General features: G+C 62.0%; 45 protein-coding genes and 2 riboswitches. Of the genes, 23 read left to right on the top strand and 22 right to left on the bottom strand.

Annotated features, from left to right (window positions below; translation table 11 throughout):
• Positions 1 to 46 precede the first annotated feature (46 nt).
• From cobM to fabF, 5 genes are all read right to left on the bottom strand, one after another.
• Positions 47 to 793, bottom strand: a complete 747-nt coding sequence (cobM, locus tag HX818_RS28455) for a precorrin-4 C(11)-methyltransferase (RefSeq protein WP_008431975.1) — start codon at positions 791 to 793, stop codon at positions 47 to 49.
• A gap of 83 nt (positions 794 to 876) precedes the next feature.
• A complete protein-coding gene (locus tag HX818_RS28450; protein ID WP_003217881.1) occupies positions 877 to 1,269 on the bottom strand; it encodes a cobalamin biosynthesis protein in 393 nt (130 codons plus the stop codon).
• Entirely contained in the window at positions 1,266 to 1,964 is a 699-nt protein-coding gene (locus tag HX818_RS28445; protein WP_087694356.1) for a CbtA family protein, read from the bottom strand. The genes HX818_RS28450 and HX818_RS28445 overlap by 4 nt, the downstream gene beginning before the upstream one ends.
• Positions 1,965 to 1,975: 11 nt before the next feature.
• Positions 1,976 to 2,164, bottom strand: coding sequence for a CbtB-domain containing protein (locus tag HX818_RS28440; protein WP_003217883.1), 189 nt, complete (start codon positions 2,162 to 2,164; stop codon positions 1,976 to 1,978).
• 96 nt (positions 2,165 to 2,260) lie between these two features.
• Positions 2,261 to 2,477, bottom strand: a riboswitch (cobalamin riboswitch).
• Between the two features lie 36 nt (positions 2,478 to 2,513).
• Positions 2,514 to 3,782 (bottom strand): beta-ketoacyl-ACP synthase II, encoded by a 1,269-nt coding sequence (gene fabF / locus HX818_RS28435; RefSeq protein WP_177021151.1) that lies wholly within the window; start codon positions 3,780 to 3,782, stop codon positions 2,514 to 2,516.
• Between the two features lie 113 nt (positions 3,783 to 3,895).
• Between fabF and HX818_RS28430 the strand changes: the two genes are divergently transcribed.
• The 5 genes from HX818_RS28430 (at position 3,896) to HX818_RS28410 (ending at position 11,198) form a co-directional block, all read left to right on the top strand.
• The gene (locus HX818_RS28430) at positions 3,896 to 4,414 is read left to right on the top strand and encodes a helix-turn-helix domain-containing protein (protein ID WP_177021150.1); all 519 of its coding nucleotides are present in this window, start codon (positions 3,896 to 3,898) and stop codon (positions 4,412 to 4,414) included.
• Positions 4,411 to 4,613, top strand: a riboswitch (cobalamin riboswitch). Its footprint overlaps the gene before it by 4 nt.
• Positions 4,614 to 4,705: 92 nt before the next feature.
• The gene (cobW, locus tag HX818_RS28425) at positions 4,706 to 5,767 is read left to right on the top strand and encodes a cobalamin biosynthesis protein CobW (protein ID WP_003217887.1); all 1,062 of its coding nucleotides are present in this window, start codon (positions 4,706 to 4,708) and stop codon (positions 5,765 to 5,767) included.
• 3 nt (positions 5,768 to 5,770) lie between these two features.
• Positions 5,771 to 9,544 carry a cobaltochelatase subunit CobN gene (gene cobN / locus HX818_RS28420; RefSeq protein WP_177021149.1) on the top strand — a complete coding sequence of 1,258 codons (3,774 nt, stop codon included), beginning with the start codon at positions 5,771 to 5,773 and terminating at the stop codon, positions 9,542 to 9,544.
• Positions 9,544 to 10,542 (top strand): ATP-binding protein, encoded by a 999-nt coding sequence (locus HX818_RS28415; RefSeq protein ID WP_102605646.1) that lies wholly within the window; start codon positions 9,544 to 9,546, stop codon positions 10,540 to 10,542. Before cobN ends, HX818_RS28415 begins: the two co-directional genes overlap by 1 nt.
• Positions 10,543 to 10,595: 53 nt before the next feature.
• Positions 10,596 to 11,198, top strand: a complete 603-nt coding sequence (locus HX818_RS28410; protein WP_177021153.1) for a VWA domain-containing protein — start codon at positions 10,596 to 10,598, stop codon at positions 11,196 to 11,198.
• Here HX818_RS28410 and HX818_RS28405 read toward each other — a convergent pair.
• Positions 11,155 to 12,141, bottom strand: a complete 987-nt coding sequence (locus HX818_RS28405; protein ID WP_177021148.1) for a DUF1853 family protein — start codon at positions 12,139 to 12,141, stop codon at positions 11,155 to 11,157. The two genes, HX818_RS28410 and HX818_RS28405, sit on opposite strands and share 44 nt — an antisense overlap.
• A 143-nt stretch (positions 12,142 to 12,284) precedes the next feature.
• Between HX818_RS28405 and HX818_RS28400 the strand changes: the two genes are divergently transcribed.
• The 6 genes from HX818_RS28400 to pepN are packed head-to-tail and all read left to right on the top strand — an operon-like array spanning position 12,285 to position 18,792.
• On the top strand, positions 12,285 to 13,175 hold the full coding sequence (locus HX818_RS28400) for an NAD(+) kinase (RefSeq protein ID WP_003217892.1): 891 nt from the start codon (positions 12,285 to 12,287) through the stop codon (positions 13,173 to 13,175).
• On the top strand, positions 13,172 to 14,146 hold the full coding sequence (locus tag HX818_RS28395) for a metallophosphoesterase (protein ID WP_161635726.1): 975 nt from the start codon (positions 13,172 to 13,174) through the stop codon (positions 14,144 to 14,146). The genes HX818_RS28400 and HX818_RS28395 overlap by 4 nt, the downstream gene beginning before the upstream one ends.
• Positions 14,143 to 15,018 (top strand): rhomboid family intramembrane serine protease, encoded by an 876-nt coding sequence (locus HX818_RS28390; protein WP_008431996.1) that lies wholly within the window; start codon positions 14,143 to 14,145, stop codon positions 15,016 to 15,018. The genes HX818_RS28395 and HX818_RS28390 overlap by 4 nt, the downstream gene beginning before the upstream one ends.
• A 15-nt stretch (positions 15,019 to 15,033) precedes the next feature.
• The gene (locus HX818_RS28385; protein WP_003217900.1) at positions 15,034 to 15,294 is read left to right on the top strand and encodes a YeaC family protein; all 261 of its coding nucleotides are present in this window, start codon (positions 15,034 to 15,036) and stop codon (positions 15,292 to 15,294) included.
• Positions 15,291 to 16,121 carry a DUF2797 domain-containing protein gene (locus tag HX818_RS28380; RefSeq protein ID WP_003217902.1) on the top strand — a complete coding sequence of 277 codons (831 nt, stop codon included), beginning with the start codon at positions 15,291 to 15,293 and terminating at the stop codon, positions 16,119 to 16,121. The genes HX818_RS28385 and HX818_RS28380 overlap by 4 nt, the downstream gene beginning before the upstream one ends.
• Positions 16,122 to 16,134: 13 nt before the next feature.
• On the top strand, positions 16,135 to 18,792 hold the full coding sequence (pepN, locus tag HX818_RS28375; protein ID WP_177021147.1) for an aminopeptidase N: 2,658 nt from the start codon (positions 16,135 to 16,137) through the stop codon (positions 18,790 to 18,792).
• Between the two features lie 121 nt (positions 18,793 to 18,913).
• Here the strand turns inward: pepN and HX818_RS28370 are convergent, their stop codons facing one another.
• Positions 18,914 to 19,969 carry an aldo/keto reductase gene (locus HX818_RS28370; RefSeq protein ID WP_008432003.1) on the bottom strand — a complete coding sequence of 352 codons (1,056 nt, stop codon included), beginning with the start codon at positions 19,967 to 19,969 and terminating at the stop codon, positions 18,914 to 18,916.
• Positions 19,970 to 20,151: 182 nt separating this feature from the next.
• Between HX818_RS28370 and HX818_RS28365 the strand changes: the two genes are divergently transcribed.
• The 4 genes from HX818_RS28365 to HX818_RS28350 all read left to right on the top strand — a co-directional run bounded on the left by HX818_RS28365 (position 20,152) and on the right by HX818_RS28350 (position 23,001).
• Positions 20,152 to 20,868 carry a YafY family protein gene (locus tag HX818_RS28365; protein WP_032898885.1) on the top strand — a complete coding sequence of 239 codons (717 nt, stop codon included), beginning with the start codon at positions 20,152 to 20,154 and terminating at the stop codon, positions 20,866 to 20,868.
• Between the two features lie 52 nt (positions 20,869 to 20,920).
• Positions 20,921 to 21,262 (top strand): nuclear transport factor 2 family protein, encoded by a 342-nt coding sequence (locus HX818_RS28360; RefSeq protein ID WP_008432007.1) that lies wholly within the window; start codon positions 20,921 to 20,923, stop codon positions 21,260 to 21,262.
• Positions 21,263 to 21,284: 22 nt separating this feature from the next.
• Positions 21,285 to 22,418 carry a cell division protein ZapE gene (gene zapE, locus HX818_RS28355; protein ID WP_177021146.1) on the top strand — a complete coding sequence of 378 codons (1,134 nt, stop codon included), beginning with the start codon at positions 21,285 to 21,287 and terminating at the stop codon, positions 22,416 to 22,418.
• A 91-nt stretch (positions 22,419 to 22,509) separates the two neighbouring features.
• Complete coding sequence (locus HX818_RS28350) at positions 22,510 to 23,001, top strand: GNAT family N-acetyltransferase (protein ID WP_008432012.1); 492 nt, start codon at positions 22,510 to 22,512, stop codon at positions 22,999 to 23,001.
• Between the two features lie 98 nt (positions 23,002 to 23,099).
• Here the strand turns inward: HX818_RS28350 and HX818_RS28345 are convergent, their stop codons facing one another.
• The 4 genes from HX818_RS28345 to HX818_RS28330 all read right to left on the bottom strand — a co-directional run bounded on the left by HX818_RS28345 (position 23,100) and on the right by HX818_RS28330 (position 27,941).
• Positions 23,100 to 23,315 carry a hypothetical protein gene (locus HX818_RS28345; protein ID WP_087694368.1) on the bottom strand — a complete coding sequence of 72 codons (216 nt, stop codon included), beginning with the start codon at positions 23,313 to 23,315 and terminating at the stop codon, positions 23,100 to 23,102.
• Between the two features lie 150 nt (positions 23,316 to 23,465).
• A complete protein-coding gene (locus HX818_RS28340) occupies positions 23,466 to 25,715 on the bottom strand; it encodes a TonB-dependent siderophore receptor (RefSeq protein ID WP_177021145.1) in 2,250 nt (749 codons plus the stop codon).
• Positions 25,716 to 25,870: 155 nt separating this feature from the next.
• Complete coding sequence (locus HX818_RS28335) at positions 25,871 to 27,610, bottom strand: phosphoethanolamine transferase CptA (protein ID WP_008432015.1); 1,740 nt, start codon at positions 27,608 to 27,610, stop codon at positions 25,871 to 25,873.
• A gap of 154 nt (positions 27,611 to 27,764) precedes the next feature.
• Positions 27,765 to 27,941: a DUF6026 family protein gene (locus tag HX818_RS28330; RefSeq protein WP_158660300.1), complete on the bottom strand. Its 177-nt coding sequence runs from the start codon at positions 27,939 to 27,941 to the stop codon at positions 27,765 to 27,767.
• A 244-nt stretch (positions 27,942 to 28,185) separates the two neighbouring features.
• Here HX818_RS28330 and gnd point away from each other — a divergent pair, with 244 nt between their 5' ends.
• From gnd to HX818_RS28315, 3 genes are read left to right on the top strand one after another with little or no spacing between them, the layout of a single operon-like run.
• Positions 28,186 to 29,193 (top strand): phosphogluconate dehydrogenase (NAD(+)-dependent, decarboxylating), encoded by a 1,008-nt coding sequence (gene gnd, locus HX818_RS28325; RefSeq protein ID WP_256579633.1) that lies wholly within the window; start codon positions 28,186 to 28,188, stop codon positions 29,191 to 29,193.
• A complete protein-coding gene (zwf, locus tag HX818_RS28320; protein ID WP_177021143.1) occupies positions 29,190 to 30,713 on the top strand; it encodes a glucose-6-phosphate dehydrogenase in 1,524 nt (507 codons plus the stop codon). Before gnd ends, zwf begins: the two co-directional genes overlap by 4 nt.
• Positions 30,710 to 31,534 (top strand): HAD family hydrolase, encoded by an 825-nt coding sequence (locus HX818_RS28315; protein ID WP_003217930.1) that lies wholly within the window; start codon positions 30,710 to 30,712, stop codon positions 31,532 to 31,534. The genes zwf and HX818_RS28315 overlap by 4 nt, the downstream gene beginning before the upstream one ends.
• Positions 31,535 to 31,671: 137 nt before the next feature.
• Here the strand turns inward: HX818_RS28315 and HX818_RS28310 are convergent, their stop codons facing one another.
• The gene (locus HX818_RS28310) at positions 31,672 to 31,932 is read right to left on the bottom strand and encodes a hypothetical protein (RefSeq protein WP_003217933.1); all 261 of its coding nucleotides are present in this window, start codon (positions 31,930 to 31,932) and stop codon (positions 31,672 to 31,674) included.
• 343 nt (positions 31,933 to 32,275) lie between these two features.
• Here HX818_RS28310 and HX818_RS28305 point away from each other — a divergent pair, with 343 nt between their 5' ends.
• Positions 32,276 to 33,604: a sigma-54 dependent transcriptional regulator gene (locus HX818_RS28305; RefSeq protein ID WP_177021142.1), complete on the top strand. Its 1,329-nt coding sequence runs from the start codon at positions 32,276 to 32,278 to the stop codon at positions 33,602 to 33,604.
• Between the two features lie 65 nt (positions 33,605 to 33,669).
• On the opposite strand, the gene HX818_RS28300 is transcribed toward HX818_RS28305, so the two are convergent.
• From HX818_RS28300 to HX818_RS28270, 7 genes are all read right to left on the bottom strand, one after another.
• On the bottom strand, positions 33,670 to 34,983 hold the full coding sequence (locus HX818_RS28300; RefSeq protein WP_043224814.1) for an autotransporter domain-containing protein: 1,314 nt from the start codon (positions 34,981 to 34,983) through the stop codon (positions 33,670 to 33,672).
• A 49-nt stretch (positions 34,984 to 35,032) separates the two neighbouring features.
• The gene (locus HX818_RS28295; RefSeq protein ID WP_003217939.1) at positions 35,033 to 35,782 is read right to left on the bottom strand and encodes a hypothetical protein; all 750 of its coding nucleotides are present in this window, start codon (positions 35,780 to 35,782) and stop codon (positions 35,033 to 35,035) included.
• Positions 35,783 to 35,819: 37 nt separating this feature from the next.
• On the bottom strand, positions 35,820 to 36,500 hold the full coding sequence (locus HX818_RS28290; RefSeq protein ID WP_003217941.1) for a C39 family peptidase: 681 nt from the start codon (positions 36,498 to 36,500) through the stop codon (positions 35,820 to 35,822).
• A 61-nt stretch (positions 36,501 to 36,561) separates the two neighbouring features.
• A complete protein-coding gene (locus HX818_RS28285; protein WP_177021152.1) occupies positions 36,562 to 37,245 on the bottom strand; it encodes a hypothetical protein in 684 nt (227 codons plus the stop codon).
• A 79-nt stretch (positions 37,246 to 37,324) separates the two neighbouring features.
• The gene (locus HX818_RS28280) at positions 37,325 to 37,882 is read right to left on the bottom strand and encodes a hypothetical protein (RefSeq protein ID WP_003217945.1); all 558 of its coding nucleotides are present in this window, start codon (positions 37,880 to 37,882) and stop codon (positions 37,325 to 37,327) included.
• Between the two features lies 1 nt (position 37,883).
• Positions 37,884 to 38,330: a hypothetical protein gene (locus tag HX818_RS28275; RefSeq protein WP_003217947.1), complete on the bottom strand. Its 447-nt coding sequence runs from the start codon at positions 38,328 to 38,330 to the stop codon at positions 37,884 to 37,886.
• A gap of 318 nt (positions 38,331 to 38,648) precedes the next feature.
• The gene (locus HX818_RS28270; protein ID WP_177021141.1) at positions 38,649 to 39,644 is read right to left on the bottom strand and encodes a FecR family protein; all 996 of its coding nucleotides are present in this window, start codon (positions 39,642 to 39,644) and stop codon (positions 38,649 to 38,651) included.
• A gap of 152 nt (positions 39,645 to 39,796) precedes the next feature.
• Here HX818_RS28270 and HX818_RS28265 point away from each other — a divergent pair, with 152 nt between their 5' ends.
• A complete protein-coding gene (locus HX818_RS28265; protein WP_003217951.1) occupies positions 39,797 to 40,066 on the top strand; it encodes a PepSY domain-containing protein in 270 nt (89 codons plus the stop codon).
• 41 nt (positions 40,067 to 40,107) lie between these two features.
• Here the strand turns inward: HX818_RS28265 and HX818_RS28260 are convergent, their stop codons facing one another.
• Entirely contained in the window at positions 40,108 to 45,222 is a 5,115-nt protein-coding gene (locus HX818_RS28260) for a dermonecrotic toxin domain-containing protein (protein WP_177021140.1), read from the bottom strand.
• A 170-nt stretch (positions 45,223 to 45,392) separates the two neighbouring features.
• Between HX818_RS28260 and HX818_RS28255 the strand changes: the two genes are divergently transcribed.
• Positions 45,393 to 46,430 (top strand): Ldh family oxidoreductase, encoded by a 1,038-nt coding sequence (locus HX818_RS28255; RefSeq protein ID WP_134326783.1) that lies wholly within the window; start codon positions 45,393 to 45,395, stop codon positions 46,428 to 46,430.
• A 40-nt stretch (positions 46,431 to 46,470) separates the two neighbouring features.
• Here the strand turns inward: HX818_RS28255 and HX818_RS28250 are convergent, their stop codons facing one another.
• Entirely contained in the window at positions 46,471 to 46,791 is a 321-nt protein-coding gene (locus HX818_RS28250; protein ID WP_003217958.1) for a YqjD family protein, read from the bottom strand.
• A gap of 175 nt (positions 46,792 to 46,966) precedes the next feature.
• Here HX818_RS28250 and HX818_RS28245 point away from each other — a divergent pair, with 175 nt between their 5' ends.
• A complete protein-coding gene (locus HX818_RS28245; protein ID WP_003217960.1) occupies positions 46,967 to 47,218 on the top strand; it encodes a hypothetical protein in 252 nt (83 codons plus the stop codon).
• Here the strand turns inward: HX818_RS28245 and HX818_RS28240 are convergent.
• Entirely contained in the window at positions 47,193 to 48,110 is a 918-nt protein-coding gene (locus tag HX818_RS28240; protein ID WP_087694394.1) for a LysR substrate-binding domain-containing protein, read from the bottom strand. The genes HX818_RS28245 and HX818_RS28240 overlap by 26 nt on opposite strands.
• A gap of 92 nt (positions 48,111 to 48,202) precedes the next feature.
• Here HX818_RS28240 and HX818_RS28235 point away from each other — a divergent pair, with 92 nt between their 5' ends.
• Positions 48,203 to 49,126: a carbon-nitrogen hydrolase family protein gene (locus tag HX818_RS28235; protein ID WP_177021139.1), complete on the top strand. Its 924-nt coding sequence runs from the start codon at positions 48,203 to 48,205 to the stop codon at positions 49,124 to 49,126.
• Positions 49,127 to 49,143: the final 17 nt, after the last annotated feature.

The following is a 49,143-nucleotide window of genomic DNA, read 5'->3' as shown; positions in this document are numbered from 1 at the left end:
GTTACCTAAATAACGGATATGTACACCATCACCACCGCCACCACCCTCAGGGCCGATACAAATGCGCATGCCCCGCACGATACAACGACGACTCACCAAAACTGTCACTGGCCAAAACCCGACCCACCAGAATCAACGCCGTACGCCGAAACCCCTTGGCTGCCACCTTCCCGGCAATATCCGCCAGCGTACCAATGGCCCAATCCTGATCCGGCCAGGTCGCCCGATGCACCACCGCAATCGGACAATCCTCCCCATAGTGAGGCACCAACTCAGCCACGATCTTCTCCAGATGATTCACCCCCAGGTGAATCGCCATGGTCGTCCCATGCTGCGCCAGGCTACTGAACACCTCACCCTCAGGCATCGCCGTCTTATCCGCATACCGCGTCAAAATCACACTCTGTGCAATGTCCGGCAATGTCAGCTCAGCCTCCAACAACGCCGCACACGCCGCCACCGCCGTCACCCCGGGAATGATCTGAAACCCAATCCCAAGCTCCCGCAAAAGCCGAATCTGCTCCCCAATCGCCCCGTACAAACTCGGATCCCCGGAATGCACCCGCGCCACATCCTGGCCTTTCTCATGGGCCGTCTTGATCAGCCCAATGATCTGCTCCAGATGCAGCTCCGCACTGTTAACCACCAGCTCCGCCTGATGCCCTTCAAGCACCGCCGCCGGCACCAGCGAACCGGCATAGATAATCACCGGGCAACTGCGAATCAGCCGCTGCCCCTTGACCGTGATCAATTCCGGATCGCCTGGGCCTGCGCCGATGAAAAAGACAGTCATGGATTCATTCCTGTGAAAAAAAGCACGCGAGCAGCCCTCCAGATGAAGATTGCTCATGATCAAAGCTGACGATTATCGGGAATTCAGCCGGCGCAAGCCAATGCAAAGGTGGCCTGGGCGGTTTTTTTGCGGGTGATCAGCAGGGTGGCAGGGCTTTGAGACAGCTGTTCTGCCAGGGCCAGGGCGGCACTTTCAGCAATGCCGTAGCAGCCGGTATGAGCAAAAACCGTCTCGGACTTATGGCTCAGTCGATCTTCATAGGGCGCCAATTGCTCCGCACTGAAAAATACCAACGGCAAATCCAGAACCTGAGCCAGTGCCAGCAACCCCGGCTCATCCCGCTTGCGATCAAGACTGGCCAACGCAGTGATGCGCTGACGCTCAATGCCACCCTCGGCGAGGGCGGCGTTGAACAGTTCACGCAGGATGTCGACAGAACAACCCCGCTGACACCCCAGGCCAACCGCCAGGATCATGCCGAATACTGACCATCACGGTTACGGCGAAACAGCCAGGCACTGATCAAGCCCAGCGCCAGCCAGAAGGCAACGTTGGTCAACTGCGAGGCGATCTTGAATTGAGCTTCCAGAGCCTCCGGCGCCAGCATCGAGTGGACTTCCGGCTGTGGTGCGCCAATCACATGGGGCACCGCCAGGATCGCCACGCCCAGGATTTTCAGCAGCCAGTTACGACCGAACACGATCAGCGCGATACCGGCAGCGGTAGAGGCGGCAGTGCCGATCCACCAGATTTGCCGTTGCGCCAGGTCTGCTGCCGCAGTCCCCGGCAATTCAGGCGGCAAGCCCAGGGTCGGCGCCAACACAAAGGTGGCGTAACCGGCCAGGCCCCATAGCAGGCCTTGGGCCGTACGGGTCGGTGCACGCAGGGTGTACAGGCCGGCAAGCATCAGGGCAAAACCTACGGCGACCACCAGGTTACCGCCCGTAGTCGACAGCACACGCTGCCAGCCATCTTCCGGCTCCCAGGCTTCAGCGTCGTGGGTGTGGGCCGTGGCATCGGCATGTTCATGCACTTCGGTCGCGGCCGGGGCGTTTTCGAAGGTTTCCGCCTGCAGGATCAGCGGGGCAACCCAGAAGCTTTGCAGCAAGGTCAGCAGCAAGGCGGCCAGGAGGCCGGTGAAACCTGCGGTTTGGGCAATACGCTTGATCATGTCGGCAGGTCTCAGTGGCACGGGAACGCAGCGCTGTGGCGGGTATCGTGGGCGGCGTTGTGCACCGCTTCGATGTGCGAGAAACCGGCGAAATACACCAGGCACGCGCCGAGGATCGACGCGCCGATGGCGGCAGTCAGGCGTTGGCTCAGGGTGGCGGTGGTGCTGGCGGTAGAGGCGGTGCTGCTGATGATCGACATGGCGCGTCCCTTCAGGGTTTCAGGGTGACACGAGCGCATGAAAACCCCGCGAGCCAGGCACGCAGGGTTCTGAACAGCGCCCGCCCACCGCGGGTTTGTTATCTGATTTTTTCGGGCCGGTCTCCGGGCTTGCGAGGGGCCTGGGCCTTGAAAGCATCACCTTCCCATGCCCTGGAGGCACAGTGGATTTGACGCTTCACTCGCTTACCGTTGCGGGGGCAGCACCGGACTCGTCACGCCCTTGAGTAAAGGAACATGACTCACCGGTTTCCCGTTTCACCCTGTGAAGGGCACCCGAAACAAGATGTGTAGGAGAGCATGGGCGGGCGATGGGCGTCAAATCGCCGGGTTATTGCCAGCGTTTGAACAGCACGCTGGCATTCACGCCGCCGAATCCAAACCCATTGGAAATCGCGTATTCAATCGGCAACGACCGGGCTTGGCCTCGGACCATATCCAGTCCTTCGGCAGCGGGGTCCGGGTTGTCCAGGTTGAGGGTCGCCGGGGCAATCTGGTCGCGCAGGGCGAGCACGGTGAAGATCGCCTCGATCCCGCCCGCGGCGCCCAACAGATGGCCGGTCGCCGACTTGGTGGCGCTGATCGCGACGCTGGCATTTGCACCGAACAGCGTATTGATCGCTGCCAGTTCGCCGTTGTCGCCTACGGGGGTCGACGTGGCATGGGCGTTCAAATGCTGGATCTGTGCGGCGCTGATCCCTGCCTGCGCGATCGCCAGTTCCATTGCCCTGCGTGCACCCGAGCCATCTTCCGGGCCCGAGGTCATGTGATAGGCGTCGGCGCTGGTGCCGTAGCCCACCAGCTCTGCGATAGGCGTCGCCCCACGAGCCAATGCATGCTCCAGTTCCTCGATCACCAACAGTCCGGCACCTTCGCCCATCACAAACCCGTCGCGGCCTTGATCAAACGGGCGGGAAGCCAATGCCGGCGTGTCGTTGTAATCGCTGGACAGCGCACGCGCCGCAGCAAAACCGCCGAGGCTGACCCGGTGGATGCAGGCTTCGGCGCCGCCACACACGGCGATGTCGATTTCGCCGGCACGGATCATTCGCGCAGCATCACCAATCGCCTGTACGCCGGCGGCGCAAGCAGTGACGGGGGAGCCCAGCGGACCTTTCAGTTGATGCTGGATCGACACGTGCCCGGCCGCCATGTTGCCGAGGAATGACGGGATCGTGAACGGCGACAGGCGGCGAGGCCCTTTGCTGTCAGCCGTACGAACGGCCTCGGCAATCGCGGGAAAACCACCCACGCCGGAGGCGATGATTGTCGCGGTACGTTCCTGCTGTGATGGCGTCTGCGGACTCCAGCCAGCCTGGGCCAGGGCCTCTTGCGCGGCTGCCAGGGCAAACACGATGAACCGGTCCATCTTGCGTTGTTCCTTGGCCGGGATGACAGTGTCCGGGTCAAAGCCGGCTTCAGGGTCCTGGATGCGGTCCAACACTTGGCCGCCGATGCTGATTGCCAGGTCGCCGATCAATGCCTCGGGTAGCCTGCGAATCCCGGATTCACCGGCCAGCAGGCGCTTCCAGGTCTGTTCCACGCCGGTTGCCAGCGGTGTCACTGCACCCATGCCGGTCACAACAATTCGCTTACTCATGATCGCTTAGCTCCGCAAATTTCAGGTTGGTAGCAATGCATGGACGAAACTATCATTATGAAAGTAACATCCGATAGCTGAAATTTCCGTAGCCGCCCCACAGAGGAACTGCAATGCAACGTAAGTCGCTGGTGAATGCCGAATGCCCGGTAGCCCGTGGAGTGGAACGGGTAGGCGAGTGGTGGAGCATCCTGATCATGCGCGACGCGCTGCAAGGTTTGCGGCGTTTTGATGAGTTTTCCCAGAGCCTGGGGATCGCTCCGAATATGCTCACCCGCCGGCTCAACAGCCTGGTCGAGGCGGGGCTGCTGGAGCGCCGGCAATACAGCGAGCGGCCGCCACGCTTCGAGTACGTGCCGACGCCGGTTGGCGAGGATTTCCGGGTGGTGATCATGGCGTTCATCGGCTGGGGCAACCGCCATTTCGCCAACGAAGGTGAAAGCCTGCAATTGGTCGACCGGAAAACCCGGCGCCCGGTGGAAGTGGCGGTGGTGGATGCCGACGGTGCACGCGTGTCCGTCGAGCAATGCAGCGTCCAGGCCGGGCCGGCGGCGAGCGAAGGCATGCTGGAGCGCCTGGCGCTGCTTAGTGCCAAACGCTCGGACATTGACCCGTCCCTGCGCACTGCGTAGCCTTGCACCTTCGAGGTTCTTCGGCCCAGGCCGAAGCTAAGAAGGGAACGCGGTCAATGCCGCGGCTGCCCCCGCAACTGTAAAGGGTTTATCTGACTGCCACGCCACTGCCTGAACAAGGCGGGAAGGCGCAGCCAGCGCCGGCATCACCGCCGGCAAGCCCCAAGCCAGGAGACCTGCCTCGCAACCGATTTTCTACTTCAACCGGGCGGGGTGATCCGGTGGCGAATTCTGCTCCTGCGCACCCGCGCAGGGCCACTCGTCCCGTATGCCCGCCCCAAAGGGCATCCGATGAAAACACTGGCCAAACTCCCCGTCACCATCGTTACCGGCTTCCTCGGCTCGGGCAAGACCACCTTGCTGCGCCACATGCTGGATAACGCCCAGGGGCGCCGCATCGCGGTGATCGTCAACGAGTTCGGCGAGCTGGGCATTGACGGTGAAATCCTCAAGCAATGCTCCATCGGCTGTACCGAAGAAGAGGCGAACGGCCGCGTCTACGAATTGGCCAATGGCTGCCTGTGCTGCACGGTCCAGGAAGAGTTCTTCCCGGTGATGCGCGAACTGGTGGCCCGTCGCGGCGACCTCGACCATATCCTCATCGAAACCTCGGGCCTGGCCCTGCCAAAACCCTTGGTCCAGGCGTTCCAGTGGCCGGAAATCCGCAGCGCCTGCACCGTTGACGCCGTGATCACCGTGGTCGACAGCCCAGCCGTGGCCGCCGGCACGTTCGCCGCCTTCCCGGACCAGGTTGACGCCCAGCGCAAGCTCGACCCGAACCTGGACCACGAATCCCCCCTGCACGAGCTGTTCGCTGACCAACTGGCCAGCGCCGACCTGGTGATCCTCAACAAGTCCGACCTGATCAGCCCTGAAGACCTGGCCCGTGTGCGCCTGGAAGTGGCAGAAGAACTGCCGCCGGCGGTAAAAATCATCGAAGCCAGCAGCGGTCGCCTGCCGCTGGACGTATTGATCGGCCTGGGCGCGGGCTCGGAAGAACACATCGATGGCCGCCACAGCCATCACGATCATCACCACGAAGGTGAAGACGACCACGACCACGATGCCTTCGACTCCATCTCCATCGAACTGCCCCAGGCCGACGAAAGCCTGCTGCTGGACGCCCTGACCCAACTGGTGGTCAAGCACGGCATCCTGCGGGTCAAGGGCTTCGCGGCGATCCCGAACAAACCGATGCGCCTGCTGATCCAGGGCGTGGGCACGCGTTTCGACAAGCACTTCGACCGCGCCTGGCGCGCCGATGAGCCGCGCGCCACGCACCTGGTGCTGATCGGCCAGGAACTCGACGCCGCCTTGCTCGAAGCGCAACTGCGCGCTGCCCTCAGCGTTTAAACCATGCATCTGCTCAGGACCCAGCCCGGCGGTTTCGTTTCGGATGACAACATCGCCGACCTTGGGCAAACCCCCGCCGAGCTGGTGATCCTGTGCAGCGGTGATTCCAGCCTGGCGCTGCTGGCCGAAGCGGCCCAGCAGTTGCCCGAGGATTACCCGAGCCTGCGCCTGGCCAACCCGATGCAGGTGCAGAACCATGCTTCGGTCGACCTGTATGTGGATGAGGTGCTGCGCCACGCCAAGGTCATCCTGATTTCGCTGCACGGCGGCATCGGTTATTGGCGCTACGGTATCGAGCGCCTGGTGGAGTTGGCCGAGCGCGGCGTGCAGCTGATCCTGGTGCCGGGGGATGATCGCCCGGACCCGGAACTCAGTGGCCTCAGCACCGTGGGCGCCGAGGAACGTGACCGGCTCTGGCACTTCCTGCGCCAGGGTGGTTTGGGGAATGCGCTGGATTTCTATCGTTGCCTGGCCGCCAGCTACCTTGGCCGCGATTACGCCTGGAGCGAGCCGCAAACCCTGCCGCGCACGGCGATTTATCATCCGCATAAAGCCAATGCCCGTCTCAACGATTGGCAGGCTGACTGGCAAGCTGATTTTCCCGTGGCGGCGGTGCTGTTCTACCGCTCCCATTTGCAGGCGGCCAACACCGGCTTTATTGATGTTTTTTGCCAGCGCTTGCAGGCCGCGGGTCTCAACCCGCTGCCGATGGCGGTGGCCAGTTTGAAAGAGCCCGGCTGCCTGACCGTGGTCGAGGATTTGCTGGACGAGGTGCACGCATCGGTGATTCTGAACACCACCGGTTTTGCCCAGTCCAGCCCCGAAGCGCCGCACCTGCGGCCGTTTCGCCGCAATATCCCGGTGATCCAGGCGATTTGCGCCCAGGACAACGAGCCCGGCTGGCAGGCCAGCGAACAAGGCCTCGGCCCTCGGGACCTGGCGATGCACATTGCCTTGCCGGAGCTGGACGGGCGCATCATCAGCCGGCCCATCAGCTTCAAGGACCTGGCCTGGCGCAGCGAGCGCAGCCAGTCGGATGTGGTGTGCTATCGCGCACAGCCGGAGCGCATGGACTTTGTCGCCGAACTGGCGCGGCGCTGGGTCGAACTGGCGCGGGTGCCGAATGGCGAAAAGCGTATCGCGCTGATCCTCGCCAACTACCCGACCCGGGACGGACGTATCGGCAACGGCGTGGGTCTCGACACCCCAGCCGCCGCGCTGAATATCCTGCGGGCACTAAAAATCCAAGGTTATCCGCTGCCGGACGAGCTGCCGGAAAGCGGAACGGCACTGATCCAGGCGCTCTTGGGCGGCGTCAGCAACGACCTGGACAGCCTCGACTTGCGTCCGTGTCATCAGAGCCTGGCGCTGGATGACTACGAGGCGATGTTCAACCGCTTGCCCGAGTCCAATCGCCAGGCCGTGTTGGCACGCTGGGGTACGCCTCATAGCGATCCGATGTTCCGCGACGGGCGCATGATGATCGCGGGCCTGCGTTTGGGCCTGACCTTCGTCGGCATCCAGCCGGCCCGGGGTTACCAGGTGGACGCGAGTGCGGTCTATCACGACCCGGACCTGGTGCCGCCCCATGGCTACCTGGCGTTCTACTTCTGGTTGCGCCACACCTACGGCGCCCACGGCGTGATCCACGTTGGCAAGCACGGCAACCTGGAATGGCTGCCGGGCAAGGGCGTCGGGCTTTCCGAGAACTGCTGGCCCGACGCACTACTGGGGCCGCTGCCGAATATCTACCCGTTTATCGTCAATGACCCGGGCGAGGGCGCCCAGGCCAAGCGCCGCACCCAGGCCGTGATCATCGACCACCTGATGCCGCCGCTGACCCGCGCCGAAACCTACGGGCCGCTGCGCGACCTGGAGTTGCTGGCCGACGAGTATTACGAGGCACAACTGCTCGACCCACGGCGTGCCCGCGAGCTGCAAAAGGACATCCTCAAGCTGGTGCGCGAAGCCCGCATCGACCAGGAACTGGCCCTGGACGAAAACCTCGACAGCGACGCCGATGCGGCGATCTGGCTGCCGCGCCTGGACACCTACCTGTGTGACTTGAAGGAGTCGCAGATTCGCGATGGCCTGCACATTTTCGGCGAGTCACCCGAGGGCCGCTTGCGCATCGACACCTTGCTGGCGTTGTTGCGTATTCCGCGTGGCGATGGGCGGGGGCCGCAATCGAGCCTGCTGCGGGTATTGGCCAAGGCCTTCGACCTGGGCTTCGACCCGCTGGACTGCGCCCTGGCCGAGCCGTGGACGGGGCGCCGGCCAGTGGTGTTGCAGAAGATCGACACGCAGTTGTGGCGCACTGCCGGCGACACCCGTGAACGCCTGGAGCTGTATGCCGCTCGCTTGATCGAGCAGGCGCTGGAAGGTGCCGTGGAGCAGCTTGAAGAGCCCGGCTGGGAAGACGTCAAGGCGGTGATCGAGAGCTTGCGCATCGTCGTCGCGCCACGCCTGGATGCCTGCGGCCCGGCGGAAATGCGCGGGTTGCTGGATGCCTTGAACGGGCGCTTCGTCCCGGCCGGGCCCAGCGGCGCGCCGAGCCGGGGCCGTCTGGACGTGTTGCCTACCGGTCGTAACTTTTTCTCGGTGGATGTGCGCAACCTGCCCACCACCACTGCCTGGCGCATCGGCTTCCAGTCGGCGAACCTGATTCTTGAGCGTCACCTGCAGGATCATGGCGACCACTTGCGCCAACTCGGCCTGTCGGTGTGGGGCACTGCCACCATGCGCACCGGCGGCGACGACATTGCCCAGGCCATGGCGCTGATGGGCGTGCGCCCGGTGTGGGCCACGGGCAGCCAGCGGGTGGATGACTTTGAAATCCTGCCCATCAGCCTGCTGGACCGGCCACGGGTGGATGTGACCTTGCGCGTGTCGGGATTCTTCCGCGATGCGTTCGCCAACCTGATCCGCCTGTTCGATGCGGCGGTGCAAGCCGTGGCGGCGCTGGACGAACCCGACGACCTGAACCCTCTGGCGGCCAAGGTGCGCAGTGAGCGCGAGGCTTTGCGCCTGTCGGGCCTGGACGAGGACGCGGCGGCGAAGCAGGCCGGTTGGCGGATCTTCGGCGCCAAGCCCGGTGCCTATGGTGCCGGCGTGCAGGGCGCGATTGATGGGCGCTTGTGGCAGAGCCGCGAAGACCTGGCCGAGGTTTACCTGAACTGGGGCGGCTACGCCTATGGCGGCTCCGACGAAGGCACCGCCGCCCGCGAACAGTTTGCTCAGCGTTTGAGCCAGGTGCAGGCGGTGTTGCAGAACCAGGACAACCGCGAGCATGACCTGCTCGACTCCAATGACTACTACCAATTCCAGGGCGGCATGCTCGCCGCCGTGGAAACCCTGAGCGGCGACAAGGCCGCCAGCTATCATGGTGACCACAGCCAGCCGGACTTGCCGAAAGTCCGCACGTTGAAGGAAGAGTTGAACCGGGTGATTCGTGCCCGTGCGGCCAACCCGAAGTGGATCGAAGGGGTGAAGCGCCACGGCTACAAAGGCGCGTTCGAGATGGCGGCCACCGTGGATAATCTGTTCGCGTTCGACGCTACGACGGCGTTGATCGACGATCATCAATACGCGTTGCTGGCGGATGCCTACTTGCTGGACCCGGACACCCGCGCCTTTGTGCAGCAGCACAACCCGGATGCCCTGCGGGACATGACCGAACGCATGCTCGAAGCCCAGCAACGCGGCATGTGGCAGGAGCCTGGGGCGTACCGCGAGGCGTTGGAAAACCTGTTGTTGGATATAGAAGAAGGCAGTTGATGACCGACATCCCACATTTCCCGCTGTCCGCCGTGGTCGGCGCCGACGACTTGAAACTGGCCCTGTGCCTGACGGCCATCGACCCGAAGATCGGTGGCGTGCTGATTGAAGGCCCGCGGGGCATGGCCAAGTCCACCCTGGCCCGTGGCCTGGCGGACCTGCTCGCCAGCGGCCAGTTCGTCACGCTGCCGTTGGGCGCCACCGAGGAGCGGCTGGTGGGCACACTCGATCTGGACGCGGCACTCAGTGAGGGCCGCGCACAGTTTTCCCCCGGCGTGCTGGCCAAGGCCGACGGCGGCGTGCTCTATGTCGATGAAGTCAACCTGCTGCCCGACCACCTGGTGGACCTGCTGCTGGACGTGGCCGCCAGCGGCACCAACCTGATCGAGCGCGACGGGATTTCCCACCGGCATTCGGCGCGTTTTGTACTGATCGGCACCATGAACCCGGAAGAGGGCGAGCTGCGCCCGCAATTGCTCGACCGGTTTGGTTTCAACGTAGCGCTGAGCGGGCACACCCAGCCGGCCGAACGCGGGCAGATCATCCGTCGCCGCCTGGATTTCGACAGCGACCCTCAGGGTTTCTGCGGGCAATGGGCCGACCGGCAGGCCGCGTTGCGTGAGCGCTGCACCCGGGCCCGCGCATTGCTGGAGAGCATCCCGTTGGATGACCAGGCGCTGGCGCAGATTACCGAGCGCTGCTTTGCCGCCGGCGTCGATGGCTTGCGCGCCGACCTGGTCTGGCTGCGTGGCGCACGTGCCCATGCGGCCTGGCGGGGCGCGACGGCTATCAGCGAAGAAGATATCGAAGCGGTCGCGGAATTTGCCCTGCGCCATCGTCGTCAGGAGCAATCCCCGCCTGCAACGCCGCCCGCTGGCGGTCAATCACCCAAGCCCAATGATGCACCTGAAGGCCAGGGCCAATGGGGCGACATGCCCGCACCCGCCTTGCCGATAGGTGCTCGCCGTGATGTGCCCACCTGGCCAAAAAAGCCCTAGGCATCCGCCCCAAACCTGACGCGGGGGCGGATGCACGGCCCACGGCGGGTCGACTGAACAAGGGCCGGCGCGGCCAGGTGCGCAGCGCGGCCGAAGGTTCGATCAACTGGCCGGGTACCTTGCTCGGCGGGCGGCCGCAACGCCGCGAAGATTTGCTGTATCAACTGCGTAGCCGTACGCCCCATGAGCTGTGGCTGGTGATTGTCGATGCTTCGGCCTCCACCCGGCGGCATCAGGCGCTTAGCGATGCCAAGGGATTACTGGCCCAACTGTTCGACGATGCCTATCGACAGCGGGCGCGCATGGCGTTGCTCACCGCGAGCGGGCAATCGCCAAAGTGGCAGGTGCAGGGATTAAAGGCGGCAAAAGGGCTTGGTCATTGGCTTGATGGCCTCGGTGCAGGCGGTGGCACGCCATTGTTGCCAGCGCTGAACGAAGCGGGGCACTGGTTGGCGGCTCGTCGCAAGCGTTACCCGGTGGAGCAGCAGCGGTTGCTGGTGATCACCGATGGGCGGCTGAAGGATGTGGCGGGTTTGCCGCCGCTGGACTGCCCGGGTTTGCTGGTGGACATCGAGCGCGGCCCGATTCGGTTGGGCCGTTCAAAGCAGCTGGCTATGGGGTTACAGATTGACTATCGGCATATCGATAACCTGTAAGCGCCGGCACGTTCGGCCAAAGATCCGCCACCAGAAACAACCGTTCGGCTTCTTCCCATTCGCCTTCGCTGTTTTCCACCAGGCGCACCAGCAACTGCGCGGGCGCCATGGGGTCCAGTTCGGTTAGCCAGTGCTGCATCCGGGCCGCGTCCCAGGCTTCGTCCGCCGGGTAGTGCGCCGGCGCCAGCCATGCGTGGCGGGGCAGCGGTTGCCAGCGTCCTGCCGGGCTTTGCTCGATAAACCTCGACCAATCGCGCTGATGCAGCCAGCGGCCATTCAGGTGTTGGGGATGCGCGCCCTCCGGCGCCTGCGCCATGCCCGGCCATGGGTAGAGCAGATACCCGCCCAGCCACAGATGGGCATCAAAAGCCTGGATATCCAGCGCGGCCAGGACTTCGCGGCTCTCCGGCCGGGAGGAAATCGGCAGTTGGTGCTGGGCCAGGTGCGCCAGCTTGCGGTCGAGCCGGTCATGACAGCCGGGGCCGAGCCATTGCGCGGTGTCCCGGCCATTACCGTCCTGGGGCCCGAGGTAGAGTTTGATCGCCAGTTCCAGATGATGCACACCGTCACGGTCCCGCAGCAGCATGTCCAGTTCGCCCAGGGTATGCCCGGCCTGGCGGATCGGCAGGTTGGCCGCCAGCAGCTCCACGCCCGGCGCATGCTGCACGGCGAATTGCCACAGCCGTTCGTAATACAACCCCAGCCGGCGGGTGCGTGCCTGGCTCAGCCAATGCAGCAAGGCACTGCTGTCCTGGTCCAGCTGGCGCAGCCACTGCTCCAGCAAATGCGGGGTCTGCACCCAGTCGCTGCCGGTCAGCGGGTGGCGTTGTGGCCACGGCGTTTGCGCGAGCATCGGCGGGGCGAGCATCACCCACGCGAGATCGCGCACCTCGGGGTGACGCAGTTGGCGGGGCAGGTGCTGCAAATCAGGGAACAGAGTCATGGTCCGAGCATAGCCTTTTACAGCCGGGAAGGGGGCTGAGAACCGTTGTCGTCTGGGGTTTGCGGCGACAAAGGATTTTGTGTAACGCCGGCTTTCGCCCATAATCGTTCTTTTTTGCAGAACCCGAACCCCGCAGGAGCCCCATGGAGCAATTTCGCAATATCGGCATTATCGGTCGCCTGGGCAGTACCCAGGTGCTGGACACCGTCCGCCGACTGAAAAAGTTTCTGCTCGAGCGCCACCTGCACGTGATCCTCGAAGACACCATCGCTGAAATCCTCCCGGGCCATGGCCTGCAGACCTCGTCGCGCAAGATGCTCGGTGAAGTCTGCGACATGGTGATCGTGGTGGGCGGCGACGGCAGCCTGCTGGGCGCCGCCCGGGCGCTGGCGCGGCATAACGTGCCGGTGCTGGGGATCAACCGCGGAAGCCTGGGGTTCCTCACCGATATTCGCCCCGACGAGCTGGAAGTCGAAGTGGCCAAGGTGCTGGACGGCCATTACCTGGTGGAAAACCGCTTCCTGCTGCAAGCCGAAGTGCGCCGCCACGGCGAAGCCATCGGCCAGGGCGACGCCCTCAACGATGTGGTGCTGCACCCCGGCAAGTCGACGCGGATGATCGAGTTCGAGTTGTACATCGACGGCCAGTTCGTGTGCAGCCAGAAGGCCGACGGCCTGATCGTCGCCACGCCGACCGGGTCCACGGCCTACGCGCTGTCGGCCGGTGGGCCGATCATGCATCCCAAGCTGGATGCCATTGTGATCGTGCCGATGTATCCCCATATGTTGTCCAGCAGGCCTATCGTGGTCGACGGCAACAGTGAGCTGAAAATCGTGGTGTCAAAAGACATGCAGATCTACCCGCAAGTCTCCTGCGACGGGCAGAACCATTTCACCTGCGCCCCCGGTGACACCATCACCGTGAGCAAAAAGGCACAGAAGTTGCGATTGATCCACCCGCTGGACCACAACTACTACGAAGTGTGCCGGACCAAGCTGGGCTGGGGCAGCCGCTTGGGGGGTGGAGGCGACTGATGCTCGATCCCGCGCGTAGCTACGACCTGATTGGTGACGTGCACGGTTGCGCTCATACCCTTGAGCACTTGCTCGACCGGTTGGGTTACCACAAGCAGGGCGGTACCTGGCGGCATCCGTCGCGAATGGCCGTGTTCCTCGGCGATATCATCGACCGTGGCCCGCGCATTCGCGAGGCGCTGCATATCGTCCACGACATGACCGAGGCCGGCCAGGCGCTGTGCATCATGGGCAACCATGAGTTCAACGCGCTGGGCTGGAGCACGCCCGCCGCCCCAGGCAGCGGCAAGCAGTTTGTGCGCGAGCACACGCCACGCCACGCGCGGTTGATCCACGAGACCCTGACCCAGTTCGAACAGCACCCGGCAGACTGGCACGATTTCCTCGGCTGGTTCTATGACATGCCGCTGTTTGTCGACGCCGGGCGATTCCGCGTAGTGCACGCTTGCTGGGACAACGGCTTTATCGAGCCCCTGCGCGCGCATTTCCCGGATGGCTGCATCGACGAACACTTCCTGCAAGCCGCCGCCGTGCCCGGCAGTTTCGCCAGCAATGCCTTCGACCGCCTGTTGCGCGGTACCGACATGCGCCTGCCGGACGGCTTGACCCTGACCGGCGGCGACGGCCTGACGCGCTCGTTCTTCCGTACCAAGTTCTGGGAAGACGACCCGAAGACCTACGGCGATATCGTGTTCCAGCCCGATGCGCTGCCGGAACCTGTGGCCGCCACGCCGCTGTCGTCCACTGAAAAGAATTCCCTGCTGCGCTACGGCGTCGACGAGCCATTGCTGTTCGTCGGCCACTACTGGCGCAGCGGCAAACCGGCGCCGATCCGCCCGAACCTGGCCTGCCTGGACTACAGCGCGGTGCTGTACGGCAAGCTGGTGGCGTACCGGCTGGATCAGGAAACCCGCCTGGACCCGCGTAAATTTGTTTGGGTCGATGTCGAGCGCCCTGAGGTTATTTCATGAGTACCGTTGCTGTATTACGCCTGCCGCTGGCGGTGGATTTGAGTGGTTTCGTCAAGCTTCTGCAACGCATGCAAGTGCCCCATCGCGTCAGCGAAGAAGCCGGGGAGCAGGTGCTGTGGGTGCCTGACTCCATCAGTGAAGACGTGAAGGTCCTGTACCAGCGCTTTCCGGCCGGTGACCCGGACCAGCAACTGGACATTCCCGAGCAGGCGACGTCGACCAGGCGTCCCGGGTTTGCCCAGCAGCTTCGCCACAGCCCGGTGACCGCGTTGGTGTTGCTGCTGAGCATCATCGTCGGCGCCGTTACGTTGCTGGGGGATAACCTGCAAGCCATGAGCTGGCTGACGTTCCTGCCGTTCAGCGTGGCAGGCGAGTACATCCGTTTCACGCCATTGACCGACAGCCTGGCGTCGGGACAGTGGTGGCGCCTCGTCACGCCGATGTTGATCCACTTCGGCATCCTGCACCTGGCCATGAACGGCATGTGGTACTGGGAGCTGGGGCGGCGCATCGAGTTGCGCCAGGGCAGCATCAACCTGCTGGGCCTGACCCTGCTGTTCAGCCTGGTGTCGAACTACGCTCAATACTATTTTGGTGGTCCCGGCCTGTTTGGCGGGTTGTCCGGCGTGCTGTATGGCTTGCTCGGGCATTGCTGGATCTATCAGTGGGTGTCGCCGAATCCGGTGTATCGCCTGCCTCGCGGGGTGTTGGTGATGATGCTGGTGTGGCTGGTGCTGTGCCTGTCGGGCCTGGTCTCGATGATCGGCTTCGGCGAAATCGCCAACGCGGCCCACGTGGGTGGCCTGGTGATGGGTTGCCTGACCGGTTTGTTGGGTGGCTTGTACAGCCGCCGCAAAATGTCTCCTATTTAGTTAAGGAAGAGTCTTATGTCCTCTTTTGTCGAAATGATCGAAAACATCACCCCGGACATCTACGAGAGCCTCAAGCTCGCCGTGGAAATCGGCAAATGGTCCGATGGCCGCAAGCTCACCGCCGAGCAGCGTGAATTGTCGTTGCAGGCGGTGATCGCCTGGGAACTGCAGAACCTGCCGGAAGACCAGCGCACCGGCTACATGGGCCCGCAGGAATGCGCCTCGAAGTCGGCGCCGGTGCCGAACATCCTGTTCAAGTCGGATGCCATCCATTGATTGAGATTGGCCGTGGTGCAGTCAGCAAGATGTCGGCGCAGTTGGGTGAGCCGACCGTTCAATACGCGTTTCGCCTGGGCGACACCGAGGTGCCGGTCAATCCATTGATCGGCACTACCGTGCGCCTGGAATACCTCGGTGCGATCCATTGCACCCATTGCGGTCGCAAGACCAAGACCAGTTTCAGCCAGGGTTACTGCTACCCGTGCATGACCAAACTGGCCCAGTGCGACCTGTGCATCATGAGCCCCGAGCGCTGCCATTACGACGCCGGCACCTGCCGCGATCCGGCCTGGGGTGAAAAATTCTGCATGACCGACCACGTGGTGTACCTGGCGAACTCGTCGGGGATCAAGGTCGGCATCACCCGCGCCAGCCAGCTGCCGACCCGCTGGCTCGACCAGGGTGCCAGCCAGGCGCTGCCGATCATGCGCGTTGCCACGCGCCAGCAGTCGGGCTTCGTCGAAGACCTGTTCCGCAGCCAGGTGGCCGACAAGACCAACTGGCGCGCGTTGCTCAAGGGCGATGCCCAGGCCGTCGACCTTGCGCAGGTGCGCGACGAACTGTTCGCCAGCTGTGCCGAAGGCATGCTCGGTTTGCAGGAACGCTTTGGCCTGCAGGCCATCCAACCGGTGACCGACATCGAACCGATCGAAATCCGCTACCCGATCGAGCAGTATCCGACCAAGATCGTCAGCTTCAACCTGGACAAGAACCCGATTGCCGAAGGCACGCTGATGGGGATCAAGGGCCAATACCTGATCTTCGATACCGGCGTGATCAATATTCGTAAATACACGGCCTACCAGCTCGCCGTGCATCAGTAGAAGGACGACAGACATGCGCACCGAACAGCCGAAGATGATTTACCTGAAGGACTATCAGGCGCCGGACTACCTGATCGACGAGACGCACCTGACCTTCGAGTTGTTCGAGGATCATAGCCTGGTCCACGCGCAGCTGGTGATGCGCCGCAACCCCGAGCGCGGCGCCGGCTTGCCGCCGCTGGTGCTGGACGGGCAGCAGTTGGAGCTGCTGTCGGTGAACCTGGCCGACCAGGAACTGACCGACGCCGACTACCAGTTGAGCGACAGCCACCTGACCGTGCACCCCACCAGCGCGACCTTCACCCTCGACACCACGGTGAAGATCCACCCGGAAACCAATACCGCCCTGGAAGGCCTGTACAAATCCGGCGGCATGTTCTGCACCCAGTGCGAGGCCGAGGGTTTCCGCAAGATCACCTATTACCTCGACCGTCCGGACGTGATGAGCGTGTTCACCACCACGGTGATCGCCGAGCAACACAGCTACCCGGTGTTGCTGTCCAACGGCAACCCGATTGCTTCCGGCCCTGGCGAAGACGGCCGGCACTGGGCGACCTGGGAAGATCCGTTCAAGAAGCCGGCGTACCTGTTTGCACTGGTGGCCGGTGATTTGTGGTGTGTCGAAGACACCTTCACCACCATGACCGAGCGCACCGTGGCGCTGCGTATCTATGTCGAGCCGGAAAACATCGACAAGTGCCAGCACGCCATGAACAGCCTGAAGAAATCCATGCGCTGGGACGAGGAAGTCTATGGCCGTGAGTACGACCTCGACATTTTCATGATCGTCGCGGTCAACGACTTCAACATGGGCGCCATGGAAAACAAGGGCCTCAACATCTTCAACTCCAGCGCCGTGCTGGCCCGTGCCGAAACCGCCACCGACGCCGCGCACCAGCGAGTCGAGGCGATCGTTGCCCACGAATACTTCCACAACTGGTCGGGCAACCGCGTGACTTGCCGCGACTGGTTCCAGCTGTCGCTGAAGGAAGGCTTCACGGTATTCCGTGATTCGCAGTTCTCTGCCGACATGAACTCGGCCACCGTCAAGCGCATCCAGGACGTGGCTTATCTGCGCACTCACCAGTTCGCCGAAGATGCCGGTCCCATGGCCCACGCGGTACGTCCGGACGGCTTTATCGAGATCTCCAACTTCTACACCCTGACCGTGTACGAAAAGGGCTCGGAAGTCGTCCGTATGATCCAAACCTTGCTTGGCGCCGAAGGGTTCCGCAAAGGCAGCGACCTGTACTTCGAACGCCACGACGGCCAGGCTGTGACCTGCGATGACTTCATCAAGGCCATGGAAGACGCCAACGGCGCTGACCTGACCCAGTTCAAGCGCTGGTACAGCCAGGCCGGTACGCCACGCCTGGCGGTGAGCGAGTCCTACGACGCGGTGGCTAAAACCTACAGCCTGACCTTCCGTCAAAGCTGCCCGGAAACCCCGGACAAGGTGGAAAAACTGCCGTTCGTGATTCCGGTTGAGCTGGGCCTGCTGGACGGGAAAGGCGCGGGCATCGCCTTGCGCCTGGCCGGTGAAACCGCTGCCGGCGCCACGTCCCGCGTGATCTCGGTGACCGAAGCCGAACAGACCTTCACCTTTGTCGACATCGCCGAGCACCCGCTGCCGTCGCTGCTGCGTGGCTTCTCGGCGCCGGTGAAGCTGAGCTTCCCGTATAACCGCGACCAACTGATGTTCCTGATGCAGCACGACAGCGATGGCTTCAATCGCTGGGACGCCGGCCAGCAGCTGTCGGTGCAGGTGTTGCAGGAGCTGATCGCCCAACATCAGCAGGGCAAGGCGCTGGTGCTGGATCAACGCCTGATCACTGCACTGCGCAGCGTATTGAGCGACGAAAGCCTGGACCAGGCGATGGTCGCCGAGATGCTCTCGCTGCCGAGCGAAGCCTACCTGACCGAAATCAGCGACGTGGCGGATGTCGACGCCATCCACGCGGCCCGCGAGTTTGCTCGCAAGCAGTTGGCCGACAACCTGTTCGAAGGCCTGTGGCTGCGTTACCAGGCCAATCGCGACCTGTCGAAGAAAACCCCGTACGTGGCCGAGGCGGAACACTTTGCCCGTCGCGCCTTGCAGAACATTGCGCTGTCGTACCTGATGCTCAGCGGCAAGCCGGAAGTGCTGGCGGCGACCCTTGAACAGTTCGACGCGTGCGACAACATGACCGAGCGCCTGACGGCCCTGGCGGTGCTGGTCAACTCGCCGTTCGAAGAAGAAAAAGCCAAGGCGCTGGCGGTGTTTGCCGAGAACTTCAAGGACAACCCGCTGGTCATGGACCAGTGGTTCAGCGTGCAGGCGGGCAGTGGTTTGCCGGGCGCGCTGGAGCGGGTCAAGACATTGATGCAGCACCCTGCGTTCAACATCAAGAACCCGAACAAGGTGCGGGCACTGGTGGGCGCGTTTGCCGGGCAGAACCTGATCAACTTCCACGCGGCAGATGGTTCGGGTTATCGGTTCCTGGCGGACCTGGTGATCCAGTTGAATGGCTTCAACCCCCAGATTGCTTCGCGGCAATTGGCGCCGTTGACCCGCTGGCGCAAGTACGACAGCGTGCGGCAGGCGCTGATGAAAGGCGAACTGGAGCGGATTCGCGCTTCGGGCGAGCTGTCCAGCGATGTGTTTGAAGTGGTGAGCAAAAGCCTCGCTTAACTGAGGCTGAGTACTGCATCTGTGGCGAGGGAGCTTGCTCCCGCTGGAGTGCGCAGCGCTCCCAAGATTTTGGGGCCGCTACGCAGCCCAGCGGGAGCAAGCTCCCTCGCCACTACGGGTCTTAGATAACCGGCGGCCAGCGCAGGTCTTGGGCATCATCGTCCGTATAACGTGGGAAGCGCTCCGCGATCATCTCGTGGGGCACGCCCAGCGGTATCGCGCTGGCAGCATCCAGGCGGGCCACTTGCTCAGCCGAGAGTTGCACACTCAACGCACCCAGGGTGCCGTCCAGTTGTTCGCGGGTACGCGGCCCCAGGATCGGGATCAGCGCGGTGGTAGAACGACGGGCCTTTTCCCGCAGCCAGGCGATGGCGATGTGAGTTGGCGTGGCGTCCAGTTCACCGGCAACCGCCAGCAGGGTGTCGAGCACTGCCGTTTCCCGTGCGCTTTTTTCAGCGTGGACCAAAATCCCCAGCTTGCTGGCGCGGGTATCGTCCTGGCTGTTGCGGTACTTCCCGGTCAGAAAACCACCCCCCAGCGGTGACCATAAAGTCGCGGCCAGGCCCAGGGCCTCGGCCATGGGCAGCAGCTCGCGGTCAGCGGTGCGTTCGGCCAGGCTGTATTCGGTCTGGATCGCTACCAGGGGTGCAAAGCCGCGCACTTCAGCGAGCAGGTCGGCGCGGGCAATGCGCCAGGCGGGGAAGTTGGACAGCCCGGCGTAGTGGATCTTGCCGGCACGCACCAGGTCATCAAAACCCCGCAGGATCTCTTCCATCGGCGTGACGTTGTCGCTGATATGCGCCCAGAACAGGTCGATGTGGTCGGTGTTCAAGCGTTTCAGGCTTTCTTCGACGGCGCGCACCATGTTCTTGCGGTTGTTGCCAAGCTTGAGGGTGCCTTCGTCTTGAGGCTGGGTGCGCAGGGTGTATTTGCTGGCGATCACCAGGCGGTCGCGTTCCGAGGCAATGAACTCGCCGAGCAGCACTTCCGATTGGCCGAACTGGTAGCCGTTGGCAGTATCGAGGAAGTTTCCGCCGGCCTCCAGATAACCGTCGTAGATTCGCTTGGACTCGTCGCGCTCGGCGCCGTGGCCCCAGCCTGTGCCGAAATTGGCGGTACCCAGGGCCAGCTCTGAAACCCGCAGGCCGCTGCGACGGCCAAAGACTTTATTGCGCATACCGAAACTCCTGACGCTGTGGTTGGTTTAAATGTTTCGCAACATCTATTAAATATGATGCGAGTCATATATTTCGTCAAGGGGCTTTTTTGGCGGCTGAAGGGAAGGGTGCCTGCTCCTGACACTTTCTGACGGAGGCCTCTGCTAAGCTGCGCCACCTTTCTTTTTCGAGCATGATCAACGTGTCGCGTACCAGTCGTCTGTTGACCTTGTTGCAAGTCCTGCGGGGCAAAAAGCGCCCGGTGACGGCCGCCGTGCTGGCGGCAGAACTGGAGATTTCCGAGCGCACGCTGTACCGCGATATCGCCGAACTGACCGCGTTGGGCGCACCGATCTACGGCGAGGCGGGCGTGGGCTATGTGCTGCGTGCGGGCCTGTTCCTGCCGCCGCTGATGCTCAATGCCGACGAGACCGAAGCCATCGTGCTGGGCTTGCGGTATGTCGACCAGCGCGGTGATGACGTACTGAGCCAGGCGGCGGCCAATGCGCTTGCAAAGATCGCCGACGTGCTTGACCCGGCTGCCCAGGAAGCCTTGCGCAATCCGACGGTGCTGCCGGGCCCGCCAGGCTTCGGCTACCCGGAAAACCGCGTGCCGTTGAATGTGTTCCGCGAGGCCATTCGCGGCCAGGCCAAGCTGCACATCGACTACGCCGATGCCAGCCAGACCGCCAGCCAGCGCCTGATCTGGCCCCTGGCCCTGGGCTTTCTCAACGAAGTGCGGGTGATCGTCGCGTGGTGTGAATTGCGTGGGGCCTATCGCACCTTCCGCACCGACCGAGTGGCCGCCGCGCGCCTGCAAGGTGAACGTTATCCTGGCCGCCGCAGCGACTGGTTGCGGGGCTGGCGCAAGCTGATGGAACAGAACGAATCCGGGCCGTTCACTCCTGACAAGAACTGACACAACGCTGCTTTAGGATGGCTCCATAAATCACTAAAAAGGAGCTGTCACCATGTCCCAACCCACCCCTGAACTGGCTCCGGCTATTGCAACCTACATTGCCGCGGCGAATGCCGGCGACACCTCGCTGGTGGCCGACTGTTTCGCCGAAGATGCCAACGTGTTCGACGAAGGCGAGCACCGGGTCGGTACCGCCGCCATCGCCCGCTGGATGGAAGACACCGGGCGTCGTTACCAGCCCAGGGTCCAGGTGCTGAATGTGCAGCACCGCACGGGCAAGGTGCTGGTCAGCAACCTGATCACCGGCAGCTTTCCCGGCAGCCCGCTGGAGCTGCGCTATACCTTCCGCCTCAATGAACACGGCAAGATTGCCCGATTGGATATTTCCCTGTAGCCATCATGGCATACTGACGGGCATGACTTTCGACTCGCCACTTGCCGCCTATCAGCACGCCATCACCGAACAGGGTTTTGTCCCCGACGACGCCCAGCGCGAGGCGGTGCAAGCCCTGCAGGACTGCCATCAGGCCTTGCACCACGGCCCTGGGCCCATCACTGGGGTGTACCTGTGGGGCCCGGTCGGCCGGGGCAAGACCTGGCTGATGGACCAGTTCTACCAAAGCCTGGGAGTGCCAGCGCGGCGCCAGCATTTTCATCACTTCATGGGCTGGGTGCACCAGCGTTCATTCCAGCTCACGGGCACCCACGATCCCTTGCAGGCCCTGGCCCGCGAACTGAGCCGGGAAGTGCGGGTGCTGTGTTTCGATGAGTTGTTTGTCAACGACATTGGTGACGCCATCATCCTCGGCCGGCTGTTCCAGGTGATGTTCGAGGAAGGCGTGGTGATGGTCTGCACGTCCAACCAGCCACCGGACCAGCTGTACGCCGACGGTTTCAACCGGGATCGTTTCCTGCCGGGAATCGAGGCGATCAAACAGCATATGCGGGTGGTGGCAGTCGATGGCGGGGAGGATCATCGGCTGCACCCGGGCACCGCACTGCAGCGTTACTGGGTCGACCAGCCCGACGCGTTGGCCGAGGTGTTTCGCCAGTTGAGCGCCGGGCAGGCATTGAGCAGCGCCCCGGTTGCGGTCGGCTACCGCTCCATCGTGGCAGTGCAGTCCAGTGAAACCGTGCTGTGGTGTTGCTACGCCGACCTGTGTGAGCAGCCGTTGGCGGCGATGGATTTCATGCTGCTGTGTGATCGGTTCAAGGCCATTTTGCTCGGCGAGGTGCCCAACCTCAGCGCGCAAAAGCGCCCGGGACGAATCGCCCGGGGCACCGAAGACGCTGCCGAACGGGTGGACGCCGGGGACCGGGAACTGCCGGAACTGTCGGTGCATGACGACAGCGTCCGGCGTTTCATCGCGCTGGTGGACGAGTGCTACGACCGCAAGGTGCCGCTGTACATCGAGGCACGGGTGCCGCTGGAAAGTCTCTACACCGAGGGTTACCTGGAGTTTCCATTCCGCCGCACCCTGAGCCGCCTGCAGGAGATGCAACTGGCACGGTTTGGCGAGCCTGGCGCGCTTTCACGCGGGCAAATGTAGTTAATCTCCTTCATCTAATGCCTGCACCGCGCTTACAATCGAGCCCTTTTATGGGGACCGAGTCCCTGTCGTACCGTCAACGAGGAAGGAAATGGACAGCGCAGACATCCTGGTGCTGCAAGCCAGCTACACCAATCCGGTACACGCCGAGGCCATTGGCCTGGTGCTCAATCATTACGCCGAAGACCCCATGGGCGGTGGCCACAGCCTGCCGGCCGACCGCTTGCAGCAACTGCCGGCAGAGCTGGCCAAGCGCGCCCACGCGTTCAGTGTGCTGGCCTTTGTCGGCGGTACGCCGGCCGGCCTGGTGAACTGCTTTGAAGGGTTTTCCACCTTTGCCTGCCGCCCGCTGGTCAACGTGCACGACGTGGTGGTGATGGATCAATTCCGTGGCCTGGGGCTGAGTCAGAAGATGCTGCAAAAGGTCGAGGAAATTGCTCGCCAGCGCGGTTGCTGCAAGATCACCCTCGAGGTGCTTGAAGGCAACGCCGTGGCGCAGTCGGCGTATCGAAAGTTTGGGTTTGATGATTCGGTATTTGATCCGCAACATGGCCGGATGTTGTTCTGGAGCAAACCGCTTTAATTAATGTTTATTTAATTAAAGGCAAAAAAAGGCGCCAGCAAGTGGCGCCAAATTGACCTTGGCTATCAGAGCGGAATAGCACAGGTATTGCGGGTAAATCAGCTGTTCGGTGTGTTGGTAGTTTGGTCGGCCGTTGCCGGCTTTTCGGTCTTGCCGTCAGCCATTGCGGTTTGCTGGGCAGCACCGTGAGTCTGTTGCTGAACGAAGGTGAAGTTGTTGTAGAACTCCTTCGAGCGCTCTGAGCCGCCTTCTGCAAAGGCGGCTACGGAAGTCATGGTCATCAGGCCGGCGAGGATAACAGTCGAAAATTTCATGGCAGTGTCTCAGTAAGTGTGTTGGGTCCGCGCGTTGTCATCAGCGGCGGGATGGGGAGACTGTGGGCCAATGATATTAAGTAAGGGTTAACCTCGCGCTGACCGAAAGTTAACGATTTCGTTAACTTCCAATCTTTAGCAGCGATGAATTCAGAGCTTCCAGTCCAGTGCAACGCTGATAGAACGCGGGTCTCCCCAATACACGCCGTTATAGAAGCCGACGCGCTCGTAATATTTTTTATCAAATAGGTTGTTGATATTAAGTGACGCCGACAAGTGGTCATCGAACTCATAGCGCGACATCAGGTTGACCACGGTATAGGCCTGCTGGGTGATCCGGGTGCGCTCCCTGATCAGGGCTCCATTGGTGTCCCGGCCAACCGGGCGATAGGCGAAGTCGTAGAAGTCGCTTTGCCAATTCACCGCGCCGCCGACCGTCAGCGCGTGCCATTCGCCGGGCAGGCGGTAGGCCGTGGACACGCGCAGCAGGTTCAGCGGCAGGTGGGTGTTGTTGCGCTGCTTGTCACCGTTCAGGGAGTGGGTGTAGGTGTATCCGGCGGTCAGGTTCCAGTCGGGGCGCACCTCTCCGGACACCTCTACCTCGAAACCCTGAACCTTGTTGCCTTTGCCGCCGGATGTGAAGAACTGCTCACCGGTCTCCGGATCCGGTGGGGTCAAACTGTCCAGTTCCGCGACGTTGTCCTGTTTGCTCCAGAAGTACGCGGCCGCCAGGTTCAGGCGCTCTTCCAGCAGGCTGCCCTTGATGCCCACTTCATAGTTGCTGCCTACCACCGGCTCCAGGTATTGCTTGCCGGCGTTGCGTTCTTCCTGCGGGTTGAAGATGTCGGTGTAGCTGGCGTAGACGGTGTACTCCGGGGTCAGGTCGTAGAGCAGGCCGGCGTAAGGTGTCCACATGTCGTTGTGGGTCTGGCTGGATTTTGACGTACCGAGGAACTGGTCAGTGTCCCTGTTGTAGTTGTAGGTGGTGCTCTCGATCTCCCAGCTGCCGTAGCGGCTGCCCAATACCGCATGCAGGCGATCGGTCAGGCTCAGGCGGGTGGCCAGGTAGCCGGCCTTTTGGCGGGTGCTGCCTTGTTCGCCCTTGAGGCCGGTGTTGGTGTCGGGGAATTTGCCGATCCCGCCCATGTGTTTCCAATCGTCGATGCTGGTGTAGTCCTTCGGCACCGTACCGCTGCGCAGGTGTGGCGAAGCGTCACGCTGCTCGGACTCGCCGTAACCCACCATCAATTCGTGCTCACGACCCAGCAGGGCATAGGACCCGGACAGGTTCAAGTCGACCACGTCCATTTTCGAGGTGCCGAGCATGTGGCTGGTCCAGGCGGTCATGCCGCTGCGGTCGGCATTCGGGAAGCCTGAGCCGCCGTAATAGACCTTGCCGTCGGTGTCGCTTTCACGGTGGGTATAGGCGGCCTTCAGGTGCCAGTCACCCGCCAGGCGGTGGTCGAGGGTAGCGAAGGTGGTTTCATCTTTCAGCGGCCAGGAACTCCAGTGGGCCGCGATGTTGGCGGAGCGGGGCAGCCTGGCTTTGCTGCCGTCGCTGTTCCAGTAGGGCAAGGTGCCCCACGCGGTGCCCTGCACATGCTTGTTCTGGTAATCGAAGCCCACCGCCAGCACCGTGTCGTCGGTCAGGTCGCCTTCGAGGATGCCGTAGCCGACTTCCCGTTGCAGCGCGTAGTTGTCGCGGTAGGACTGGGTGTCACGGTAGGCGAGCACCGTGCGGCCGCGCAGGCGCCCATCAAACGCCAGGGGGCCGCCAACGTCCAGGTAGCTGTAGTAATTGTCGTGGGAGCCGCCACTGACGCCTGTCTTGGCCTGCCACTGTGCGGTCGGACGTTTGCGCACCATATTGACCGTGGCCGAGGGGTCGCCGGCGCCGGTGGTCAGGCCGGTGGCGCCGCGGACCACTTCGACCCGGTCGTAGATGATGGTGTCGGCATCGGACTTCATGCGGCCGAAGGTGTTGAGCATGCCGTCAATCTGGAAGTTGGTGATGCCGTAGCCGCGCGAGGAATAGCCGACCCGGTCGGAGTCCAGGTGCTGCACCACCACGCCGGTGGTCTGGCGCATCACTTCGGTCAGGGTGTTGAGGTTGAAGTCGTCCATCTGCTGGCGGGTGATCACCGAGACCGACTGCGGGGTTTCCTTGATGGACAGGTTCAGCCGGGTGGCGGTGCCCATTGAGCCTGTGGTGTAGGCACCGGTGTGTTCGGTGTTGGCGCCAAGGCCTTCGGCGGTGATGCTGGTGCTGCCCAGTTCCAGGGCTTTGGCCGGCGCTTGGGATTCCTGGTCGGGGTCGTTTTCGGCCAGCAGGTCCGGGCTCAGCACCACGCTGAAGAGGCCCAGGGTCAAGGTCATGGAACGGGTAATAGGCGCGAACATCGCGGCGAACTCCTTGTCGTCTATGAAAAATGCCATTGGCTCAAAGACGAAAGGAGGCGGGGAACTTTAGCGCTAAACGAGAATAATTATTATCTTTGCGTTGCAGCCAAATCGGGTTTCACCGCATTGCGCGGATGAAACCCGGGCGATTCAAGCTACTTGACGACCACGTTGGCGGCGTCTGGCTTGGGCTTGATCAGGCTGAAATCAATCAGCGGTTTTTGCTGGCGTGCATACGGGTCGCCAATCATCCGTGGCCGAGGCTTGAAGCTGTCACTGACCAGGCTCTTGCTGTGGTCCAGTTCGTCGAAGCTCAACCCGGCCATGTCGGCCCAGGTATGGATTAGCTGCGAGCTGGTGTAAGGGCGCTGCAAGTCACCGGCAAAACTCCAGTCATGGCTTTCACGCCACTTGGGTGATGCGTACGCCATGAACGGAATGGTGTACATCGGTGCCGTCGGCTTGCCTTCGTTGCGGCCCAGGGTGTTGTGGCCGGCCGAATCGAACACGTCTTCGCCGTGGTCGGAAAGGTACAGCAGGAAACCGTTCGGATCGGTCTTGGCGTAGTCCTTGATCAGGCTCGACACCACGAAATCGTTGTACAGCACCGCATTGTCGTAGCTGTTGTAGGTCGGCAACTGTGCGTCGCTGACCCCCTCAGGCACGCCCTGGCGGTCGGTGAACTTGTCGAAGGTCGGCGGGTAGCGGTACTGGTAGCTCATGTGGGTACCCAGCAGGTGCACCACGATGAATTTGCGTTCGGCAGTGTCGGACATGGCCTTGGCAAACGGCTCCAGCACGTCGCCGTCATACTGGCGCGCATTCTGGTTGCGATTGTTGTTCAGGTACACCTGCTCGTCGGCCTGTTCGGAGAAGGTCGTGAGCATGGTGTTGCGCTTGGTCATGGTCTGCTGGTTGGTGATCCAGAAGGTCTTGTAGCCGGCCTGCTTCATCACGCTGACGATGGACGGGGTCTTGAGGTACAGGTCCGGGTTTTCTTCGTCGGCGAAGGTCAGCACCTGTTGCAGCGCCTCGATGGTGTACGGGCGCGGGGTAATGACGTTGTCGAACACCGCCAGTTGGTCCCGCAGCTTGTCCAGTTCCGGCGTGGTGTTGCGCGGGTAGCCATACAGGCTCATGCGCTGGCGGTTGGTGGACTCGCCGATCACCAGCACCAGCGTCGACGGCTGGCCGGCCATGCTGTCCTTGAGGTTGGTCAGGGGCGGGATCTTGCTGGCGCTGGTCAGCATGCCTTGCATGTTATCCAGTTGTTCGGTGTAGCGGCGGTAGGCGACGATCATCTGCCATGGCACTGCCGGCTCGATACGGGTTTCGAAGCGGTCGATGGCCAGTTCCATGGTCTCGCTCTTGGCGATCTGCTTGACCAGCGGGTAGCCGACGATGGCAATCACGATTGCGGCAGCCGCCAGCATGGCCTGGCCACGTGGCAGGTAAACCGGGCGTACGCGGGTCCACAGGAAAACGGCCATGGCGGTGTGGGCAATGAACGCCAGCACGATCCACCAGGCAAAGTATTGGGTGGCGTATTCGCCGGCTTCAGAGATGTTCGACTCGAACATGATGAAGATGACGCTTTGAGAGAATTCCTGCTGGTAGATGAAGAAATAACCCAGGCTGGCCATGGAACAGGCCCACAGCACCACGCCAATCAACCCCGCCACCAGGCGCGCGCGACGCGGGAACAACAGCATCGGCGCCAGCCACAGGGCGCTCATGAAGAATGCCTGGCGGAAACCACTGAAGCCGGAGGTGCCGGTCAGTTGGATCAGCAGTTGGGTAATGCCCGAGAAATACCAGAAGAACAGAAACATCCAGCCGAGGCCGGCCCAATCAAAACCTTTCGCAGACGTAGTGCTGCGTTTGAACATCGCCATCCAGCGCTCCAACCCGATAATTTCAGTGTCAACGCGCAGGGATGCACGCAAACAGAGGGCCTGCGCACGTAGCGCGGCCCTATTCGGCGGGAGTATCGGGAGGGGGATGTGAAAACTTCGTGAGTTATTCCTGAACGGTTCGTTCAGCCCACGTTCAGCAAAGTACGGGCTGGGTGCCGGACGGCTGATTGAGCTGGCCCTGCAAGTGCGAGCGCAGACGCATGACTTCCTGCTGCAGTTGGTCGCGCTCGTTTTTCAACTGGCGCAATTCATCGCGGCGAATGGTGACGTAGAGGGTCTGTGGCGGACGGGTCATGTGTGCAGTGCTCATTGCTTACCTCGCAAATAGCCGGTCTATCGCGGTGCCAGAGCGCTTGAATCGAGGCTCTCGGCAACAGTCGGGGCAATTCTGAATTCTTTTTTTAACGAAGGGAACTTTTTTATTTTTGATGGTCGTTGTGACTTTTAGCCCACTGAAGGCGAAAGGATGGCCACTTTTTGTCATGAAACTATGCCAATCCGCTCTGGACTAACCCTCATTAGCCTCATTGCGCTATAAACTGTGACACACATTTATTCGTAGTAAGGAGCATCAGCACATGCAACTGGGGATTATTGGACTAGGCCGCATGGGTGGCAACATTGCGCGGCGCCTGATGCTCAATGGGCATACCACCGTGGTTTACGACCGCAATGAAGCATTCGTAAAAGGTCTGGCAGGCGAGGGCGCCACGGGCGTTGCTGACCTGGCAGGCCTGGTGGCCGGGCTGCAAAAGCCCCGGGCGATCTGGGTGATGCTGCCGGCAGGCGACCCGACCGAGAACACCATTGAAGAACTGAGCCAACTGCTTGAAGACGGTGATGTGATCATCGACGGCGGCAACACCTTCTATAAGGATGACATCCGTCGGGCCAAGGCCCTGTCGGAAAAAGGCCTGCACTATGTCGACGTCGGCACCTCCGGCGGCGTCTGGGGCCTGGAGCGCGGCTACTGCATGATGATCGGCGGCGACGCCGAGACCGTTAAGCTGCTGGACCCGATCTTCGAAAGCCTGGCACCGGGCCTGGGCACCATCCCGCGTACCAAGGACCGTTCCGCCGCAGCGGACAGCCGTGCCGAGCGCGGCTATATCCACGCAGGGCCTGCCGGTTCCGGGCACTTCGTCAAGATGATCCACAACGGCATCGAGTACGGGATGATGCAGGCCTTCGCCGAAGGTTTCGACATCCTCAAGACCAAGAATTCGGAGAACCTGCCGCAAGACCAGCGCTTCGACCTGAATGTTGCCGATATCGCCGAAGTCTGGCGCCGCGGCAGCGTGGTGTCGTCCTGGCTGCTGGACCTGACCGCCGACGCCCTGGCCACCGATCCGAAGCTCGACGGGTATTCCGGCTCGGTCGCCGACAGTGGCGAAGGCCGCTGGACCATCGAGGCCGCCATGGAACAATCGGTACCGGTTCCGGTGCTGTCGAACTCGCTGTTCGCACGCTTCCGCTCCCGCCAGCAAAGTACCTACGGTGACAAAATGCTTTCTGCCATGCGCTTCGGCTTTGGCGGCCATGTGGAGACTCCCAAAAAATGACCGCCAACGGCAAGAAACCCAAGGCCGAACCCGCTCCGCCCACCACACTGTTTCTGTTTGGTGCCCACGGTGACCTGGTCAAGCGCCTGCTCATGCCGGCGCTGTACAACCTCAGCCGCGACGGGCTGCTGGGCGATGGCTTGCGCATTGTCGGCGTTGATCACAACGCCATCAGCGACGCCGATTTCGCCAAGAAGCTCGAGGACTTCATTCGCACCGAGGCCGCCAGCAAGGTCAAGGGCAATGCCGAGAACGCCCTGGACCCTGCATTGTGGGGACAGTTGGCCAAAGGCATCAGCTACGTCGAGGGTGATTTCCTCGACGACGGCACCTACGCCGATATCGGCAAGAAGATTGCCGACAGCGGTACTGGCAACGCGGTGTTTTACCTCGCCACCGCGCCGCGTTTCTTCGCCGAAGTGGTGCAGCGCCTCGGCGCGGCCGGCTTGCTGGAAGAAACCCCGGAGGCGTTCCGCCGGGTGGTGATCGAAAAGCCGTTCGGCTCCGACCTCGCCACCGCCGAAGCGCTGAACGCCTGCCTGCTCAAGGTGATGAGCGAAAAGCAGATCTACCGCATCGACCATTACCTGGGCAAGGAAACCGTCCAGAACATCCTCATCAGCCGTTTTTCCAATGTGCTGTTCGAGGCGTTCTGGAACAACCACTACATTGACCACGTACAAATCACCGCCGCCGAAACCGTCGGCGTGGAAACCCGTGGCAGCTTCTTCGAACACACCGGCACCCTGCGGGACATGGTGCCCAATCACCTGTTCCAGTTGCTGGCGATGGTCGCCATGGAACCGCCGGCTGCCTTTGGCGCCGACGCAGTGCGGGGCGAGAAGGCCAAGGTGATCGGGGCCATCCGGCCCTGGTCGCTGGAAGACGCACGGGCCAACTCGGTGCGTGGCCAGTACACCTCGGGTGAAGTCGGCGGCAAGCAGTTGCCGGGTTACCGCGAAGAGGCCAATGTTGCGCCAGACAGCAGCACCGAGACCTTCGTTGCCCTCAAGGTGTTGATCGACAACTGGCGTTGGGTGGGGGTGCCGTTTTACCTGCGCACCGGCAAGCGCATGAGCATCCGCGACACCGAGATCATCATCTGCTTCAAGCCGGCGCCTTACGCGCAGTTCCGTGATACCGAGGTCGATGAACTCAAGCCGACGTACCTGAAGATCCAGATCCAGCCGAATGAAGGCATGTGGTTCGACCTGCTGGCGAAAAAGCCCGGGCCGACCCTGGACATGGCCAACGTGGAGCTGGGGTTTGCCTACAAGGACTTCTTCGAGATGCAGCCGTCGACAGGTTACGAAACCCTGATCTACGACTGCATGACTGGCGACCAGACCTTGTTCCAGCGCGCCGACAACATCGAGAACGGCTGGCGTGCGGTGCAGCCTTTTCTCGATGCGTGGAAGCAGGATGACGGCATCCAGGCCTACAAGGCGGGTGAGGACGGCCCGGCGGCGGCTGATGCGTTGCTGGCCCGCGATGGCCGTACCTGGCACAGCCTCGGATGAGTGACTTGCCGAGTCAACCCATCCGTTTTGTGTTGAGTGATATGGATGGCACGTTGCTGCATCCGGATCACAGCCTCAGCCAGCGCACCATTGATACGGTTCGCGCCTTGCGCGCGGCCGGGGTGTTTTTCAGCCTGGCCAGCGGGCGACCGCCCAAGGCCATGCGTCAGCAGGTCGAAGCGCTGGGCATCGATGTGCCGATTGCCGGCTTCAACGGCGGCACGCTGGTCAATCCCGACGGCAGTATTCTGGTGGCGCATCACTTGCCGGCAGAAGCGGCGCTGGTGGCGTTGGCGTTGTTTACGCCGCAGCCGGACGTTGAAGTCTGGCTGTTTGCCGACGGCGACTGGCTGCGTCGCGATCCCGGCGGACCGATGGCGGTTCGCGAAGAGCACGGCCTGGGCTATGGGGCGATCGTGGTGGAGAGCTTCGAGCCGTATCTGGATCGGGTCGACAAGATTGTTGCGGCCAGTACCAATACCCAGCTGCTGATGGAACTCGAGGCGCAGTTGCAGCCCAGGGTCGAGGGATTGGCCCAGGTGTCGCGTTCGCAGCCGGTGTTCCTGGATGTCACCGCCATGAAGGCCAACAAGGGTGAAGCATTGAGAACCCTTGCGGCGCACCTCGGTGTGCCACTGCAACAGACCGCAGCCATCGGTGATGGCGGCAATGACCCGGCGATGTTTCATGTGGCGGGGTTGTCGATTGCCATGGGCCAGGCAGAAGAGGTGGTCAAGCGCCAGGCCAGCGTCGTGACCGGCAGCAATGTCGATGACGGTGCGGCGGAAGCCATCGAGCGGTTTATTCTCTCGGCCTATTGATCGGTAACCACACTAATAAGTAGTCAGCTATGCAAAGTTGCAACTTGCATGGCTGACTGTCCACTTGAGTTAGTGCGGGTCAATATATTGCGCAGCCGGGCGGCACACTTTCGGGTGCCGTCTCACGCACGCTTCAGTTACTTGGGCATTGCCCAGGATTGCAACTGGTAGCCATCTTTGTCGAGTTCGGCACGGGCCTGCAACAGCAAGTTCTCAAGCTGTGCCGGGTCGGTATAAGTGCTGGAAGACAGCTGCTTGCTACCGATACGGGTATTGGTGCGGTCGATGACGCTCAGGCTCAGGGCGCCGTTGCCATCGTGCCAGGCCACACATTGAAAGGGCTGGAAGGCACGGTCTGCGATCAAAAGAGCTTCGTTGATGCGGAGCGGGGCGTTCATGGGGTCTTCTCTCTAAATGCCCATTCAAGTGGAAGCCGTTGGTTGGGCGTGCCTAACGACTGGTTACTTGTACTGATGCACGATCACCGGGTGCGGGTCACATGTTAGAAGAAGATTTTTTAACTTTCCCTGATTAAAGTCATGTAAGGGGCTATTTTGAAAGCCTCATGAAAGTTATGCCGCGGCAATTGACCGCACCCGACTGACATAAAAGACCCGGTTCGTTCGCGACTTATAGCGAATCGGTACAAAGGGTGCGTCAAGATCTTGCTAGGGTTACCAGCAGACTTTGCAAATAGTTGTTTTTAAATAACTTTAACGATTTTGACGCCAAGGAATAGTCATGATTGTTACACCTGCCCCGCGCCGCCTGCTTGTGGTCGATCCCTGTGATGACTGCCATCGGCTATTGCCCGGTTTGCGCGCAGCGGGGTGGGACGTGGACAACTGCGCCCTCGAGTCGGTGGGTGAGCGCTCCTGTGACGTGGGTTTGTTGCGCCTGCAGCCGTTTCACCTGGAGCGACCCGAAGCGGTCAAGGAACTGATCAGCCGCAGCGGCACCGAGTGGATTGCGGTGCTTAACCAGGAAGTGCTGCGCCTGCAGAATGTCGGCGATTTTGTCTGTGAGTGGTTCTTCGACTTCCATACCTTGCCGTTTGATGTGTCACGGGTGCAGGTCACCCTGGGCCGCGCCTTCGGCATGGCGCGCCTGCGGGGCAAGGGCAACAACGCGCCTGCGGGCCAGCCGGAACACGAGTTGCTGGGGGACAGCCGTCCCATCCGGGAATTGCGCAAGCTGCTCGCCAAGCTGGCGCCCACTGAATCCCCGGTGTTGATCCGTGGCGACAGCGGCACCGGCAAGGAATTGGTCGCGCGTACCTTGCATCGCCAATCCCAGCGCCATGCCAAGCCGTTTGTGGCGATCAATTGCGGGGCGATTCCCGAACACCTGATCCAGTCCGAACTGTTTGGCCATGAGAAGGGCGCCTTCACCGGTGCCCATCAGCGCAAGGTGGGGCGGATCGAGGCGGCGCACGGCGGCACCCTGTTTCTCGATGAGATCGGCGACTTGCCCATGGAGCTGCAAGCCAACCTGCTGCGTTTTCTCCAGGAAAAACAGATCGAGCGAGTCGGCGGCAGCCAGCCGATTGCGGTGGATGTACGCGTGTTGGCGGCCACCCACGTCGACCTGGAAGCCGCGGTGGCAAAGGGCACTTTTCGCGAAGACTTGTATTACCGGCTCAACGTCCTGCAAGTGGTCACCGCGCCGTTGCGCGAGCGCCACGGTGACGTGGCGATGCTGGCCAACCATTTTTCACACTTCTACAGCCAGGAAACCGGCCGCCGTCCCCGCAGCTTCAGTGAAGACGCACTGGTGGCCATGGGCGAGCACGGTTGGCCGGGCAATGTGCGCGAGTTGGCCAACCGCGTGCGGCGGGGCCTGGTACTGGCGGAAGGGCGGCAAATCGAAGCCGTTGATCTGGGATTGCAAAGCCAGCAGGCAATCGCGCTGCCGATGGCTACACTGGAGGATTACAAGCACCGTGCCGAACGCCAGGCACTGTGCGATGTGCTCAACCGGCACAGCGACAACCTGAGTGTCGCGGCGCGTGTGCTGGGGGTTTCCCGGCCGACGTTCTACCGGTTGCTGCACAAACACCAGATCCGCTAGGGCGGGTAAACCGAAAAGCCCCGCAACGACCCTTATCGTTGCGGGGCTTTTCCCGTTGTCATGCCTTAAAAGTAATACGGGAACTTCAGGCTGAAGCTGAACGACGGCGCATCCGGTGTGATCCCGATGGCCAGGTTCGGCACGATGGTCAGGTTGTCGCTTGCCGCAATCGTCATGCCCACGTTGAAGTAACCCGCGTTGGCGTCGCTGGAAACCACTGACTGCCAGTCGCCGCCATCCGGCTTGAGCTTGCTCTTGCGTTGCACCAGGTCGGACACCGAGAACGACATACTCATCTTCTCGTTCAGCGCAAACGCCACGCCAGCGCCGATCTGGAAGCTGTCGCCCAACTGCACTTTCCCCGGGGTCTTCTGGCCGACCTGGGAGCTGATATCGCTGAACGAGTCTTCGAAGTTGTGGGTGTACGACAGCGAGCCAAACAATACCGCCGGGTCGAAGGTCTTGACCAGCGAGATACCCGGCGTGATCGACCACACACCGTTGCCGGTGGGCAGGCTCTCCGGCACGAAGAGGTTGGTGTTGCTGGATGACTGGACCAGCTTGATCCCAAACGGATCTTCGCCGGTGGGCGCCTTGACCCGCACCGACACCACGGCATCCGGCAGGTTGACGCTCTCGTCGAGGAATTTGTAGGCAATCCCGAAGTTGACGTCGCCGATAGTCGGGTCACGCGTGACCGATTGTTCCGAGGTCGCGGTGCCGCTGCCACCGTTGGCACCACCGGACTGATAGGTCGACTCGCGGTACACCACCGGCACGTTTATATCGAACTGCCAGCGGTTGTCGAGGTTGTAGCGGCCCGTGAGGTCGACGGTCCAGTTATCCGACTTGATCCGGTCCAGGTTGATGTTGCCGAGGAAGATCGAGTCCAGCGCCAGGAAGCCGTTGAGGGTCAACTGGCGGGCATCGTAGCGGGAATAGGTGACGCCGGTTTCAAAGCTGAACTTGCCGTTGCCAAAGAACCCGCTGGCCTCGTTATACAAGTTGCTCACGCTCTGCGCCGGGGCCGAATCATCCTTGAGGGACTGGCCGTAGGACGCGCCACCGGCTGCACCGCCCGAGGCCGCCGCCGCGCCGACTCCCGGCGTGTTGCCGGCCACCGTGGTGCCGCCTTTCTGGAAGTCTGCCGGGGATTTGGCGAGGCGCTTGGGCGGCGGCGCCACCGGTTGTTCTTCCACCTGGCGTACCCGTTGTTCCAGCACCGCCAGTGCTTTTTGCTGCACTTCGTAGCGTTGCTTGAGCTCCAGCAATTCCTTTTTCAATGTGTCTATGTCGGTGTCCGGCGCGGCATACAACATGGATGCGGGCAGGAGCGTGCTTAAACAAATTACGGCACGTAACGATAGCGATCGATGCATGGAATAAGCCGTCCCTTTCTAATGCGCAAGTGTCGAGGCACAGCGTAGTTCAATAACCGTTAGGGCGTAGGCCCCTGAGTTGATTCAGGTTCAGGTTCTGCCCCAAATTGTTCAAACCGTTGTTGCCCAGCACCACATTGAGTTGGGTCATGTTGCTGACGAAGTTGCTGTTACCCTGCAAAACCGTGCCTTGCAGGACATTCCCGGCGCCGATCTGCTGCAACGAATTGCCCTGATTGTTGTTGGCCAGGATCGCCATTTGCAGCCCGCCATTGGCGGCCGACACCGTGACCTGGCCGGCACCCGTGCTGCCGGTGACCGACTGGCCAGCCACCAGGGCTTGTCCGGACTGGACGACATTGGCCGGCGACAAGCCATTCTGGTTCACATTGATATTCACGTTATTGCTGGCGGTGTTGCCGTCGCCGGCGGCGCGCACGCTTTGGGTCACACCCTGGCCACTGCCCAGGCCGGCACCACCGACCACCGTGCCGGTGCCATTCGGCTGGTTGGGCGAGACTTTGGTGGGGCTGTCGGTTACCTGCACATAGAACTGCGGGGTGACGGTCGACGCGTTGACGTTCATGCTGGCCGAGCCGGTCACGCTGTCGCCGGCGGCATTGGTCCAGGTACTGCTCATCACGATGCCAAAACTGATGATCCGCCCCGGCATCACGTAGCGACCACGCAGGTCAGCCAGTTCCGAGTCCTTTATTTCAATCGGCTTGAACACCGATGACGCATAAGCGGGCATTGAGGCTGCCAGGCACATGACCGTCAGCCAACGGTAAGTGTTCATCGTTTGCTCCTGGAGCGTCCTGCCCCTTATTGCGCTTCTAGAAGAAGTCGCTCTGGATAAAACCGAAGTCCATCAATTCACTGTCCCGCACCGGACTGAACTCATTGATTCTGTTTTTCGCCGTCAGTGGGGTGGGCGGGTCGAGCAGCACGTTGGTCTTGTCATAACCTTCGCCCAATACCGCGAAGACGATGCCATTCCAGCCTTTGACGAAGTCGTCGCGGGCATAGCGTTTATGGCCCAGTACCGGGTCGCCGATGTACACCCAGTCCTTGTCGGCGCGCTGCATCACCACGAAGTGCTTGTAGCCGCGAATCTCCAGCAACACCACCACCGGGATCTTCACCGTGAGCAGGGTGTCTGCATTGATCCGGTAACCCCGGGCGCGCATCCCGATGCTTTCCAGGTAGCGCTTCATGTCCAGCATCGAAAAGCCCTGGGTACGCACCAGGTCCTGATCGGCGTTGACCAGCATGCCCTTGATGATGTGGTCTTCATCCACATCCATCCAGTAGGCCTGGCGCAGGATGGTGGCCAGGGCGGCGGCACCACAGCTGAAATCGGTTTTCTGTTCCACCAGGTTGGCGAACTTGCGTTCACGGATGCTCTCGACCTTCTTGAAGATCACGCCACCGCCGGGCATGGCGGCAATCGCCATTTGCCCCGCCCAAGTCGGGCCGGTGAGCAATAACAGGAGGGTGAGGGCGATGATCCGCATGATCGAATGGCCTGGAGGACACTGGAATAAAAAGGGGCCTTGTTGCCAAGGCCCCGTTGCATCAGAAACGTACGCCGGAGGAAATCACAGTGGTGTTGCCCTGCTGATTGCCCACGCCTGCAGCAATGTTGGCGCCCAGGTTGCCCGAAGAGCCATTAAGCGAGTTGTTGGCGCTGGCGTTGTTCACGACAGGCAGGTAAGTGTGGCTGCCCCATGGGCCAGACTGAGTGGCCACGGTATTGAGGAAGGTGTTGTCGACGCTGGTTTGAGTGGTGTTGCTCGAAGCAGCGGCGGCGGCACCACTGGCAGAAGCAATTGCCAGTTGGTTTTTCTGTTGGTTGAAGTTACCCGCGGCAACGCTCACACCCAGGTTGCCGGAGCTGCCGTTGGCCGAGTTGTTGAGCGAAGCGTTGTTGTGGGTAGCCACTTGCACCGAGACGTTGTTGCGGTTGTCTTGGGTAATGGTAGCTTGGGCAAACACGGCATCTGCATCACCGGCCGCAATGGCGGTCTGGTTGTCTTGTTGGTTGCCATCACCGGCTGCGATGTTGGCCTGGGCGTTGCCGCTGCTGCCGTTCAACGAGTTGTTGGCCGATGCGTTGTTCTGGGTGCCCAGGTTGAGCACGCCGTTGTGGTTGCTCGATTGCGCGTCGGAAACGGCAGCTACCACGGCAGTAGGTGGGTTGGCATGTGCGGCGGCAGCCATGATTGCAGCGAGAGCGAACGCCAGTGGTTTAAGAGCCATTGTAGTTTTCATGGTATTTCCCCTTGCTTCTAATTAGTTGGTTAAGTGTTGGTACGGTCCAGCTTCGAGCTCCAATGAATCATTGGATTTGCACATTCAGGGCGTTAGCCATGCGGTTCCCCACCCCGGCACTCTGATTCACCTGTACCACTCCACGGCTGCCGGTGAAGGCCTGGTCGCTTGTGACGACCTGGCGGCTGCCAGTGGTAGAGGTGAACCCTGAGTTTGGTGACAGCGCCACGTTCTGTTGCGACATGACGCTGTCGTCGATGCTTTGCGGGCCAGCATTCACGCTGATCCGCACCGCATTGATCATCTGGTTGCTGGCCCCGGCCGACTGGTTGACGCCCAGTACACCGCTGCCATTGCTGAAAGAGCTGCCCTGGATCGCCACCCTGGCGTTCTGGGAGCGATCGGCCGGTGCGCCGCCGATGGTCTGGCTGAGGGCGCCGCCCGCCTGGGAGTTGCTGCCCGCCGAAATCGCGCGGCTGTTGAGCTGTTGTTGCTGATTGCCGGCCGCCTGGTTGATCGAGACGATGCCGTTGTATTGCTTGCCGGAGTTGTCGATCACTGCGCTGTTGTCAGCCATGGCCGCCGAGCAGCCCAGGATCGCCAGGAACAACCAGGAATGGTTCATCTCACTGGCCTCCCATCAGGCTGCCGATATTGTTCAAAGGCGCCATGCCGCGGGAGATTGAGCCATTGATCTGCCCCGAGAGGCTGGAGCCGCCACCATGGCCGGCCGCTGCGCCGCCACCGAGGCCTACGCCACCCCCGTTGTTGGTCAAGCCGGGAAGGTTGCCGCCGGGCAGGATGGCGCGAGTGATGCTGGAGCCGCTGCTGATGTTGGCGTAGTCGTTGTCGCTCAGCTCGCTGGTGGCCCGCAGGATCTGTGGAGAAGAATTGGCATTGACGGTGACCGGGTTGGGGTCGACGCCAGCGGTGCGGCCAGCCATGTGGCCCTGGACGGTGCGCTGAATCACGATCACACCGTCGCCTGCCGCGAGCACTGGGAGGCTCACGCTGGTACTCAGTACACAGCTGATCAGCAGAAGGCTCAACGAGCCTGGATTAAGTGTCTTCACGACGGCATTCCTTATTCTTGGCGCTGACCCTAAACAGCGCTGTCAGGAAGAGAGCAGGAGCTGTGCCGCTTTTGAATTTGTGATGACATTCATGGGGTTATGAGCGCGGGGGAAAGAATGGGCAGTGGATGTGTTTCAACTGTGAGACAGCGGGCCCTTGTCCAGCCCGCCTGGCAGGTGTCTCAGGGATGAAACACTGCGCGCCGTAAACCCGGCACTCCGCAGCCGGCTGTCAGCTCAGCCGGTGCAAGTGTTTCAAAAATGGACGATTTGACGCAGGCAGCATCCGGGAGGAGGGCGCAGGCCCATGACCCTGGCTCAGCTCTTTGGGGTTTTACGCGGAATGGAATTGAGCACGGGGTTGCCGTCCTGGTTCTGGGTCAGGTAGACCGGCAGGACCTTGGGCAGGGAGGGGACGAGGTTGGACACCTCGTTGATGTTGTAGATGCCACCAATGCGGATCGCGCCGGTGCCGGCGTCGGCCAGCATCACCGGTTTGCTCAGGTAGCGGTTGATCAACGGCAACGCGTCGGCCAGGGCCAGATTGTCGAGGATCAGCTTGCCGTCACGCCAGGCCAGGGCGGTGTCGCCCGGGGCAATCGGCTGGGCCAGGGGGCTGGCGTCGCCACGGTTGTAGCTGGCCTGCATCCCGGGTGACAGGCGCAGGCCGCTGTGGGCGTCGTCGCTGCTCACCAGCACCGAGCCTTGCAGCAGCATGACCCGCACATGGTCTTCGTATTTCCAGACATTGAACTGAGTGCCGGTCACCCGAACCTGGCCGTCACCGGCGTGGACGATAAACGGATGCTGCGCGTTATGGCTGACCTTGAAAAACGCCTCGCCTTTTTTCAGGGTAACCCGGCGCTGATCCTTGAAATTGCTGTAGACCAATTCGGTGCCCAGGTTCAGTTCAACCTGGCTGCCGTCGTCAAGGGTGACCAGGCGCAAGCTGTTTTCAGCTTCGTAATGGTTGTACGAGCTGGGCAGCCAGCCCGCTTCCCAGCCGGTAAAGGCCGCCAGTGGCAAGGCCACCAGGCATATCGCCGCCGCTACCGCGTAGTTCCTCAAACGGCTGCGAGGTTGTCGTCGCGCCATGACGGGGGCCGGCTCGCTGCGGGGCAAGTGATCGGCGACGTCCCAGATTTCCAGCATCGCGGCGTATTCGAAGGCATGCAGTGGATGCGCATCGTGCCACTGCTCGAAGGCCTGACGCTCCGCCGTCGTGCAATCGCCAGCGTGCAGACGCATGCACCAGTGCGCAGCGGCATCGGTGATGGCGTCATATTCGGCTTCTGATAGGGACTTATCTGTCATTAACTCATCCTGATTTCCGACATTCTAACCTCCACAGCAGGACGGCGAGAACAGCCATCATGGCGAATGCACATCAATTGGAACTAATTCTCGTCTGCAGGGCCCTAAAAAATTCAGGACCGGTAACACTCATTCCCTAATGGAGCACGAAAATGCTTAAGAAAACCTTAGCCGCCGTTGTCGCAACCACCGCCTTGCTCAGTGCTGGAGCCGCCCTGGCGGACAAACCGGGCGCAGGCTGGATCACCATTGAAAAAGCCATCGAGACCGCCAAGACCAAGGCTGGTTACGTCCAGATCTACAAGATCGAAGCCGATAACGATGGCTACTGGGAAGGTGAGGGGCGCAAGGCCGATGGCGTGGTCTACGAGTTCCGCATCGACGGTGAGTCGGGCAATGTGTTGCGCGATCAGAAAGACTGAATGAACTGACGGGTGCGGGCGTTCGGCCCGCACCCTGTCTGTTACGGTGTGGCTTCGGCAATCGAAGGCACGGGGTCCAGCTGGCGCCCCAGGGTGGTGATCAGCAAGGTCAGTGAGTCGGCGTTATCCATCTGTGTGTTGAACCGCCGCGTCAGGTTGGTTTTGAAAATTCCCCGCGCATTGCTCAAGTCCACGCCTCCGGTCGTGGCAAGAATCTGCTGCCTGATGTAGTCATCTTCCGGGTCGGTCCCCAGGTCGAATCCGGTAGGCCCCCACGCGTCCGTTGATTTGAACAATTGCCCAACAGGCGTGTTGATCGAGTACGCATTCTCCTGCACGTTGCGCAGCCAGTCCTGAAGAACGCGACCGGCTTGGGTCTGTACTTCAATCAGGTCGGAAAAAGGTGATGTGGAATTGAGGTACGCGACGTCGGCGGTATTGCTCACGATATGAGTCAACTCATGAATCAAGGTGGCCGCGCGGGCATGGGCTCTTTGGTCGAAGTGATTGATCAGGCGCCCTTCGAAATCGGCCGTAGGGGGGTTGAAGAAGTTTTCAGTGAGGTAGATGCGTCGATCCGGGTCGCCGTCGATGGTAAACGCCCAATGCCGTTCGGGTTCGGCAATATGCGCACCGGAGACGAAACGCCGGGAATTGAGCGAGTAGAGTGCCGGCTCCAGCGCCTCATCGAGAATGTCGGTCACCGTGTCCATGAGCTTTTGCGCGAGGGTTGGCGGAAATTTGGCCGGGCCGGTGTCGGCGTCTATCGGGATGCCGAAGAAGCGGTTGATAAAGCGATGCACCCGGGTCACGGGCGGATACTGGTGGTCGAGCAGCTTCAGGTTCTGCTGGCAGTTGTGCAGGTAGAAGGTTGCCAGGTCCAGTGCCTCGACGATCGCCTGGGCCCTGGAGGGCGACACACGCCGAATCTCGGCCAGGCCGCGGGCCTCGACGTTCATCACCTGGTCCACGGCTGTCCGCACCTCACGGCGGTCCATCATTGCACTCCATCCGGGGCCGTGGCGGCGAACCGATGCGCCCGGGTCCAGGGTCCATTTGCGGTTGGCATCCAGGCGCACAAACGGTCCTTTGGACCGCGCACTGAAAAGCCGCCAATGGCCTTCGACCTGCCTGGCGCGGTAGACCTTGCCTGCGCACGGCAGGTAATGCCGGTTGTCCGTCGCTGTGTAGACGCCCGTGTTGCCTGCCGTCAGGCCCTCCAGGCTGATGTCGCAGGCTTCGTACGCTTGCAGCCGGGTTCGGGCCCGGGCGGTGACGTCGATGTCGTGCCAGGCACTGGCCGTTTGCGTCGGCGCGGGTTGCGCGGGGGCGGTGCCTGGTGTCGAGGGTTCATCCATCAATGCGCGGATCGAAGCCATTTGCGCGACACCGCCGATGAAGGTTTGCAGCGCCTCGCGCCAGCGGTGTTGCTGCAAATCTTCGGCAGAGGCCTGGAACAGTTTGTAGCTTTGCCAGATCACCAGCGGCACCATCAGTTTGCCCGGCAGCAACGCCTGCGCGTGCTGCAGTCCGCTGCTGAACAAGGCTTTGAGGGTGTCCCAGGCTGACCGGCCGTTGGCCTGGGATTGCTGTTCAAACAGGTTCGAGATCAATCCGATGTTGTCGCGGTACAACTGCTTGAGCGCGTGGCCCTTGATCGGATTGGCCCCCAGGGTGATTTCCGAGGTTCCCCCGACCGTGCTGGCCCAGAGGTGTCTATACGTGGCTTGCTCAGCCTCTGGCAGGCGACCGATCACCCAGTCCTGCAAGGGGCCGGGCAGGTTGAGCCGGCGAATCAGATCCGCCTCGTTGTCGAACTCCTGGAACGCCTGTTGCGGCCCATAGGGCGCATACATCACCAGCGGAGTGCTTTCGACGGCACTGATCAAGTAGACCCCAAGGGCCTTGATGGACCGGGCCCCCGCCGTTGCGATCAACTCCAGCGGACGCACTGTCGAGGTCGCGCCCTCGACCGCTGCGCGGGCGAGCGCGTCCGGCATGTCGAGGACCTGTTCGACCAGGCTCAGGCCCGCAGGTGATAACAGTTCCTGCAGCCTCAGCGCGTGGGCATTTTGCAACAGTTGCCAGGGCAGTTGCCGAATAAACCGGCGCTCCCGCACGTCTGCGCCCGGCTTGCCCGGGGTGAGTTTTTCGACCAGGCAAGCCTGGTGGTCCTGCTTGAGGGGCAGGCGCGCGAGGATCTGGCGCACCACAGCAGGTGTCAGGCCGGCGGCTGTGGACTCGACATCGAATGCAGCAGCTTGCTGGCTGACGTGATTGAGGGCGTAGTCCACCAGGTTCTGCCGCTGGCCGGCCAATACCAGCTTGGGCAGGATGTAGACGTCTTGCGGGCGCACGTCATAGGGCTGCAACAAGTCGATGAGCTTGCTGCCGAGATACGCTGGCAGCGGCAGGAAATCGTCAAGGTAGTCCTTGTCGTCCGTGAGGCTGTGGCGGTATTGCTCAAGGATTTCGACATGGCGACGCTGTTGGCTGACAGACGCCATCCCCAGCCAGGCGGGCAGTGATTGTTGTGCCATGAAGGTCTGGGCGATTTGTGAGGCATGGCCCAGGTCGTTGGCCGGCAAGGCCTTTTCGAGCCCCCCGAGACGCTTCAGCAAGGCGTCCCCTGAGAGCGTCAGGGTGAGGCAGTGAGCCCGTTGTGCCCGGTAATGATCAATCCAGGACTGCTGGCAGTGCTGTGCGACCGCGCCATTGATCAGCATGAACTGACCGAGTGCGCAGGCCTGGTGCGGTTTGAGATAGCGCGGGTCGAGATTGGCCAGTAGCTGCCTGCGAAGGTCCGGGGCGGCCAGTCGTCGTTGCAGTTCTGTCTGCAATTGGCTGACGTTGGCGAAACTCTCCAGGCCGCGCGCCGGCGTCCACAGCACGGCCCGGCCTGAGTGGGACGGGTCCAGGCCGCCGCGTTCGGTGAGCATCAAGCAATGCGCCAGGGGCACCCGTTGCGTCAGGCCCTCAGGTTCGACGGTCAACGCATAGGCATCCGGGATGAATCCACCCAGGCCCTGGCGCCGGCGGCGATCAGGGTGTTGAAGATCAAACACCGTCTGCGCGATCGCCTCATCACGCGCGTCCAGGCTGTTGTTGAGGCGCCTGAGCCTGGCTTCGCCCTGGATCGCCACCGCCATGGCATGGGCCATCGGCGCCTTGAGCTGTTCCAGGTATTCGCGGGGAATATCGGCAATGTTGGAGTGATGAAACTTGACCAGTGCGGCATCGAGCGCCGCGTTGGCTTGCGCTATGTCCAGGCCGCCCAGCGGTGTGACAGCCCCATCGACCTGGCTGGCGTAAAGGCCATAGTGCGGCGTTTGCGGAATCGGCCCGCGCTTGTGTATCAGGCGCGCAAGAAAGTAACTGCGCAGGCTCTGGCTTTCCAGGGGCGCAGTGGCGGGTGTCGCGCTTGCGCTGGCGGCGTAGCGATTGACGTAGATCTTGCCGGGATCGTGGCCAGCCAAGTCGCGGCGGTTGAACTCGGCGGTGAGCGCCTGATTGACGGTGTTGGCCAATGTGGGTTGCGCTCGCACCTGGGTTGCCAGCGTGTCCTGGATATCGGTCATCTGCTTTTGCAGCAGGGCGGCACGTTCGGCGGCCAGCGACACCGGGCGAGTCGGGTCGGCCAGTACCGAATGAGGCGTCCAGCGTCCCGCGGTATCCAGGCCCGGGAGGTGGCTGTCGACCATGTACCGCACATCCAGCGCGTAGTCGAGCAAGGCGGAAGGGTCAATGCCGGCGCGGGTGCGTCGGTACAGATCTAGCGCGTAGCGTAGGTTCTGTTGCTGCTTGCCGATGATGGTTTCGAGCACCTGCTCAAACAGATTGCCGGCGATGGGAGTACCGGAAAACTGCGGCGTCTTGAACCCCACAAACAGCGCCCGCTCCTCCAGGGACATCAGGTTGTAGAGGTCGTCTTCATAGCCTGGCGCCTTGACCATGGCCTTGAGGGTGTCCATCAGGTCGTCGTAGGTCCCGAGCACCTGCAGGCCCTTCTCGGGGGTGTAGAGAAAGGTCTGCGAATTGCCGATCATCAAGGTGCTGGCCAGCTCGACGGCGTTGCTCGGCTGCTCCCATATCTGTACGTTCTCGACGCGCAGCGTCTGGCTGTTCGGGGGGGCCTCGTTACCCCGGGAAGAGTACAGCGCTGCCAATGCCCGGCTTTGCTCCGGACTGATGATGGATTGCTGGCGCTTGAACAGCAGATCCAGTTGCGCATTGGCGGCCATGGCCCGGGCGAACCAGGCCCGACGCGACACGCCCGGTGCGATCTCGCTGTTCCAGAACGTCTCCAGTGCACTGTGCAGGAACGGGATCAGTTGGCCGGCTGCTTGTTTGATCGCGGTTTCCCAACGCTGCGTGTCGCGGGCCTTGGCGTCGGCAGGCCGCTTGGGGTGGAAGAACTCCCGGGTTTGCCCGGCGGGCCAGGCTTGTTCACGGTAGTACAACAGCACCGCGTCATTGAGTTGCAGCGAGTCGAGCCAGCGAGGCACCATGTACCCAACGGGCTGTATGGCGAAAAAACTCACGTGGGCTTCGCCGGGGCTGAGCCCGGGGAACAGTGGGCGGCAGACGCTTTCGAGCAGTTTTGAAAGCAGGGCGCCGAGGGCGGGCAACTGTTTCAACGCCGCCAGCAGCGCCTGGCGATTATTCTCCTGATAGCGCCTGAGGGTTTTTTCCTGTTCACCCAATACGTCGTCGAGCATGGCCTCCGGTGTCAGCACCAGTCGGTTGTCGAGTAGCGGCGATGGTTGTTGCTGCAAGGGCAGGAAGTACAGCAGTTGCGTGGCGCTGTCCGGGGTTTTCAAGCGCTCGGTCAGTGCTGTCAGCAAGTGGGCGGGGCTGTCGAATTTTTCCAGGCCGCCGTACGGGGTGTAGAGCCAGGCATGTGGGTAGGCGCTGGTTGAACTCATCATGAAGCTGCCGGCCAGTTCGACGGCATTGGCAGTGCTTTTATTCAACCAGATACGCTGCGCGATCATTGGCGGCGACTGTTGGCGACGGCCTGCATCGCTGGCAAAAAACACCTTGCCGAGAAACTCGATGTCCCTGCTGTCGATGTTCAGCTGGCGCTCACGGTCCAGCGCCCTCCAGCCCACGCGCATGGCTTCGGGGAAAAAATACGGGAGAGGGGTGTGGCTCATCATCCTGATCCTTGAAGAGTTGCGTGCCTGCAACCTATCCAGGCCTGGCGCCACGAGGGGCTAGATATGTCTGGCGCTCCCTGTCGACAGCCATGGGGCAAACCCTGTCTAATCGACGGACCGATTCTTGTACGCTGTTGCCCATTCCAATAATTAAACGGGAGCTTCAGATGTCTGCATCGCCTTTGGATGTCGAGTCTTCATCAGAGCGACTCAGTTATGCGCAATTGACCGACCTGCTGCGCCAGGTGTTTGTCCGCCACGGTACGTCGGCCGATGTGGCCCAGGTGCTGGCCGAGAACTGCGCCAGCGCCGAGCGCGACGGTGCCCACAGCCACGGTGTATTCCGTATCCCCGGTTACGTCTCGACCCTGGCCAGTGGCTGGGTCAACGGCAAGGCGGTGCCGGTGGTCGAGGATGTGGCCAGCGGATTTGTGCGAGTGGATGCCGGCAACGGCTTCGCCCAGCCCGCACTGCAAGCCGCTCGTGCGCTGTTGGTGGAAAAGGCCCGCAGTGCCGGGATTGCCTTGCTGGCGATCCATAACTCCCATCACTTCGCGGCGCTTTGGCCGGATGTCGAGCCTTTTGCTGAAGAAGGCCTGGTGGCCTTGAGCGTGGTCAACAGCATGACCTGCGTGGTGCCCCACGGCGCCGACCGCCCGCTGTTCGGCACCAACCCCATTGCCTTCGCCGCGCCCCGCGCCGATGGCCTGCCGATCGTGTTTGACCTGGCCACCAGCGCCATCGCCCATGGCGACGTGCAGATTGCCGCGCGCAAGGGCGAGCGCTTGCCACCCGGCATGGGCGTGGACAGCCTCGGCCAGCCGACCCAGGACCCCAAGGCGATCCTCGAAGGCGGCGCGCTGTTGCCGTTTGGCGGGCACAAGGGGTCGGCCCTGTCGATGATGGTCGAGCTGCTGGCCGCGGCCCTCACGGGCGGTAACTTCTCGTTTGAGTTCAACTGGTCCGATCACCCCGGCGCCCGCACCCCATGGACCGGGCAACTGCTGATCGTGATCGACCCGAGCAAGACCGCCGGGCAGAGCTTCGCCGAGCGCAGCCAGGAATTGGTGCGACAGATGCATGCGGCAGGGTTGCGGCGTTTGCCGGGGGACAGGCGCCATCGCACACGGGCGAAGTCGCAGGCAGGCGGAATTGAGATCGAAACGCAGGAATTGAGTCGGTTGCGGGTGTTGGCACAGGCGTGAAGCGCGCTGCGCCCGGGGAGGGCGCAGCCGTTGCATCAGATCAGTTGCGGCGGCCCAGCAACAGGCCGACTACCAGGCCAAACCCGGCGGAAATCGCCACGGTCTGCCATGGATGGCCACCGATGTAGGTTTCGGTGGCATCCACCACCGGCTTGCTGCGCTCGCGCACATTGGACACCGAGTCCAGCGCCTGCTTGAGCTTGATGGCGACCTGTTCACGCAGGGTTTCACCTTCTTCCCCCACCAGTGACGCGCTGCTTTTGAGCAGCTTGTCCGATTCTTCGATCAGTGCGGTCAGTTCACTGAAGGCTTGGTCCTTGATTTGGTCTTCGACGGCTTGGGCGGCAGATTTGCGAGCCATTGGGTTAACTCCTTGCGGGTGAATGTGGCAATGAATGCGCTTGATGAAGAATGGAGTGTTTGAAGCGGGCAAAAGTTGCAGTTTTTTTCCTGTGGTCAGCTTAGGAGAAATCCAGGCCAGGAAATTTCAACCTACAGTGTAAGATGTCACCTATTTGTGCAGCAGGTAATTCAACATGAGCTTCAATCTGGCCAACAAGCCCCTCGCCGAGCGCGCCGCGCTGGAAGATGAAAAGTCCCGTCTCTACGACCTCTGGCAAAGCAACCTGGGCAAGGCCAAGGGTGAGGCCGCCCGCCTGTTTGGCGAACGCGCCAAGCGCAAGGGCAAATGGGCCGAATGGGTGCGTGCAGAACTGGACGGCATGTCACCGCCGGAGTTCTCGAACATGGTGCGCAGTGAAGTCAATCGCCTGATGGCGGCGAAGTAAAACAAGCCTCGATTGCCTCGCGCACCTTGAGCAGCAACGGATCCAGTTGCGCCTGGGTGCGCCAGCCCAGCTCCACCGGGTAACGCGGCAGCGCCAGCGGGCAAGGCAGCTCCCTCAGTCCGGTCATCTGCGCGATGGCCTGGGCCGCATGGCCGGGGATGGTCGCCACCGCCTGGCTGCCCTTGAGCAGGAACGGTAGCGCCGCGAAGTGCGTGGTCGAGGCACCTACGTGGCGGCTCAGCCCCTGCGCGGCCAGGCCCTCGTCGGTGATCCCGATAAACCCGCCGGATGACACCAGCACATGCTCGCGCCTGACGAACTCGTCGAGGTCGATGGCCTGTTGTCCCGGCGCCAGGCTGTCGGGGTCCACCAGGCACGCGTAATGGCCTTCCCCCAATACCTGCCGGCTCAACCGGCGCTCGGCAAACCCGCCGGCGGTGATTGCCAGGTCCAGGCTGCGGTCGAGCAGGGCGTCGGCAACGATCTGGCTGTGGGTCTGGCGGAACATCAACCGCAGCTTTGGCGCACGCCGGGCAATCTCTTCAATCAGCCGCCGGCCGTAGGCGATTTCGAAATCATCCGATAACCCCACCACCACCGAACGGCCCTGATAGTGATTGCCCAGGGGATCCACCATCGCCAGGCTCTGGCGGCAGCGATCCAGGGCTTCGCTGATCACCGGCTTCAACTGATTGGCCCGCAAGGTGGGCGCCAGGCCCCGGCCGGTACGCACGAACAACTGATCGCCGTACACATCGCGCAAGCGGCGCAGGGCTGCACTGATCGCCGACTGCGTGACGCCAAGGCGCAGGGCGGCACGGCTGGCACTGGATTCGTCGTGCAGGGCCTCGAAGGTTTTCAGCAGGTTGAGATCGACGTTGGCGATATTCATATGGCTCATATCAGTTAGCAGCGAAGCGGGCTTTATTCATGATTGCCGCTGGCCGGAGAATGGGCAACCCCCATTGATACGGAGTGATCGTGATGCCTGTTTCTACTGTGGCTGCGCTGCAAATCGGTTCCTTGCCGGGTGGCAAGGCTGAGACCCTGGAACAGATCCTGTCCTACGAGGACGAAATCCTGCGCAGCGGTGCGCAACTGGTGGTGATGCCGGAAGCGTTGCTCGGGGGTTATCCCAAAGGTGAGGGCTTCGGCACCCAGCTGGGGTATCGCCTGCCTGAAGGGCGTGAGGCCTTTGCGCGGTATTTTGCCAATGCGATTGATGTGCCGGGCGTGGAGACCGAAGCGCTGGCCGGCTTGTCGGCGCGCACCGGGGCGAGCCTGGTGTTGGGCGTGATCGAGCGCAGTGGCAGCACGTTGTATTGCACGGTGCTGTATTTCGAACCGGTGGGCGGGTTGGTGGCCAGGCATCGCAAATTGATGCCTACCGGCACTGAGCGGCTGATCTGGGGCAAGGGTGATGGTTCGACGTTGCCGGTGGTTGATGCCGCGGTAGGGCGCATCGGCGGCGCCGTGTGCTGGGAGAACATGATGCCGTTGTTGCGCACCGCGATGTACGCCAAGGGTGTGGAAGTGTGGTGCGCGCCGACGGTGGATGAGCGGGAAATGTGGCAGGTGAGCATGCGGCATATTGCTCATGAGGGGCGGTGTTTTGTGGTGAGTGCGTGTCAGGTGCAGGCGTCACCCCAGGCGTTGGGGGTGGAGGTGGCGAACTGGCCGGTGGATCGGCCTCTGATCGCGGGGGGCAGTGTGATTGTCGGGCCCATGGGGGACGTTCTTGCCGGGCCATTGCTCGGTGGGGCGGGGTTGCTGGTGGCGCGGATTGATACGGATGATTTGGTGCGGGCGCGGTATGACTATGATGTGGTTGGGCATTATGCCCGGCCGGATATTTTCGAATTGATCGTGGATGAGCGTGCTAAACCCGGTGTGCGGTTTTTGGGTTGAGTACATATCCGTTATTT

This window comes from Pseudomonas sp. F9001 (genome assembly GCF_013385435.1).
Lineage (GTDB): Bacteria > Pseudomonadota > Gammaproteobacteria > Pseudomonadales > Pseudomonadaceae > Aquipseudomonas.
This window is presented reverse-complemented; position numbering and strand designations above follow the sequence as displayed.

What these genes read in the sequence shown, in the direction of transcription:
- HX818_RS28415 (WP_102605646.1), top strand. Translation starts at nt 9,544, where the DNA reads ATGACCGACATCCCACATTTCCCGCTGTCCGCCGTGGTCGGCGCCGAC.
- HX818_RS28245 (WP_003217960.1), top strand. Translation starts at nt 46,967, where the DNA reads ATGAGCTTCAATCTGGCCAACAAGCCCCTCGCCGAGCGCGCCGCGCTG.
- HX818_RS28385 (WP_003217900.1), top strand. Translation starts at nt 15,034, where the DNA reads ATGTCCTCTTTTGTCGAAATGATCGAAAACATCACCCCGGACATCTAC.
- HX818_RS28300 (WP_043224814.1), bottom strand. Translation starts at nt 34,983, where the DNA reads ATGCATCGATCGCTATCGTTACGTGCCGTAATTTGTTTAAGCACGCTC.
- HX818_RS28280 (WP_003217945.1), bottom strand. Translation starts at nt 37,882, where the DNA reads ATGAACCATTCCTGGTTGTTCCTGGCGATCCTGGGCTGCTCGGCGGCC.
- cobM (WP_008431975.1), bottom strand. Translation starts at nt 793, where the DNA reads ATGACTGTCTTTTTCATCGGCGCAGGCCCAGGCGATCCGGAATTGATC.
- fabF (WP_177021151.1), bottom strand. Translation starts at nt 3,782, where the DNA reads ATGAGTAAGCGAATTGTTGTGACCGGCATGGGTGCAGTGACACCGCTG.
- HX818_RS28310 (WP_003217933.1), bottom strand. Translation starts at nt 31,932, where the DNA reads ATGAACGCCCCGCTCCGCATCAACGAAGCTCTTTTGATCGCAGACCGT.
- HX818_RS28265 (WP_003217951.1), top strand. Translation starts at nt 39,797, where the DNA reads ATGCTTAAGAAAACCTTAGCCGCCGTTGTCGCAACCACCGCCTTGCTC.
- HX818_RS28290 (WP_003217941.1), bottom strand. Translation starts at nt 36,500, where the DNA reads ATGCGGATCATCGCCCTCACCCTCCTGTTATTGCTCACCGGCCCGACT.
- zapE (WP_177021146.1), top strand. Translation starts at nt 21,285, where the DNA reads ATGACTTTCGACTCGCCACTTGCCGCCTATCAGCACGCCATCACCGAA.
- HX818_RS28430 (WP_177021150.1), top strand. Translation starts at nt 3,896, where the DNA reads ATGCAACGTAAGTCGCTGGTGAATGCCGAATGCCCGGTAGCCCGTGGA.
- pepN (WP_177021147.1), top strand. Translation starts at nt 16,135, where the DNA reads ATGCGCACCGAACAGCCGAAGATGATTTACCTGAAGGACTATCAGGCG.
- HX818_RS28350 (WP_008432012.1), top strand. Translation starts at nt 22,510, where the DNA reads ATGGACAGCGCAGACATCCTGGTGCTGCAAGCCAGCTACACCAATCCG.
- HX818_RS28360 (WP_008432007.1), top strand. Translation starts at nt 20,921, where the DNA reads ATGTCCCAACCCACCCCTGAACTGGCTCCGGCTATTGCAACCTACATT.
- HX818_RS28330 (WP_158660300.1), bottom strand. Translation starts at nt 27,941, where the DNA reads ATGAGCACTGCACACATGACCCGTCCGCCACAGACCCTCTACGTCACC.
- HX818_RS28315 (WP_003217930.1), top strand. Translation starts at nt 30,710, where the DNA reads ATGAGTGACTTGCCGAGTCAACCCATCCGTTTTGTGTTGAGTGATATG.
- HX818_RS28285 (WP_177021152.1), bottom strand. Translation starts at nt 37,245, where the DNA reads ATGGCTCTTAAACCACTGGCGTTCGCTCTCGCTGCAATCATGGCTGCC.
- cobW (WP_003217887.1), top strand. Translation starts at nt 4,706, where the DNA reads ATGAAAACACTGGCCAAACTCCCCGTCACCATCGTTACCGGCTTCCTC.
- HX818_RS28440 (WP_003217883.1), bottom strand. Translation starts at nt 2,164, where the DNA reads ATGTCGATCATCAGCAGCACCGCCTCTACCGCCAGCACCACCGCCACC.
- HX818_RS28345 (WP_087694368.1), bottom strand. Translation starts at nt 23,315, where the DNA reads ATGAAATTTTCGACTGTTATCCTCGCCGGCCTGATGACCATGACTTCC.
- HX818_RS28295 (WP_003217939.1), bottom strand. Translation starts at nt 35,782, where the DNA reads ATGAACACTTACCGTTGGCTGACGGTCATGTGCCTGGCAGCCTCAATG.
- HX818_RS28250 (WP_003217958.1), bottom strand. Translation starts at nt 46,791, where the DNA reads ATGGCTCGCAAATCTGCCGCCCAAGCCGTCGAAGACCAAATCAAGGAC.
- HX818_RS28235 (WP_177021139.1), top strand. Translation starts at nt 48,203, where the DNA reads ATGCCTGTTTCTACTGTGGCTGCGCTGCAAATCGGTTCCTTGCCGGGT.
- zwf (WP_177021143.1), top strand. Translation starts at nt 29,190, where the DNA reads ATGACCGCCAACGGCAAGAAACCCAAGGCCGAACCCGCTCCGCCCACC.
- HX818_RS28340 (WP_177021145.1), bottom strand. Translation starts at nt 25,715, where the DNA reads ATGTTCGCGCCTATTACCCGTTCCATGACCTTGACCCTGGGCCTCTTC.
- HX818_RS28335 (WP_008432015.1), bottom strand. Translation starts at nt 27,610, where the DNA reads ATGGCGATGTTCAAACGCAGCACTACGTCTGCGAAAGGTTTTGATTGG.
- HX818_RS28270 (WP_177021141.1), bottom strand. Translation starts at nt 39,644, where the DNA reads ATGACAGATAAGTCCCTATCAGAAGCCGAATATGACGCCATCACCGAT.
- HX818_RS28450 (WP_003217881.1), bottom strand. Translation starts at nt 1,269, where the DNA reads ATGATCCTGGCGGTTGGCCTGGGGTGTCAGCGGGGTTGTTCTGTCGAC.
- HX818_RS28255 (WP_134326783.1), top strand. Translation starts at nt 45,393, where the DNA reads ATGTCTGCATCGCCTTTGGATGTCGAGTCTTCATCAGAGCGACTCAGT.
- cobN (WP_177021149.1), top strand. Translation starts at nt 5,771, where the DNA reads ATGCATCTGCTCAGGACCCAGCCCGGCGGTTTCGTTTCGGATGACAAC.
- HX818_RS28445 (WP_087694356.1), bottom strand. Translation starts at nt 1,964, where the DNA reads ATGATCAAGCGTATTGCCCAAACCGCAGGTTTCACCGGCCTCCTGGCC.
- HX818_RS28405 (WP_177021148.1), bottom strand. Translation starts at nt 12,141, where the DNA reads ATGACTCTGTTCCCTGATTTGCAGCACCTGCCCCGCCAACTGCGTCAC.
- HX818_RS28240 (WP_087694394.1), bottom strand. Translation starts at nt 48,110, where the DNA reads ATGAATATCGCCAACGTCGATCTCAACCTGCTGAAAACCTTCGAGGCC.
- HX818_RS28390 (WP_008431996.1), top strand. Translation starts at nt 14,143, where the DNA reads ATGAGTACCGTTGCTGTATTACGCCTGCCGCTGGCGGTGGATTTGAGT.
- HX818_RS28370 (WP_008432003.1), bottom strand. Translation starts at nt 19,969, where the DNA reads ATGCGCAATAAAGTCTTTGGCCGTCGCAGCGGCCTGCGGGTTTCAGAG.
- HX818_RS28400 (WP_003217892.1), top strand. Translation starts at nt 12,285, where the DNA reads ATGGAGCAATTTCGCAATATCGGCATTATCGGTCGCCTGGGCAGTACC.
- HX818_RS28260 (WP_177021140.1), bottom strand. Translation starts at nt 45,222, where the DNA reads ATGAGCCACACCCCTCTCCCGTATTTTTTCCCCGAAGCCATGCGCGTG.
- HX818_RS28305 (WP_177021142.1), top strand. Translation starts at nt 32,276, where the DNA reads ATGATTGTTACACCTGCCCCGCGCCGCCTGCTTGTGGTCGATCCCTGT.